The sequence below is a fragment of the Methylobacterium oryzisoli genome, from assembly GCF_046557895.1.
GTDB classification, from domain to species: Bacteria; Pseudomonadota; Alphaproteobacteria; order Rhizobiales; family Beijerinckiaceae; genus Methylobacterium; species Methylobacterium oryzisoli.
The window spans coordinates 452,432-494,694 of sequence record NZ_JBKIBX010000001.1 but is presented as its reverse complement, the minus strand read 5'-3'; the positions used below and the strand labels follow the sequence as shown (position 1 = coordinate 494,694).

Below are 42,263 nucleotides of genomic sequence, written 5' to 3'. Positions count from 1 at the left end.
ATCAGGGAATCACACCGCAGCAGACCCGAAAACCCCGCACCGACTCAGCCCAAACCGAAAACGCTCTAGCGCGAGCACGTCGCGGGAGAGCCCTCAGCTGCCCTCGCCCCCGAGCACCAGCCGAAGCGAGCGGGCGAGCTCGTCGCGGCGATAGGGCTTGGTCAGCACGGGCAGCTCGCCCTGACCAAGGACTTGACCCTCGTCGAGGTTCGCCACGTAGCCTGAGGTGAGCAGGATCTTGATGCCCGGGCGCACCCGCTGCGCCTCGACGGCGAGCTGCGATCCGTTCATGCCGCCGGGCATGACCACGTCCGAGAACAGGATGTCGATGCGCTCCACACCCTTGAGGTGCCCCAGCGCTTCGGCGGCGTTGCGGGCGATGATGACCCGGTAGCGCAACTCCTCCAAGCTCTCGACGGCCATCCCGAGCACCTGCTCGTCGTCTTCAACCAGGAGCACCGTATCGCCCTCCCCGGCGCGGCGCAGGGGGATGGTGCCGACGGCGCCGGTTCCGGCCTCCTCGTCGGCCGGGTCGGTGGAGCGCGGGAAGTACAAGCTGACCGTCGTGCCCCGGCCGACCTCCGATACGATCTGCGCGAACCCCCGGGCGCTGCGCGTGAAGCCGTAAACTTGGCTGAGCCCGAGCCCCGTTCCCTTGCCGACCTCCTTGGTGGTGAAGAACGGCTCGAACACGCGCTGGAGCATCTCGGGCGAGATGCCGCTGCCGGTGTCGGTGACCGACACCGCAACGTACGGGCCCGGCGGCACGCCCCGGTCGGCGACGGCACCCGTCCCGAGGTGGACGTTGCGGCTCGTCACCGCGATGCGGGGGTGTCCCTCGCCCCCCTCCATCGCGTCGCGGGCGTTGACGATCAAGTTCAGCACTGCTGCCTCGAATTGCGCCGGGTCGATACGGATCGGGTCGAGTGCCGGATCGAGGTCGAAGGTCAGCTCGACGGCTCCGCCCGCGGCCCGCTCGGCCAGAGGCCTGAAGTCGAGCAGCAGGCGGTTCGGGTTCAGCGTTTGCGGCCGCAGCATCTGCCGGCGCGAGAAGGCGAGAAGCTGCTGGGTCAACTGCTCGCCGCGCTTGGCCGCGCCCATGGCCGCCTCGGCCAAGCGCTTGACCCGCTCCACCTGCTCGGGCCGGCGCAGCATCATGTCGAGGCCGCCCACGATGACCGTGAGCAGGTTGTTGAAGTCGTGGGCGACGCCGCCCGTCAGTTGCCCGATCGCCTCCATCTTCTGGGCTTGTCGCAGCGCGTCCTCGGTGATCCGCTGCTCGGTGCGGTCCATCAGGATGCCGGCAATGCGCAGGGGCTTGCCGGCTCCGTCGTGCTTCACCTGCCCCCGCATCGTGATCCAGCGCACCGCCCCGTCGGTGCGCCGGACGCGGCATTCGAGGTTGAGAGTGCCCGTTGTCAGCGTCGCCGCGAACGCCCTCTCGGCCAGATCGCGGTCCTCCTCCACGACGTGGGCGAGAAGGGCCTTGCGGTTCCAGTGCGGGGGCGCGTCCCCGTAGCCGAAGGCGGCGTCGAAGCGGGGCGAGCGCCGCGACGCGCCGGTGCGACAATCGAGGGCCCACGACGCCAGGCCGGCCGCGTCGAGCGCGAAGGCGAGGGTCTCGTGCGCGGCCTCGACCTCCCGCGTGCGTTCGGCCACGCGCCGCTCCAAGTCCTCGTTGGCCCGCCGAAGCTGCCCCTGCGCCTGCTCGCGCTCCAGGAGATGCTCGCGGGCTTGGTACTGGCGGCGGCGCGCCCGCAGGGCGGAGGCCGTGGCGCTGACGAGCGTCTCCGCGTTGATGGGGCGTTCCAGCAGGACCACGTTGCCGAGCCGGGCGAGCAGCGCGGAGGCCCTCGCGGAGCGCGGCGTAGTCTGGCGCGTCGCCAGCACGACGAAGGGGAAATCCGACCAGGCGGGCTGCGCGTCGAGCCACGCGAACAACCCAGCCGGCTCGGCGCCGAGCGCCTCCTCGGTGACGAGCGCGGCGCCCGCTCCGGCCGTGAGACAGTCCAGCCAGCTCGCCAGGTCCGGACACGCGGTGGCGCGCCTGCCCGCCTGGGTGAGCACGTGCTCGGCCACGATGGCATCGCGTCCTCGCGGCGCCAGGATGAGGACGCGCTCCTCGTCCGTTACCGACGCGGTCACCGGGCGGTGTCGTCGGTAGGCGCTTCGCCCGTCAGCATCGACACCCGACCGCGGTAAGTCGGCAGGCCGGTGAGAACACCCTCGAAGTCGGTCAGTGCCTCCCCAACCTGTATCCCGTGTCCCGACAGCTTCATCTCGCGGATGGTGCGCTCGTGCGCGTTGACGCGGCTCTTCACCACCGAGAGCGCCGTGCGCACCTCGCCCTTCGCTTCGAAGAACCGGAACAGCAGGATGCAGTCGCTGAGGTAGCTCAGGTCGACATCGGTGCGCACCTCGCCGACGACGCCGTGCTGGCCCAGGACCAGAAGCGTGGTGATCCCCTGCTGGTTCAAGTAGCTCAGCAGCTCGTGCATCTGCAGGATGAGGAACTCCTCGCCCGGCATCGCGTGCAGGTAGGCGTTGAGGCTGTCGACGACGACGAAGGTCGACCCACGCTCCTCGACGGCCTGCCGGGCCATGCTGGAGAACTCGCCGGGCGAGAGCTCGGCGGGATCGATCTGCGTGATGGTCAGGCGCCCGCCCTCGATATGTGGGGCGAGGTCCATGCCGAGCTTCGCGGAGCGAACGAGCAGCGTCGCCAGCCCCTCATCGAACAGGTAATAGGTCGCCTTCTCGCCGCGCTCCAGGGCGGCCAGCATGCAGCGGATGGCCGTCGTGGTCTTGCCGACGCCGGAGGGGCCAAGCAGCAGCGTGTTGGTTCCCGGCACGAGACCTCCGCCAAGCAGGAGGTCGAGCTCGTCCGAGCCGGTCGAGCGCGCCTTCGCGTCGAAGGTCGAGTGGTGCTCGGCCGCGATCAGGCGCGGGAACACCTGGATGCCGCCGGTCTCCAGAACGAAATCGTGGTAGCCGCCACGGAACTTGATGCCGCGCATCTTGACGATGCGCAGCCGCCGCCGTTCGGAGCCGAACTCGCGCGGCGTCTGCTCCAGGGAGACCACCCCGTGCGCGATGCTGTGGAGCTGGAGGTCGCCCGTCTCCGAGGTGCGGTCGTCGAGCATCAGAACGGTGCAGGCTCGCTTCGCAAAGAACTGCTTGAGCGCGAGGATCTGCCGGCGGTAGCGCAGCGGGTTCTGGGCTAGCAGACGCAGCTCCGAGAGGCTGTCGAAGACGACTCGGTCGGGCCTCAGGTCCTCGACCCGGGCGAAGACCTCCTTGACGGTCTCGCCGAGCTCGATCTCGGAGGGATGCAGGATCGACTGCTCGCTGTCAGGGTCGAGGCCCATCTCGTTGACGAGCTCGTAGATCTCGATGCCGTCGAGCGACCAGCCGTGGGTCGCGGCCGCGGACCGAAGTTCGTCGGTGGTCTCGGACAAGGTGACGTAGAGGGTGCGCTCGCCGCGAGCCGCGCCCTCGCGGAGGAGCTGGAGCGCGAGGGTGGTCTTACCCGTGCCCGGATTGCCCTCGAGCAGGTAGAGCCGGCTCGGCGTCAGGCCGCCGCAGAGAACTTCGTCCAGGCCGAGCACACCGGTCGAGATGCGCGGTTGCACGCTGATCGGCTGGCTCATCGAAGGATCAGTCATCGGGTTGTTTGAGGCTCTGTGGCATGGGTTGCATCCCCGGTCGACGGACACGGTAGAGGTCCGCCAAGCCCTTGTCAGCGCACGGGACAACGCATCGTGGCGCTTCTGGCTCCCCGGCAGCGCCAATCGTAGGGGCCTGATGGGCTTGCTTTGTCTCGGATGCGGAACTCAGTCGGTCCTGCTGACGTCGCATAGCCGAAATCGCCGACCGAGAACTCCTGACCCTGAGCGGTCTTTCGCGCTTCGTGTCGGAGAGGTCCGGTTGCGAGGCTTTCCGCACATTTGATTTCCTGACACGGTTTCCTGACATCCGCCACCACGCCGTGCTCCCGCGTCAAGCACGTCAGCGGACGCAGCTACCCTGGCCGCTAAGAACGGTCGTTTTTCTGACTTTATCTGCGAAGGTTGCCAGCTCGTGTTCGAATCGACGCAGTCGCTCAGCGCACACCCATGCTACGCTGGAAATGCGTCCATCCGACTGGGGCTCATCTGCTAGCGCAGCTCTCGCCGACACTGATGTACGGCAAGGGGCCTCGATCCGTCACTCTGGAGTGAGTTCATGCGCATTCTGGTCGGCTGCGAGATGACCTATGAGCTGCCGCAGCCCACTCCCATCATCGCGACGCTGAACGTCCACTCCTCGCGCTTCTCTGACCTTGTGATCAACCCCCACGGGGTGGTTCATCGGTGAGTTTGATACCGCTGGCGAAGTCATGCGGCTCGGAGCGGGGTGAGGAGACGGCCAAAATGGCTGCGGCGCGTGGTGGCGATTGGCTTGTCGTCGATCCAGTGGACCATGCGAGTGAGGTTGAGCGCGGCCGCCGTCGCAAGGTGCTGCAGCTGAATCTTGGCCAAACCAGCGTAGCGCGCTCTGCGTAGGCCAAGGCTGCGCACCGCCAGCGAGAACGTAGCCTCGATCCCGGCGCGCTGGGCGTAGAGCCGGGCGAACGCGGCCGTGTCCTGGCGCTCGCGCGCCTGAGCGAGCGCCTCGTGCCGTGCCTGCGGGCGCAGCGACATCAGGCGGCGCGTTGCCTTCGGGCCTGCGCAGGCGACACGATGCGGGCAGGGCTGACAGTCGCGGCGAGAGAACTTCACCTTGATGCCTGGCGTGCCCCGGCTGTCGAGGGCCGGCGTCTAACTCGAACTCGCGACGCCCCGGGGACAGGTTACCCGCTCGGCCGCCCAATCGATCTGGAACGCCGCGATGGCGAAGCGGCCTCCGGCCTGGGCCCGCCAGCGCACGTCCCTTCGCACGGGTCCAATCAAGTCGATCTCGAAGCGCTGCCGTGCGTCGATCAGCAGCCCGGCGTCGGTGTAACCGGTGTCGACGAGATGCTGCGCCGGCAGCAGGTGCCTTTCGACCAAAGCCTCGTGGACCGGCACGACCATCCGGTGATCGGCGACCGGCGCGGGGCTCGTCTGGACGTCGGTGATGATGCGCGGGTAGTCGGCGTCGCAGGTCCCGGTCAGGTGGGCCTTGTACCCAACCCAGGAGATCGTATCGATCTTGGCATAGTGCGCTAGGTCGTGTGGCGAGTTCAGGAACAGGCCGGCCGGCGGCGTGTCGTCCGAGGAGCGCCAGCGGATGGCACCGTCCAGCAGGTAGAACTGCTGCACCCAGATCCGGCGCAAGATCTCGACGGCTGGGATGTTGCGCAGCCAGCCCGGTGCATCCGGTGTCCATACGGCGGCGAGCAGCCGATGGCCGTCCTCGCCGATCACCTGCGCGAGGGTGGTGCGTTTGACCTCCGAGCGGGGCGGGCGCTCGGTGCCGAGCGAAGGGCGTTCGTAGCGCTCGACCCATCCCGGCTGGGCGTTGGCCTTGAGCCAGTCCGGCGCGGCGTAGGCCAGCGCCTCCAGGGTGAAGCGCATCGCCTCCGTGACGCATGCGAGGCGGTTGAGACCACGCACGGCGGCGAGCACGTGGGTGGCGTCGGTGCGTTGGCGGCCGCGCCCGGACAAGACCGCGCAAGCGCGCCAGGTCCAGGACGGTATCGAACAGGACGCGCTCCGCCCCGCCGGTGATGAGCCGCGAGCGGAATTCGCAGAGCACGCTGCTGTGGAAGCCGGGATCGCGCAGGGGCAGCGCGAGCACGTACTTCCAGTCGATGCGTCCGCGGACCGTGTCGGCAGCGGCGCAATCTGACAGCCCTTCCATGAACTGCAGCAGGGTCACGAGCGCCAGACGCCAAGGGGCCTCGGCTGGTTGGCCGAGCTTCGGGAATAGGGCGGCGAAACGTTGGTCATCGAAGATCGGGCCGCGCTCATCGCGCAGGCTCAGCAGCAACGAGGCGCGCGGGAACGCAGCTCGGGCGACCTGCGCGGTCTCTTCAGGGACGACGACCAATTTGCTGAGGCGGAGCGACATCGCGTTCTCCGAGCCAAGATGGACGGATCCGCCTCAACGCGACCCCGGCTCCTCCGATCCAACCCTCCTTCCGACTTCGCCAGCGGTATCGAACTCGCCGATGAACCACTTCAATGGGGGCTGACCAGGCTTGAGCGTCACATGATGACGGCATCGTAGCCGCGGCCGGCCGCGCGCCGGACCTGCAGCGCTTGGAGCATACGAAAATATCCTAAATAAATTTATGGATCTTGGTTGGAACGGGCAACTCAAATAAATGTTTTTCTAAAAACAAGCTTGCCACCATGGGCAATTTTGTATGTTATGATAAAAACATATCATAAAATACTGAGCCTGAGGAGTTCTTCTATGCCACGTCACACGCATTTCGGCCGGAGAATACGCCTTCCCTCCAAGCTTGGGATCAAACATGACCTTATGCTGATGGCGGCGGCGGATGCACTCGCTCATTCTCTAAAGAACCAGAATTGCAATCCTATTGAATTGTCAGAGATTATGGACGAAATGCGAAAAAGTTATAATATTTCACCGCAAATTAAACAGATGATAATGGATCGCGTGGAACCCAGAACTTGATTTCTATAGAGTAAGACGCTAGAGTTTTTTCATATTAGAGGGCGCTTCACATAATATAATTATTGCTGTCTTATGACATAACATTTCAATACTAAAGAAGGATGATGAATTTGAAGAATTTCGCAGAAACGGAGCACCGGCTGGCGTGCGCAGATCGAGCTTGGCGTGCCGAGGTGACGCGTCTCCATGGGCCCGATGGCGTTCTGCAACATGCATACGATGCATTGGGACGCGGAGCACCGGGCACTCATCAGCGGGCGACCTTCGAGGCGCGCCAGCTTGCAATCGCAGCTTGGCGTCAAGCTCGGTCACGCTGAAACGACGGGGCCGCATTCTACAACTGTTCGGGGCGCTCGACCGCGAGCTGGGCCGTGCGGCAATGGCAACGATGGACGCCTGCAACGCCCGCTTCGGGCGCGGCAGCGTGGTGCCGACCCGGGCCGGGGCCGTCGAAAAGCGGACGTGGTCGGCGAAGTTCGAGATGCGCACGCCGCGCTACACCACGCAGCTGGTCGAGGTGCCATCCGTGTCGGCGCAGCTGCCGACTTAAGGAGCGCTCAGAAGGGATTTGGTACCGTCGGATGCGCCGGGGGTACCCGCCGCGCCCACGGGGGCGGCGTCTCGCTCTTCTTCTTGCCCGGCCAGGTGTTGACCTGCTCGGCCTTGCAGCGCGTCGTCGGCGGGCTGCCGCAGGTCTCCGCCAGAGCGTCCCACCCGACGCACCGCCCATTCGGACCCCGATAGCCGGGCCCGCCCTTGCAGCCACAGCCGGAACGCCCGCCGCCCGCGCAGGAACTCGTCGTCGGTCATATCACCACCGCCGGCACGATCGCCGTTCGGGTCGCGTTGCGGCGCGCGGCCTCGCCGGTCCCCTCGTCCGCCAGCATGCAAAGGCGGCTCGGCCCGTTGCCGAGCTCGTTCGATGAGATGCCCGACGACCGCAACCGCGGCGACGATCGCCAGGACGATTCCGGACGCGAAGATCATCGCCCCGACAGCCCCAAACATCTCCATGGTGGGCTACCTTCCGATCTCACCGACGACCTTGTCGATCCCGTCGATTGCGGCTCGGATCTGCGCGGCTCGCTCCTGCAGGGCTGTTACCTTCGCACGCCCGGGATCGTCAGCCGTCCACCAGCGGCCGTCGTCGATGACCAGGAGCAGCCGACCCAAGCGCTCGTGCTCGTGCTTCAGCGCGTCGATGAAGTCCCCGTTGCATGCCATCACGCCATCCCTCCGTGGATCACCACGGGACACCAACGCGCAGCCGCCCGCATTGAGCGACGGCGGTCAGGAGACGACAGCGCAGAGGCTAGCTTGTGCTCAGATCCGAGCAGACCCCCACCGAGCACGTGGCCGCTGCAAGGTCCGCCACCCGACCCGCTGTCCCGCGCAAACGACGGGCAGCGCGCGGAACACGGGCAGCCTCGCAATGGGCTCGTGGGCCCGCGCCCCCACAAAGAGCAGGACAGGAGTTGCAGCACGGGCCGGGCGCCTTCGCTGCTTGGGAGAAACGTTTTGCGATTATATACCTCGCGAACTAGGTACCAGATTTAGTGTTTGTGAGATATCGAACACTCCGGTAGGGTCGCCCATCGCAGGTCAGATCCTCAAGGCTCCTGCGGCTGAGAGAGACGTGCGCTCCCGCCTTGCAATGGGTGGCGGCGCGCATGCCTCGGTATCATTTCAATGTCTACGATGGCGTTGAGCTGCTCGATAAAACGGGCGTTGAGCTACCAGATCAGATTTTTGCCCGAAGGGAAGCCATCCGCTACGCGGGCATCTTGCTAGAAAACGGTGCAGAAAGGGACAATTTAGGCAGCGAATGGCGGATGGAAGTTACCGACAACTCTGATTTGCTGCTATTCCGATTGGATTTTTTTGTGACAGATGCGCCTGCATCAGTGTCATACGGCAAGAAGAAAGCCGGAGTCTAACGGTTGGCTTTGTCAGATTTCGCCTTCCAAAGGTGAGAGCCGGCCTCGCTCGCCTTCGGCTTCGCCCGCCCTATCACCTCTAGAGCCGTGTCAAACCGCTCCTCTGACTTGTCACAGTCGAGATCGCGGGCGACCTCTACGAACCGGCGGTGCCGCTCCTCGGGTGCCGTCTTCTCAGCCCCCAGCTTAGGCGCGGGGCGCTTCTGGCTTTCAGGTCCGGTCGGCATAGGGAGGCACCTCGACGAGCGTGCCGATCAGGCGGAGCAAGGCTNTACGAACCGGCGGTGCCGCTCCTCGGGTGCCGTCTTCTCAGCCCCCAGCTTAGGCGCGGGGCGCTTCTGGCTTTCAGGTCCGGTCGGCATAGGGAGGCACCTCGACGAGCGTGCCGATCAGGCGGAGCAAGGCTTGCTGTTCCGGCCTGCCCGTACCGTCCGCCAAGAACGCTCCCAACTCGATGTGACTGCGCTGCCCTCCTGAGGGGCCATTGGGCTGGTGGACGATGAATGCCCTGCCATTCTGCGGCTCTCGGCCAAGGTACCAAGTGTCTCCGCTAGGGCTTCGGTAAAGTTCTCGGCGATCCGACATCGGAGTGACCTCCCGCTCGGCGCCGAGCCTATGCCAGTCGGCACCGAACCGCGAGAGAAAGGGAGGGTTGGCAGATGGGGCCGTGTTCCGCTGACACCGCCACAGGTGCACCCGCAGGAACTCGGCCGTCACCTCACGGACCGAATAGAGGCAGGCCATCAGCACGCCGCACCGGTCCGCGCTGATCGCGCCTGACTTCGGATGCACGCTGAACAGGGTGAGCGTGTCTCAGCCGAGCGCGTCGGCCTGAGACCCGAACTCGTCCACGAAGCGGCGCGCGTTGCTGACGGTGGTCGTCCACTCCTTCGGCTTGAACCCGGGATAGGAAGCTTGGCCCGGCGAAAGGCTGGCGAGGCCCTGGCTCTAGGTCCTGTTGATCCGGTGTAGCGAGACGTTGAACTTCCCCGAGACCAGAACGCCCGGCCAGGCTCTAACCCTCCGCCGGGCGTTCCGCTGCATGCACACCTGCCTCGGACCACGGAACTAGCAGGCATCAACCTCGCTTAACTCAGGTAATCGCATCGGCCTGGACGCCGACCGGTCTCCTAAGCCTCGGTCGGCTTTTTTGCTGCCATGAAGCCCTCCCAGCCCCCGGAAGCCGAGATGACCCTTATCAAGCCCCAGCTGCACCCGCGCGAGTTCGGCAGCGCCTTCGACCCGGTGCTAGGCGGCGTGGCCAGTGGCCTCGAGGCTCTCTTCCCGGTGATCCCACACCCAGCCCACCGGCGCGACGCACCGGTCGGCCCGAGTATCAAGCCACCGTCGCCAGGATTTTGTCCCGCAGCGCCTGCGGCGTGAACGGCTTGAGCATGTAGCCGTCCGCCCCCGCGCTCTTGGCCGCCAGCACCGCGTCCTTGTCCATGCGGGCCGTCATGATCAGGAACTTGGTTGAGGCCAGATCCTTGTCGGCCCGGACGATGCGCAGCAGCTCAAAGTCCGTCACCGGCTGCATGTTCCAGTCCGAGATCACGACGTCGTAGGGCCGCTTGCGCATCATCAGCAGCGCCTCGTCGCCGTCCTGCGCTGTGTCAACGGTGGCGAAGCCAAGCCTCTCTCCGATGGCGCTGACGATCTGGCGGATGATGATCTGATCGTCGACCACGAGCAGGCGCTTGCCGGTGAACGGCGTTCGCCTCGGGATCTCCGTCATCTTGCACTCCGCGCCAGGGCAGGACGTAACGCTAGGCCATCGAAGTCAAGCTAGGAGTGGGGACAGAGGGAGCTCAGCCCAGGCAGGCAGCGTCCGGCGCGCGTCGAGGAACCGGCCCTAATCACGTGCGGTTGTCCTGCCGCACATGATGACTTCCCCTTTGACGCCGGCCGGCCCCCCGCGCCGGCGTCTTCTTGCGCGCCGTAGGAGAAGCGGGCCGGGTGTTCGTTCTCAAGCCCGCCCGGCCCGCCGTCCCCATCGCCGTGAATGATTGGCGCAGGACCTCCTGACCGTCGCACAAGCCGTGCCAGGGGTCTCGCGGCCTGAAAGACTATTTCAGTCTAGCCCTGCGCCCGCGCGGCCCCGCCGGAGATCGATCATTTGGGCCTTGTCTGACGGCCGGCGCGAGGCGCCCGCGAGGACTTCGGAAGACTGTCGAAGGCCTCCGCTTCCGTTCGCATAACGAGTGCTATGGAAGGCGCCGCGTCACCGACGGCCCTCGCGCGCGCGAACGGCTCGCCAGGGCCGCGTTCGCACGGTCCCCCAGCGCTCTTTGGTCTCCGCCAGCAGATCGAGCTGGCGCGCCAGTTCCAAGAGTTGAGAGCGGGCGGCGCCGAGGGACAGCCACTGAACCCGCTCGCGCGCTCCCCGGGCCCGCTGCCGGTACTCGGCCGCCTTGTTGGTCGACGGGGTCTGTATGGGCGTCCCGACGCGATGACGATCCGCGATCGGCCTAGCGAGCGGCGGAGGTGGGAGCATTCACCCAAGATGGCGGTCAGACCGTGGCCAAGGGCTGGGCCGGTGATACACGGGCCGCCACGGCCTCTCGGATCGCCGCCGCGGCCACGACCTCTGCGTTGCGGGTGATGGCGTGGAACTCGTCGAAGCTGGCTACCGTGTTCGAGACGAGCACCCGTGTGTGTCGCCGCGTCTCCTCCAGGCACGCACACAGGCGGCGCGCCTCCGAGAAGCGCGCTCCGCGCGGGCAAGCTGGCCGTCCATGGGCACCTCCGCGGTAGAGGCGGGGAAGTTCATCCAGGTTAACGGACCTGCACCCGGAGTTCATCCGACCCGGCCGACCTGACGCGCGAGCCGGATTGTCTCGCGGCGGGCCGTCACATGGGCTGGGCGATCAGCCTCACGCATCCTGCCGACAGGGAGATCCGCCATGTCCGCACTGATCGTGATGCTCGCCGGCGCCGCCGGTGCCCTAGCGCTCGTTGTCGCCGCTCATCCACGCGCCGAGCGCCTGTGGATCCTCAGGGTGCGGTGACGAGCGGGTAGCGGCCGGACTGCGCTAAACGACCCATCTGGCAGGGATGCCTATGGTCAAGGCTGAGCTGCTGCCTTCTCACTCCTGAAGCCAGCCGAAGCCGATTGCTGTTCCAACAGAGGCTGTGAATAATGTAGATACACTTAGTGTTATCAAGGCAAATATGAGCATGTCTGTAAATAGCCCCATCAAATAATTATAGGTCTGGGAGCGATTGTAGAATGTTGTCCATCAGGGGGTCCAGCCGCCCTCATGGAACAGCAACGCAGCATCCGTGTGATCGGTCCGATTGCTGGAGCTCTAAGCCAATATGCCGCACAGAAGATTGCCCTGCAGGGAAGCTTGAGCGTTAACCCGCCGCTGGTCTAATTGGTTAGTAGCTGCTGGCGCTCAGATGTGCGCCACGAAGCCTGAGGGAGTAAACAACCGACCCTCTGCCACGGCCAAGCAAGGTGGATCCGAAGCACGCCCACCGTTCCATTTAGCAGCGACAACGAAGAGCAGGCTGGACGAGAGCTCGCGAGAGACACCGAGGTTGCACGATCCACCCGGTCCGCCGCCGTGCTGGAGGTCGCCTACTGCGAGGTGACGCTGACCTCGACGCTCATGTCCCAGAATGCGTCAGGCGCGCCAAGAAAGCTGCCGGCCACCGGCATGGCCGTCCGTATATCGCGTGCAACAGCGACCGGGATCAGGTTCGCACCACCCATGCTGCGGTTGGTCGGGTCGAATGTGATCCAGCCCGCGCCTGGCACGTAGACCTCAGCCCACGCGTGCGTCGAACCGGCATCCGCGGAGCCTACCAGGCTCCGGGTCGGATCATGCAGGTAGCCGGAAACGATGCGCGCCCCGAAGCCGAGGCTGCGCACGGCTTCGACGAACAGGGTTGCGAGATCCCGGCAGGAGCCCTGACCGAGTGACAAAGTTTGGCTCGGCGACTGTGTGCCTTCGTCCTCCCGGGCCCAGTAGACAATGTTTTGAGCTACACCGGCACTCAGATCCTGCAGCAGCGACAGAGTGTCGGTCGGATTGCCTGCGACGAAGCCCTGCGCCCAGGTTCTCAGCCCTCCGTCGTCGGGGTATTGCTGAGCCGTCAGGAGCCCGAGGTCGGCCCACTCGTCGTCGGAGTACTGGAAGGGATAGGAGACGGCGGAGGCAGCGATGGGGAAGACCGGATAGGCTGCGGCTGAAAGAACGACCTGCGCGACGCTCTCGATCACGAGAGCATCTGAGGGCTGGCTGAATGTGGCCAGTGCCACGGCATTGCCGAACACGTCGTTTGCCCAGCTCACCGTCGCATCAGGCGTGAGGGTCATGATGCTCGCGACCAGGCGCACGTCGCGGCTCTCACGAGGTCGCAGCATGAGCCGATGCGGCCCGAGGGCGACGGGGTGCCGATAGCGGTAGACGGTTCGGTGCTGAATGTGCAGGTCGACCATTGGTGGCTCCTTGTTGCGCGGAATAGTTCCAATCCGTTGGGCCACGCTTCCCTGCAGTGGCACCTCCTGCCCCCGATCCCTTACATCCGTCAGCTTCTCGACAGTACCCAGATATCCACATCGCCCAAAATCGCGGCAGGGCATCTAGGATAAAAGCTGGGTGCCTTGCTATCGGGGATAGGGTGCCCCATAATAAGAAGATCGATCTTTGGCCGGACCTCCGGGCCTCTTCGCCCCGCTCAAATTGGGCGCATGCTCTGACACTCTCTCCAAATCCTATCGATGACTCGAGCTCGGCTGTGTTGAACGCACACCAAGCTCATCCACACACTTGGCTAAACGACAGAGGCGATCATGAGCATCGGCACCGTGAAGTGGTTCAACGGCCAAAAGGGCTTCGGTTTCATTCAGCCGGACGACGGCGGGAGCGATGTGTTCGTCCACATTTCCGCCGTCGAGCGTTCCGGCATGCACTCCCTCTCTGAGGGGCAGAAAATCTCCTATGAGATGGAGACGGATCGCCGAAGCGGTAAGCAGTCGGCCGGCAGCCTCAAGGCTGCGTAATCCTCTGACATGAGAATGCGCGTCTCTGTGCGCGCATTCCAAATTCAACTTGCACCGCAAAACACCAGTTAGGTCATGATCTTGAATTTCAATTTTCTCGAAGATAATACTTCTCGGCCTACTTGCAGCGACATTCCGACGTTTCAGGTTCAGCAAATCTGGCAGTGCCTCGACGACGAGCGGGTCGATGTTAGCCATTTGATCGACCGCACCTACAAGTACCACTCGGAGCGAGAGCTACGCTGGCACCTCGCTGACCGGTTCTCGCGCCCCGTGAGATCCCTCAGCCTGAGCCGGATGTGAGCCATTAGTGCGTTCAAGGAGGTTCAGTTCAGTGACCGGCTGAAGTCGGCTACTGAAGTCCGTAAGGCCATGCTGGTCCGCCTTCAGGAATGGCCCACGGTGGGATGACCCAGCTCTGGCTGCCCGCTGTGCTGAGTGGCAGGCGATCGGCGCTGCTCGTGCTGCGCGCCTCGCCGAGCGAGAGGCCCGCCGCCAAGCAGTGGGCGCCCGCTTGGAGGGCGAGCAGGTCCGTCCGCGCGAGCAAGAAGCTGTGGAGCAGATGCGCGGCGCCGCTGAGGCGGTGACCCGTAAGCTGATGCGTGAGGCCGAGCGGAAGGTGGCTCGTGAGGCCCAGTACGCTGCCCGCAAGGCACATAGGGGGCTCAAGCGTCAACAAGCAGCAAGAGAGACGAGCCATGATCAAAGCATTTATCACCGGCGCAGCGCGCAGTCCGTCCGACGAAGAGTTCAAGCAGCGCTTGGCCCGACTGGCACCCGCGCCGATCAGGTCAGGGCCGGCGAAGGCTCCCCCTCGGCGGTATCAGACGTTTGCTCAACTGCGTCCCGCTGAGGCATCGCCCCCGCCCTATCCGAACGAAGTGTGACACGACGAATAACTTGCGCCCTTTTAGGGCTGTGACATTGTCCGGCTGAGTTCAGCCACTTGCTCAGCTGCTTGCTGCTGGCCTTTGGCGTGGGCCGGCAGCATCAATGCGACGCTCAGCACCACGACCAGAGTGGAGTTCGTGTCCGACAGCGTGTTCTCTCGGCACTTCGGGGATGCGGACGCGGAATCCGTTCGCGCGGCAGCGCACGCCGGCTCTGAGGCACGTGTGGACGCGCGATGCAGAGCGCTGCGACCGACGTCTGTGATCCGCACCTCCTGCGCCATCAAGCCGTAAGCAGCCCAGCCCCAGGCGATGACGTTCGAGGCCATCCCGGAGCCCCTTAGCAGACCACGAGCGGACAGGTCGGAAATCACGCCCCAGCCACCAGCCGCCGCGAGCGCTGCCAGGAGTGCGCGTTCACTGCCAATCATTCCGCCCTCGCTCGCTCATTGACGGCCCATGCCAGCACATGCAGCGTCTCGCAGCCGCCACAAACCAGACGGCAATACATCAGCCACCAAATGTGCTATCAGTGTTTTTTGGAGGCTCAATATGAAAATTATTATAGATGCTGGATCGCTCTCTAGAATACTTCTCTTGGGCAGCTTTATGATATTGTTTTCGGCGGCTTACGCTGAGGCTCGGCCTCAGTCGAAAGGACCGGAAGCCGCCACCGCCGCTCAGCCGAAAACTGACATGAGAGAGCCACCGGAAGCTCAGGAGAGGCGCCGGAAAGCGAGCTTCGAGGCAGAGGCGGCGAAGCGGGAGGCTGCTGACAAGCTCCGCACAAAGCGCCTGGACAGCATTTCGAATTCGATCTGCATTGGTTGCGGCGGCCCGGCGGTGCCGTTTGACCCAACTGGAGGTGCACCTTCTCTCCAAAAACCTCGGCCGCGGGCCCAAGCACGCTGAAGATATGGGTTGCGGTAAGCTTTGAGTGTCAACGCCGGTTCAAGTCGGACCCACCTTTGCGGATCGCCGGCTGTAATCCGACCCACGCCTGCTCTGCGCCGGCATTCTCCCCCGCGGCCGTGCCACCAAGCCGGCGCGCCGCTTGTCCTTGAGCCGGCAGCTCTTGCCTTGGATCATCACTGCGCTGGCGTGGTGTATCACCCGGTCGAGCATGGCAGCAGTCAGCACCGCCGTGAGGGACTTTGTATGCCAGAGCCAGCACCTGGCCTCCCCGGCCCCGTGAATTACCTGCGCGTTTTTCAGCTCCCAGGCAAGAACGGAGACGACGGCCATTCGACACACCCGAAAAATAATCTCATTGACGCCCCCATAAATAAAGCGCACGCCTGGTTTTTGAGCTAAGGTACCGCTGTGAACGACAATGTCATGACGTGGCCGCATATCGCGGATCTGGTATTGACCGAGATTCACTGCCGTCCAGGCGGCGATAACTTGGTTTCTGTCGAATTTGACACCAGTGATAGCAAAGCGCTTGTGCCTGCATTTACCATTGAACTTAGGAGCGGATGCGATGCATCGTACCGCGAGATGGCTCAATCCGTCGTTGATATTATCAATCGTCTGAGTTGCGAACATTACATAAGAACATTCACAATGCATTAGATCAAAAGTTTTGTGGCAATTTCTGGGGATCGAGAGAGGTGGGCTCATCTAACGTGCTCCTCCGAGAGGTTCAGCCGCAAAATCCCGCAGCGTGCAAGCAAGTCCTGACGCGCACCCAGATAACCCTGACAGCCAAGTGACGAGGTCCAGAGGTGAACAATGCTGAGCAATTCGCCTCCAGAGAGGCAAGCCGCGTAATTTTGACGGCAGTAGCCAAGAGATTGCGGGTAGCCCGCAGACAGCGTCCGATGGCAACGGACGAGCGTGCGGTCTTGCAAACTGCACTCGCAGACCTCGTGAGCCTCTACATCTGCGAGCCAGCCACGGTGGGGAACAATGAGGAAGCAGCATGGATCTTCAAACGCATCCTGACATTGAGTGGTGCCGTTAATCTTGACGTGAATGTGCCGCCGACATTGCACTGAGAGCGGTGCGCTCGCGGCAGCGACAAAGATCGCAAGGACGCCGGTCATGGTCTCCTCCCGCAGCACTGCCGGTGTCGACGTGAACTGAGGCGCGATGCCGAATTCCCATGAGCAACAAGAGGCCGGAGGCGCCACCATCTTGACGAGCGAGGCTCTCTTTGTCTGACCCAAACCAACCCACACATGCAGCCGAATGGGCCGCTGCGATGCGCGGCATCGCCCGAGTGCTGACTGCGGAATGTGTCGAACTCTACGCCTTGATGCTTCAGGCATCGCCTCTCGAAAGACGCGAGGTGGCCCAACGGTTACGCGCCCTTGAGCCAGCATTGGGCGAGGCCGCTGGGCCGCTCGGGCTGCATGCGTGGTGGGACGTGGCCGAGCCAGTGCAGGAGCGGTTCCCGGGGCTGCTGGATGAGATGAAGTGAGCATTTCGCCTACTACGTCGCAATGCCAGCGCTTCTAGTCGTCACGATTGCGCAAGAGCCCGCGCGCTCATTGCTTGCATGACAGTTTCTCATAGCGTTCGGCGGCGGGTTTCTCGTTTGCTTTGCTCTAGTTTTTCTAACGGTATGGACGCAGCGAGGTAGAGACCTGGCCGGGTCGTCGATGCAGGGTTGGGCTGCTTCGATGACAAACACAGGCTTCGTGGCGCTGCCGATTCTACAGGCGACCTATGGGCCGAGAGCCGTGCTGCCGGCAGCGATCGCAACGGTTTTTGTCGCTGTCGTGATGTTTCCTGCCGCAGTGATTCTTCAGGAGTTCGATCCAAGCGAGCCGCGCAGTTCGCGCCTTGAGGCGTTCGCGCTGATCCGGCGCGTAATCCTGAATCCGATGGTCCTCTCAACTCTGATCGGCATCGCTTGGTCCGCGCTTGGGGCTCCGATGCCAGGGCCCATAAGCGCCTATCTCCACATCCTTGCCGACGCGCTGACTGCCTGCGCTCTCTTCGCCATAGGGCTTGGCTTGTCGATCAACGGACTACTTGCCAATTTCGGACGCGCAATCGCACTGACAATCGTCAAGCTCCTGATCATGCCGCTCATTGTCTTTGAACTTTCGATCGCAATGCGGCTTGACCCACTCTATACCGCTGCCGCGACCATCTGTGCAGGCGTGCCGACGGCCAAAACGGTCTATATCCTTTCGGGTGAGTATTGTTGCGAAGAGCCGCTTGTTGCGGCGACCGTCTCGATGACCACTTTATGCTCAATTGCAACCCTTATCGCGTGGATGTACGTTTTAGCGGTGGTCGCTCCCATTGGTTTGCGCCAGTAGTATAATCCTGATTGCAGCATCGAGCGATCCGGCGTCAGATCGGCGACCAGCCGCTTGAGCTTGCCGTTCTCCTCCTCCAACTGCTTCAGGCGCCGGATCTCCGGCAACCCCATGCCGCCGAACTGCTTCTTCCAGCGGTAGAAGGTCGGCTCGGACACGCCCATCTTCCGGCAGATCTCGTCCACCGTGCTGCCGTTCTCCGCCTGCCGGAGGGGAAAGGCGATCTGTTCGGACGTGAAGCGTTTCGAGGCATGGCATCCATCCTCCGTCGGAGTTCACCCAAGAGCATGCAGATGTGTCGGCAAGCTTTGCTCGCGCCAGCTCAGAGGGGCATGCGTCAGCGCCGTCGCGCCGCTTCCTTCCTGCGCCTCTCCCGCAATCGCTGCCCGCACCACAGCTGGTGACAGGAACGCCAGGTTCAGCAGCTGCCGCACCGCCCGCTCGCTGCAGCCCTCTTCGGCCGCCAGCGCCCGTGTGTCTGCTACCCGCCCACTCACCAGATCATCTAGCCACACCCGTGCCGTCGCGATTCTCTCAACCAGACGTGCGCGCCCCTTGTCCGTCAACAAAGTCCGGCCTTCGCCTGCCACCCTGATCACCTCACGCCGGCGCCGCCGCGGCTGACGTGACCAGGGCACAACCAGCGGCGCCTCGCTTTCCTCCTGGCCGCCCCTCACGTGCAGCTCCAAGCCGTCTGCCCGTACCACCACCCGCTTCACCCGCGCTGCAACTGCAGCCGCGGCAACCACCGGCTCATCCCCCAGACTTATTGCCCCGAGCACCGCCTGCTCGATCTCCGGTGCAGGCACGCGCACCACCTTCGTGGCTGCCCCTTGCCCGGCCTCGGCCGCAGAGACGTAGTAGCGATAGCGCACCGCGCCCTTCTTGGCCGTGCTCGTCACCATGCGCCTGCCCTGCGCGTCGTACAAAAGCCCACGCAGCAACCCGCCCGTGCTCACCCGCGACGCCACACGCTCCTGCGCCTGCGCGCTCAGCCGCGCCTGCACCGCCTCGAACAGCTCGCGCGGCACGATCCCGGCGTGCTCGCCCGGGTAGTGCCGCCCCTTGTGCCCCACCTCGCCGACATAGATCCGGTTGCGCAGCAGGTAGCCGAGGGCCCCCTTGCCGAACGCCACCCCGCCCCGCACCCGCCCGTCCTTCAGACGCGAAGCTCGGGTCACCATGCCCCGTGATCGCAGGTCCGCCACCAGCGCGCTCAGGCAGCCCTGCTCCAGGTAGCCGCGGAACAGCGCCCGCACCTGCTCGGCTTCCGCCTCGTCCACCACCAGCTTCTTGTCACGAACCTGGTAGCCGAGCGGTACCGGGCCACCCATGCGCAGGCCCTTGCGCTTGGAGGCCGCCACCTTGTCGCGGATGCGCTCGGCCGTGACTTCTCGCTCGAATTGCGCGAAGCTCAACAGCACGTTCAGCGTCAGCCGGCCCATGCTGGAGGTGGTGTTGAACGCCTGCGTCACAGACACAAACGACACGCCGTGCGCATCGAACAGCTCGACCAGCTTGGCGAAGTCGGCCAGAGAGCGGGTGAGGCGGTCGACCTTGTAGACCACGATCACGTCCACACGCCCGGCCCGCACCTCGGCGAGCAGCCGCTGCAGGGCGGGTCTGTCGAGACTGCCGCCCGAGTGGCCGCCATCATCGTAGCTCTCGGGCAGCAGGCGCCAGCCCTCGTGGGCCTGACTCTTGATGTAGGCCTCAGCCGCCTCGCGCTGGTTGTCGAGCGAGTTGAAGGCCTGCTCCAGCCCGGCCTCGGTGGACTTGCGCGTGTAGATGGCGCAGCGCAGCGGCTTGGGAGCGGAGGTCACGCCTGCCCTCCCCTGCTCGAAGCAGCCTTATCGCGCAGGCCGAAGAAGCGTGGGCCGTTCCAGCGCGTGCCGGTGATGGCGCGCGCCACCTCCGAGAGGCTGGTGAAGCGCTGCTCGTTCCAGACGAAGCCCTCAGCCGTGACCGTGACGGTGTGCAGCTGTCCGGCGAACTCGCGCACCAGCAGGGTGCCGGGGCGCAGGCCCGAGCTGGTGAGTGCCGGCAGGGGCGCGGGTGTAGTCGGGGCAGGAGCAGCTTCGACCTTGTGCTTGCGGCGGGTGCGCTCGCGGGCCACGCGGGCGAGCAGGCGCGCGGTGTCAGGGTCGAGATCGCCGTAGTGGCGGGCCTGGAGCTTGTAGGCCAGCAGGCGCAGGAGCAGGGCGCGCGAGAGCTGGGGCGGGGGCGCGCAGCGCAGGCGTTGGCGCCAGCGAGTGCGCAGCTGATCGAGCGGCAGGCTGGGCAGTTGGGCGAGCTCGCGCTCGAGCTCGTCAGCGGCGGTGGCGGGAGCAGGAGCGGGAGAAGGACGCATGGGCTGTTCTCCTCGGCTCAGCCGTGGGCGCGCGAGGAGCGCGAGGCTTCAGTGGCGATGCGGTAGGTGCTCTCGCCGTGTTGGCTCGTGCTGCGGATGATGAGGTGTCCGGCCTGACGCAGGCGGGTGAGGGCTGCGCGCGTGCTGTGAGCCAGCCATTCTGTCGAGGCCATCAGCTGGGCAAGGGTGGCGCCCTCGGGTCGCTGCAGCAGGACGAGGAGCTGGGCCTTCTTGGTCAAGGGACGCCGCGTGCCACCCCGCCGCTGCCTGGGAGTAGCCGCAGGGTGCACCTTCTCGTCGGACGCTTCAGCCGCGATCAGCTGCAGCCCCTCTGGCGTGAGTTGCAGTCCGTGCGGGCCGACCTCGTCCTCGCCCCAGCAGGTCTGTGCCGCCGTGGCGCGCACCGCAGCGGCGTAGCCGAGCCGGCAGAGCTTGCGGACGAGCGCCTATCGGGCTCGGGGGCTGAGCTCGCCCGGGCAGGCGAGCAGGTGATCCTGTCGCGCCGCGGCTGTGCGCAGCAGGGCGAGGTGGTGCGAGGAGAGGGGCATGCGAAACTCCGCGGTGGGTGCGGCAGCCTGGGGCTGCACCACCGCGAGCCTGCTCACCGGGGCGGGTGGCAGGCGGCCCGAGCGGCTGAGGTGGCCGGCTCGGGCCTGATCAGTTCCGCTCCGTTTGCAGCCGAAGTCCAGTCCCGAGTGGGCCTGTGCAGGGGACAGCAGGCGAGCACACGAACGCGGTCTCTGCCGTTAGGCGAACCGGTCTCCGCGTGCGGGTATTTCAGAGCTGATGGAAGCTGCTGAGGCATGGCCGGAGAACAGGCCCGAAATATGAGTGTCTCGCGGGAGGAGAGAAGGCCCGGAGAAGGGGCCGAAAATGGCCTGGAATCGACCAAGTCTCTGACCCAGCGCAGGTCTCTGCGCCAGACGGAAAACTGCTATTCTGTAGGAAGTGGGTGGTGGGGGAAGTAGGACTCGAACCTACGAAGGCATAGCCAGCGGATTTACAGTCCGCCCCCTTTGCCGCTCGGGACATTCCCCCAGGGCCGCGGCCGTGACCGCGGCGGCGTCCCCGCGCGGAGGCGGAGACCGGGGTCTTATGGTGAGGGCTCCGGCAGGTGTCAAGCCGGATCGCGCCGGGGCTCACTCGGCCTCGGCGACGTCGCACAGGCGCAGTTCGACCCGGTCGCCGCCGCGCCAGCGGTCGCGCGTGAGGGTGCCGGCGGCGTGGACGTCGCGGCCGATCCGGCGCAGCAGCATCTGGCCGAGCGGCCCCTCCGCGGCCCGGAACGCGATGGCGCCGACCGCGACGCCGTCGCGCCCGCGCAGCTGCGCCTTGACGTGCCCGTTGCCCACCACCCGGGCATCCGCGACGCGGTGGCGGGCGAGGGCGAAGACCGGCTCGGGCGCGCCCTGGCCGAACGGGCCGGCGCGCTCCACGGCCGCCACGAGATCGGGCCGCATCCCGCCGGCCGAGAGGAGACCGTCGACCAGCAGCGCCTGCGCCAGGCGGGCATCGTCCACCGACCGGCCGAGATCCTCGGCGAGGCCGTCGCGGAAGCGGTCGAGATCGACGGAGGCGATGGTCACGCCCGCCGCCATCGCGTGCCCCCCGCCCTTCGCGGCGAGGCCCGCCTCGACGGCGCGGCGCACCGCCCGCCCCAGATCGGCCCCCGGGATGGAGCGGCCCGATCCGGTGGCGGTGCCGTCCTGGCGCAGCGCGAAGGCGAAGGCCGGGCGGCCGAACCGCTCCTTGAGGCGGGCGGCGATCAGCCCGACCACGCCGGGGTGCCAGTCGGGACTGCTCGCGACGATGACGGGCTGATCCGGATCGCGGTCGAGGCGCAGGGCCGTCAGCGCCTCGGCCTCCGCCACGGCGGCGGCCTCGATGGCCTGCCGCTCGCGGTTGAGGGCATCGAGCTGGGCCGCGATGCCGGCCGCCTCGATCGGGTCCCGGCTGAGCAGGAGGCGGCTGCCGAGCGTGGCGTCCCCGATCCGCCCGCCCGCGTTGATGCGCGGGCCGACCAGGAAGCCGAGATGCCACGCCTGCGGCGCCTCCGCGAGGCTCGCCGCGTCGAGGAGGGCGGCGAGTCCGATCCGCCCGCGCCCCCGCATCACCGCGAGTCCCTGGCGCACGAAGGCGCGGTTGAGGCCGGTGAGCGGCACCACGTCGGCCACGGTGGCGAGCGCCACGAGGTCGAGGCCCGCCATCAGGTCGGACATCGCGACGCCGTCCCGGCGCAGGCGGCGCTTGAGGGCGACCAGCGTGAGGAAGACCACGCCGGCCGCGCAGAGGTGGCCGAGCCCCGAGAGGTCATCGAGCCGGTTGGGATTCACCACGGCGCGGGCCGGCGGCAGGGTCTCGGGCGCGCCGTGATGGTCGAGCACGACGACGTCGAGGCCGAGGCGCGCCGCCTCTTCGAGGGGGGCGTGGCCGGCGGTACCGCAATCCACCGTGACGAGGAGCGAAGCGCCCTCCTCGGCGAGCTTGCGCACCGCCTCGACGTTCGGGCCGTAGCCCTCCGTGATCCGGTCGGGGATGTGCAGGCGGAAGGGCACGCCGAGATCGCGCAGCACGCCGGCCAGCAGCGCCGCGCTCGCGGCGCCGTCCACGTCGTAATCGCCGAAGATCGCGACCTGCTCGCGCCCGCGCACCGCCCGGGCGAGGCGGTCGGCCGCCGCCTCCATGTCCACGAGCACGGCCGGATCCGGCATCAGGTCGCGCAGGCGCGGTTCGAGGAAGCCCGGCACGTCGGGCAGCGCGACGCCGCGCCCGGCGAGGATCCGGGCCAGCACCTCCGGCAGGCCGTGGCTCTGCGCGATGGCCGCGGCCGTCTGGAGCGTTTCGGCGCCGCGCTCGCGCCAGGGCCGGCCGAGAGCCGAGCGGTGGACGTCGAGGAGCGGGCGCGGCAGGTCGATGAGGTCGGTCACGGGCGCGATCCTAGCGGGATTCCCGACCGCGCGCTGCCGCCGCCGCGCGACACCCCGGGCCGGACGCGACGAAGCGGGGCACGAGGCCCCGCTTCGTCGGTCAGCCGCGCGATCGCGCGGCGCTCAGAGGCTCTTGACGATCTCGTCGACCACCTTCTTGGCGTCGCCGAACAGCATCATGGTGTTGTCGCGGAAGAAGACCTCGTTCTCCACGCCCGCGTAGCCCGAGCCCATGCCGCGCTTGATGAACAGCACGGTCTTGGCCCGCTCCACGTCGAGGATCGGCATGCCGTAGATCGGCGATTGCGGATCGGTCTTGGCGGCCGGGTTGGTGACGTCGTTGGCGCCGATCACGAAGGCGACGTCCGCCTGCGGAAATTCGCCGTTGATGTCCTCCAGCTCGTGCACCTCGTCGTAGGGCACGTTGGCCTCGGCGAGCAGCACGTTCATGTGGCCGGGCATGCGGCCCGCCACCGGGTGGATGGCGTACTTGACCTCGACGCCCTCCTTCTTGAGCTGGTCGGCCATCTCGCGGAGGCTGTGCTGGGCCTGCGCCACCGCCATGCCGTAGCCCGGCACGATGATGACCTTCTCGGCGTTCTTCATGATGAAGGCCGCGTCGTCCGCCGAGCCCTGCTTGACCGGCCGGGTCTCGACCTGCCCGCCGCCCGCCGCGGCGGTGTCGCCGCCGAAGCCGCCGAGGATGACCGAGATGAACGAGCGGTTCATCGCGTGGCACATGATGTAGGACAGGATCGCGCCCGACGAGCCGACCAGCGCGCCCGTGATGATGAGCGCGAGGTTGCCCAGCGTGAAGCCGATGCCCGCGGCGGCCCAGCCCGAGTAGGAGTTGAGCATCGAGACCACGACCGGCATGTCGGCGCCGCCGATCGGGATGATCAGCAGCCCGCCGAGCACGAAGGACAGGATCACGATCAGCCAGAAGACCGCCTTGCTCTCGTTGCCGATGAAGACCGCGAGCAGGACGACCAGCAGCACGGCGAGGCCGATGTTGATGGCGTGGCGCTGGGGCAACATGATCGGCTTGCCCGACATGCGGCCGTCGAGCTTGAGGAACGCGATCACCGAGCCCGTGAAGGTGATGGCGCCGATGGCGACGCCGAGCGCCATCTCGAACAGCGACTGCTTGTGGATGTGGCCGCGTTCCAGGATGCCGAAGGCCTGCGGCGCGTAGAGGGCGCCGGCCGCCACCGCCACGGCGGCGAGGCCGACCAGCGAGTGGAAGGCCGCCACGAGCTGCGGCATCGCCGTCATCGGCACGCGCCGGGCGATCACCGCGCCCGCGCCGCCGCCGATGCCGAGGCCGAGCAGCACGAGGAACCACGCCCCCGCCCCGGCGGGCGGATGGCCGACCAGCGTCGTCAGGATGGCGACCGCCATGCCGACCATGCCGTACAGGTTGCCCTGCCGGGAGGTGGTCGGGTGCGAGAGGCCGCGCAGCGCCATGATGAACAGGACGCCGGCGACGATGTAGAGAAGGGATGAGACGTTCTCCGACATCGCCTCAGACCTTCTTCTTGTACATGGCCAGCATGCGCTGGGTGACGAGGAAGCCGCCGAAGATGTTCACGCTGGCGAAGACGAGGCCGATGAAGCCGAAGAAGCGGGCGAGCCCGGTGCCCTTCTCGACCAGCGGCACGCCGACCGCCAGCAGCGCGCCGACCACGATCACCGAGGAGATCGCGTTGGTCACGGACATCAGCGGGGTGTGGAGGGCCGGGGTCACCGACCAGACCACGTAGTAGCCGACGAAGATCGCCAGCACGAAGATGGCGAGGCGGAAGACCGTGGGGTCGACGGCGCCGTGGGTGGCCGCCGCGAGGCCGTGGCCGGCCGCATCGGCGATGGCCTGGGCCTGCTCGGCGGCCCGGGTGGCGATATCGGCCGCCGTGCGGGCGGCGGCGGCGGCGGCCCGCGCCTGCTCGGCCGCCTGATCTGGGGGAAGCGTAGCCATGAATGTCTCCGCGAGGCTCCGGGCAGGGGCGGCTCAGGCCTTGGGCTGGAAGTTCGGGTGGATGACGGCGCCGTCGCGGGTCAGGCAGGTCGCCTTGACGAGCTCGTCGTCCCACTTCACCGCGAGGCTCTTCGAGGCCTTGTCGACCAGGGTCTCCACGAAGGCGTAGAGGTTGCGCGCGTAGAGGCTCGACGAGGTCGCGGCGAGGCGCCCCGGCACGTTGGCGTAGGCGACGATCTTCACGCCGTTCGCCGTCTCGACCACCTCGTCGGCCTTGGCCCCCTCGACGTTGCCGCCCCGCTCCACCGCGAGATCGACCAGCACCGAGCCCGGCCGCATCGCCGCGACCATGTCGGCGGTGACGAGCTTCGGGGCCGGGCGGCCGGGGATCAGCGCCGTGGTGATGACGATGTCCTGCTTGGCGATGTGGCTCGCCACCAGCTCCGCCTGCTTCTTGCGGTACTCGGCCGACATCTCCTTGGCGTAGCCGCCCGCGGTCTCGGCCTGCTTGAACTCCTCGTCCTCGACGGCGACGAACTTGGCGCCCAGCGATTCCACCTGCTCCTTGGCGGCGGGGCGCACGTCGGTGGCGGTCACGACCGCGCCCATGCGGCGCGCGGTGGCGATGGCCTGGAGGCCCGCCACGCCCGCGCCCATCACGAAGATGCGGGCGGCCGGCACGGTGCCGGCGGCGGTCATCATCATGGGCAGCGCCCGACCGTAGACGGCGGCGCCGTCCACGACGGCGCGGTAGCCCGCGAGGTTGGCCTGGCTGGAGAGCACGTCCATCACCTGCGCGCGGGTGATGCGGGGCATCAGCTCCATGGCCATGGCGGCCACGCCCGCATCGGCGAGCGCCTTCACCTCGGCCTCGTGGCCGTACGGATCCATGATGCCGATCACGACGGCGCCGCGCTTGAGGGCCTGCAGCTCGTCGCCGCCGGGGCGGCGCACCCGCAGCACCACGTCGGCGTCCTTGGCAGCGCTGGCGGCGTCCGGCGCGATGGTGGCGCCCATCGCCTCGAACTCGCCGTCGGGCACCCCGGCCTTCGCGCCGGCCCCCGCCTGGACCGCGACCTCCGCCCCCAGCGCCAGATACTTCTTCACCGTCTCGGGGATCGCCGCGACGCGCGGCTCCGCCGGATCGGTCTCGGATAGCACCGCGATCCGCATCCATCCATCCTTCGGTCACACGTGAAGAGCGGCCGCCGGAAAGCCGGCACCGAGAGGAAACCCACGCGACCGTCGAGCCGATTCCCCCCTGGATCCGGCTCTAGTGTATTTTTCCCGTCATTGAAAGGCCGCGCTTCTGCCGCTTTCCAGAGCGGCGAACGCGAAACGGGCCACCGCCCGGCCGGGGCGGCGACCCGTTCTGGACCAAAAATGTTCCGCAGCGTCAGTAGATCGCGAGCAGGATGGCCAGCAGCACGGCGATCGCGGCCGGGGCACGCCAGCCGAGCGAGGGGATCAGCGCCCCGGCCGCGCCCGCGATGCTCGACAGCAGCACCCCGACGATCGCGGTGATCCACGCCTCGCGCACGCCGCCGACCGCGAGCGCCAGGACCCAGCAGATCACGACCGTGGTGGCGATCTCGACGAACCGCACGAAGCCGCGATAGGTCGCCTCGTGCGTGGCGCCGTCCATCGCGGGGCTGTAAAGGTCGGAGGAGGCGTGGTTCGTGTCAGCCATGCTGGAGGGCCCCGGTTCTTGTGCAGTTTGGCCCGGCTTTAGCGCATGGCCGGGAGGGGGGCAATGCGCCGCGGCGGCGAGCGGCCCCGCCATTAGGCGAAGGTCTCTTCATCCGCGCGCCCCCGCGGTCAGGCCGGGGCCGGTAGGCCGGCGGCGGCGAGCGCCCGGCCCTGGCGGGCCGCGAGGTCGTCGAGGGAGAAGCGGTCGATCTCGGCCTCGAACAGCCGGTGGTAGTTGAGTTCCGAGCGCAGGTGCAGGAAGACCGCGCCGAGGCCCACCGCCGCCCGGTCCATGAACACGAATTCCCGCGGCACGGTGACGGGGCCGCGCTCCTTGAGGGCGCGGTGCACCTCGAAGGCCTGGCGCCGCCCGTACTCGCCGGGCTTGACCCCGTCCGCCACCGTGCGGACGCGGTCCTCCAGGAGCGGCCCGTAGATGAACCGCGCCCAGATGTTGAGGATGTCGATGAGCTCGCGGTTGAGGCGGCGGAAGCCCCAGCTCTCGTAGGCGTGGACGATCCGCTGCTGGTCGCCGTGGAGCAGCCCCTTGTAGAGGTCGACCACGCCGCCGACGAAGCGCGGGTGGAAGATGCGGATGCAGCCGTAATCGAGGAGGTTGATGCCCTGCGGCTCGCCGTCCTCGGAGAAGACCGTGTAGTTGCCCAGGTGCGGATCGCCGTGGATGACCGCGGCGCGGCTGAAGGGATGCCACCACGCCTTGAACATGGCGTGGGCGAGGCGGTTGCGGATCTCCAGCGGCGCCTGGGCGTGGGTAAGGATCTTTTCCCCGTCGAGCCAGGTCAGGGTGAGGAGGCGCTTGGTCGTGAGATCGGCGTGCACCGCCGGCACCCGCACGGTCGGGATGCCCCCCAGGACCTCGCCGTAGAGCACCGCGTGCTTGGCCTCGCGCAGGTAGTCGAGTTCCTCGCGCACCCGGTCGCCGATCTCCTTGGCGATCTCGCGGGTGTCGATGGCCACCCGCATGCGGCGGTGGAGCGCGAAGGCGAGTTCGAGCTGCTTGAGGTCCGCCTCCACGGCGGATTGCATGTCGGGGTACTGCAGCTTGCAGGCCAGCGGCTGGCCGTCGCGCGTCGTGGCGCGGTGCACCTGCCCGAGCGAGGCCGCGGCCGAGGGCTTGAGGTCGAACTGGCCGAAGCGGCCCTGCCAGTCGGGGCCGAGTTCCGCCGCCATGCGCCGCTTCACGAAGGCGGCACCCATCGGCGGCGCCTCGGATTGCAGCTTCTGCAGCTCCTGGGCGTATTCGGGCGGTAGCAGGTCCGGCACGGTGGCGAGGAGCTGCGCCACCTTCATGATCGGCCCCTTGAGGCCGCCGAGCGCCTGGGCGAGGGCCGCGGCGTTCGACAGGTCCTCGCCCTTCAGGCCGAGGAAGCGCGCCCCCGCCATCCGCGCCGCGACCCCGCCCATGTTGGCGCCGACCCGGGCGTAGCGGGCGGCGCGCGCGGAGAATCGGTTGGCTTCGCTGTCGGAGGCGGGCATGCGGGACTCGTGAGAGGACGGTCAGTCCCGTAGATATGCCGGCGGACCGGTCCTGCTAGGTCCCGGGGTCCGCCCCGGCGTGCGGCGAATCAGCGGCGTCCGGCACCGGGCCCCAGCACGGAGGCCGAAGACCCGCCCCCGCGAGGCTGGCTCAGGACTGGCGCAGGGCCGCCCGCAGCACCCGGATCATCTCCTCGACGGCGCCGTCCTGGTCGTTGCTGCGCACCGCGTAGTTCACGGAGGCGTCGAGATGCTCGCTGATGAGCTGCAGGGCCGCCTCGCGCACCGCGGCCGTGATGGCGTTCATCTGCTGCACCTCGTCGAGGCAGTAGCGATCCTCCTGGACCATCGCCTGGAGGCCCCGCACCTGACCTTCGATGCGCTTCAGACGCTGCAGGACCGGACGCTTCTCGTCGTCATTGCGTCGGATCTGGAGACGCCCATCCTGGTAGGTGTAATCCATAACCTTCCGTTCCCGGTCGTCCTTCGGCTCGCACATGACGCGACGCGGCGCGACCGAGGCGGGTTTCCAGGGACGACCGCCGTTCTGTCTCTACGGCAGCATCAGCGATCGGATATCTCCGTGCAATCGGTCAAGACCGAAACGATCGCCCGCTCAAGTATTTCAACACCCGTGCCCGTGCGGCGACAGAATCCGGGCCGTTCCCGGCATGATCCCCGGGCTCCCTGCTGCGCCCGCCCGCCCCGCCGCCCCGTTCATCCCGCCGATCCACCGCGCCGTCTGCGTGCGGCGGAGCCGACTCGGCGCGTCCGGCATCTCGCGAACATCATCGGCCGCCGGCCGATCCGCGGGACGGTGCTGAGGGGCAGCACCGGTTTTCCGAACTTATACTAGTGCAAGGTACCTGTACCCGCAGCGGAATCAAGGGGCGCGTGCCTCCTCAGGCGTCCATCGCTTCGAGTTCCGCGATCATGCCCTCGATCATCGACAGGCCGATCTGCCAGAAGGCCGGGTCGCGGGCATCGAGCCCGAACGGCGCCAGGAGTTCGCCGTAGGGCTTGGTGCCGCCGGCCGACAGCAGGGCGAAGTAGCGCTCGACGAAGCCCTCCTCGGCGGTCCGGTAGACGCCGTAGAGCGAGTTCACGAGGCAGTCGCCGAACGCGTAGGCGTAGACGTAGAACGGCGAGTGGATGAAGTGCGGGATGTAGGCCCAGAACGGCTCGTAGCCGGCATCGAGCCGGATCGCCGGGCCGAGACTCTCGGCCTGCACGGACATCCACAGGGCGCAGATCTGCTCGGCGGTGAGTTCGCCCTCGCGGCGGGCGAGGTGCACCTTGCGCTCGAAGGCGTAGAACGCGATCTGGCGCACCACCGTGTTGATCATGTCCTCAACCTTGGCGGCGAGGAGCGCCCGGCGCTGGCCGGGGTCCCGGGTGGCGTCGAGGACGCGGCGGAAGGTCAGCATCTCGCCGAACACGCTCGCCGTCTCGGCGAGCGTCAGCGGGGTCGGGGCCATCAGGGCGCCGTTGCCGGCGGCGAGCACCTGATGCACCCCGTGCCCGAGTTCGTGGGCGAGGGTCATCACGTCGCGCGGCTTGCCCTGGTAGTTCACCAGCACGTAGGGGTGGGCTGAGGGCACGGTGGGATGCGCGAAGGCGCCCGGCGCCTTGCCGGGGCGCACGGGCGCGTCGATCCAGCCGCCGTCGAAGAAGCCGCGGGCGATCTCCGCCATCCGGGGCGAGAAGGCCGTGTAGGCCGAGAGCACCGTCTCGCGCGCCTCCGCCCACGGGATGGTGCGCTGCTCGACCCGGGGGAGCGGCGCGTTGCGGTCCCAGTAGGCCAGGGTCTCGCGCCCGAACCAGCGCGCCTTGAGGCGGTAGTAGCGGTGCGACAGGCGCGGATAGGCGGCCGTCACCGCCTCGACCAGCGCCGCCACCACCTCGGGCTCGACCCGGTTGGCGAGGTGGCGGGCATCCGCCACGTCCGCGAAGCGGCGCCAGCGGTCGGAGATCTCCTTGTCCTTGGCCAGCGTGTTGGTGATGAGCGTGAACACCCGCAGGTTCGCCCGGAAGACGCCGCTCAGCGCCTCCGCGGCGTCGCGGCGCACGCTCTCGTCGGTATCCTGGAGCTTGTTGAGCGTGGGCTCCAGCGTCAGGTCCTCGCCGCGCAGCGGAAAGCGCAGGGAAGCGATGGTCTCGTCGAAGAGGCGGTTCCAGGCCGCGCGCCCGGTGACGGACTTTTCGAGGAGGAGTTTCTCGGCCTCGTCGCTGAGCTGGTGGGGCTTTTCGCGCCGGATGTCCTCCAGCCACGGCCGGTAGCGGGCGAGCGGCGGGTTCGCGGTCGCCGCGTCGATGACCGCATCGTCCACGCGGTTGAGTTCGAGGGTGAAGAACAGCAGGTCGCTCGACGCGTCGGTCAGCCGCTCCTGGGTGTCGCCGTAGAACTTGGCGCGGGCCGGGTCGGTGGTGTCGCCCGAGTAGACGAGCCCGGCATAGGACATCAGCCGCCCCATCCGGTCCTCGATCGCCTCGTAGGCGGCCACCGCGGTGCCGAGCGCCTCCGAGGCGCCCTCGCCCGCGGCGATCGCGGCGATGCGGCCGCGATAGGTCTCGGCGAAGCTCCGGCACTCGGTCTCGGCCGCCGCGAGGTCGCGGGCGAAGGCCGGGTCGTCGAGACCGGCATAGAGGTCGGAAAGATCCCATTCCGGCAGCGGCCCGAGATCGACGGCGCGGGCCGTGGCCTGGGCGGCGCTCTGCGAGGCATCCGACGGCACGGCGGCATGCGTCACGGACCAAGTCGTCATGGACCAGGTCGTGATGGGCCGGGTCTTCATGGGCTGGGAGTCCTCTGTCGATCGACCGCTGCGGCAGGCCGCCCCCATATCGGCACAGCTGCGCCCGCGATCAACCGATCCGGCTTTCCCAATCGAGTGAGCGGCGGGCGCGCCGCGGCGCCCGGCCCCGTCCGCCCGCGCGCGCCTCAGCGTTTCTGGAACAGGGGCATCGCCAGCGCCTCGGCGCGGGCCATCCAGAGGTCGCGCTCGGCCCGCAGCTCCTCCATCCGGTCGACCTCGGCCTGGACGTGGCTGCGCAACGCGCGCAGCTCCTGGGCGACGATCGCCTGCAGCTCCTCGTGGCGCTCGGCCTCGACCTTGAGCCGCGCCTTGAGCACCATGTTCTCGGCCATCAGCGCCGCGACGTCCTCGTCCTCGGCCTTGGCCTCGGGCGGCGCGGGCGGGACGAGGCGGGGCTCCCAGCCGCCCTGCGGCTCGGCCGCGCGGCGGGGCTCGGCGGGCTTCGGCCCGGCGGCCTGGACCGGCTTGGGTGCACCGCGCCCCGGATCGGCGGAGGCCCCGCGCCCCTGGTCGGCAGGGGCCCCGCGCCCCTGGTCGGCAGGGGCGCCGCGTCCCTGGTCAGCGGCCTCGATCCGGGAGAGGGTGGCGAGCCAGTCGCGCAAGGGCCCGGCCACATGGCGATCCGAATGGCGATCCGAGTGGCGATCCGCCTGACGGTCCGCGTGGCTCTGGGTCTGGAAAGCGGGTTCGGACACGCCGGGCCTCCTGAATCGTGACGCGCAGCAAAGACGCGCCATGGTTAAGACCCGGTAAACGCCGCGCGCCGCGGGTCATCCCGCGTTGACTTTCAAGCCAAACCCCTCTAGCCCGGCCGCTCCCAGACGAGTTCTCGTCTCGACCCGATCCGCCGACCGGACCCGCGAGGCCGGAGGCCAACGCCCGACAGCGCGACGCGCCCTCGGGCGCGAATCGCGTTGGGCGCGAGGCCGGCTCCAGGCGAGCGAGCGGATGAACGACACGAGAGAGGCGCCGTTGCGCATCGAGGACGCGGTGAACGAGGTCTGCCCCTGGTCGGGCAAGCCGATCGCCGCCGATTCGCTGACGCTCTACAACGGCGCCGTGGTCGGGTTCTGCAATCCGGGCTGCCGCGACAAGTTCGAGACCGCGTTGCGCCAGTTCGAGGGCGCGCTCCAGGCGCGCCGCGCCGCGCGCGCCGGCAACGACGAGTAGCGCAAAGGACGCCCCATGTTCGAAGGCCTCTCGGACCGTCTCTCCGGCATCCTCTCCGGGCTCACCCGCCGCGGCGCGCTGACGGAGGCCGACGTCACCGCCGCCCTGCGCGAGGTGCGCCGCGCCCTGCTGGAGGCGGACGTCGCGCTCGAAGTCGTGCGCGGCTTCACCGAGAAGGTGCGCGAGCAGGCGGTCGGCGCCACGGTGCTCAAGTCGGTGACGCCCGGCCAGATGGTCGTGAAGATCGTCAACGACCAGCTCGTGGCGATGCTGGGCTCGCAGGCCGAGATCATCGACCTCAACGCCCCCTCGCCGGTGCCGATCCTGATGGTCGGCCTGCAGGGCTCGGGCAAGACCACCACCACCGCCAAGATCGCCAAGCGGCTCACCAGCCGCGACAAGCGCCGGGTGCTGCTCGCCTCCCTCGACACGCGCCGCCCGGCCGCCATGGAGCAGCTCGCGGTGCTGGGCCGTCAGGTCGGCGTCGAGACGCTGCCGATCGTGGCCGGCCAGTCCGCGGTGCAGATCGCCAAGCGCGCCATGGAGGCGGCGCGGCTCGGCGGCTTCGACGTGGTGATGCTCGACACCGCCGGCCGCATCACCCTCGACGAGGGGCTGATGCAGGAGGCCGCCGACGTGAAGGCGGCGACCAAGCCCCACGAGGTGCTCCTCGTCGCCGACGCGCTCACCGGCCAGGACGCGGTCAACACCGCGCGCGCCTTCGACGAGCGCCTGGGCGTCACCGGCATCGTGCTCACCCGCATGGACGGCGACGCGCGCGGCGGCGCGGCGCTCTCGATGCGGGCCGTGACCGGCAAGCCGATCAAGCTCGTCGGCACCGGCGAGAAGGTCGACGCGCTGGAGGAATTCCATCCCGACCGCGTCGCCAACCGCATCCTCGGCATGGGCGACATCGTCTCGCTGGTCGAGCGGGCGGCCGAGACCATCGACCAAGAACAGGCCCTGCGCGTCGCCGAGAAGATGCGCAAGGGCAAGTTCGACCTCGACGACCTGTCGATGCAGCTCGGCCAGATGGAGAAGATGGGCGGCATCGGCGGCCTGATGGGCATGCTGCCCGGCATGGCGCAGATGAAGAAGCAGGTCGAGGGCGCCAACCTCGACGAGAAGATGTTCAAGCGCCAGCGCGCGATCATCTCCTCGATGACCGCCGAGGAGCGCCGCAACCCCGACATCCTCAAGGCCTCGCGCAAGAAGCGCATCGCCAAGGGCTCGGGCGTCGACGTCTCGGAGATCAACAAGCTCCTCAAGATGCACCGCACCATGGCCGACATGATGAAGGCGATGGGCTCGGGCAAGCGCGGCATCGGCCAGGCGCTCGGCAACATGTTCGGGCTCGGCGGGGGCGGTCTCGGCCAGATGGGCAAGATGATGGGCGGCGGCATGCCGGAGCCGACGCCGGAGCAGATCGCCGCGCTGGAGAAACAGTTCGGCGGCAAGCTGCCGCCGATGCCGCCGAACCTCGGCGCCCCGGGCAAGATGCCCGGCCTGCCGGGCCTCGGCGGCGGAAAGATGCCCGGTCTTCCGGGGCTCGGCGGAATGCCGTTCGGGAAGAAGAAGTAGGCGGATAGGGAGTAGCGAATAGCGAATAGTTCGGTTCAGCCGGAAGGGACGGCCGCTCAACGTCGTCAGGCCCTTCTATTCGCTATTCGCTACTGCCTGTTCGCCCTCACACACAACAAGGAGAGTTTCGTGTCCCTGAAGATCCGTCTCACCCGCGGCGGCGCCAAGAAGCGCCCCTACTACCGCATCGTCGTGGCCGATTCCCGCGCGCCGCGCGACGGCCGCTTCATCGAGAAGGTCGGCGTCTACGACCCGATGAAGCCGAAGGATGATCCGGCCCGCGTGTCGCTGGAGACCGAGAAGATCCAGGCGTGGCTCGCCAAGGGCGCCCAGCCCACCGACCGCGTCCTGCGCTTCCTCGACGCCGCCGGCCTCGCCCAGCGCCCGACCCGCAACAACCCCAAGAAGGCGGAGCCCGGCACCAAGGCCAAGGAGCGCGCCGCCGCCCGCGCCGAGAAGGCCGGCGCCGGCGAGGACGCCGCGGCGTAGCACGATGGCGCGCCGGTCCCCTCCCCCGGGAGCCCGTCGCCCCTCCGGGGTGCGGCCGGGACCGGCCCCTGCTCCGCGATCTCCGGCGCCGCCCGCGGCGCCGGAGATCGCCCGGGACCCCGATCACGTGCTGCTCGGCGAGTTCGGCCGCGCGCACGGGCTTTCGGGCGAGGTGCGGCTGAAATCCTACACCGCCGATCCAGCGGCGATCGCGACCTACGGTGCGTTGCGCGGAGCGGACGGCCGCACGGTCGAGATCACCTCTCTGCGCCCGACCTCGGGCGCCCCCGACATCCTGATCGCCCGCGTGGCGGGCGTCGCCGGCCGGACCGCCGCCGAGGCCCTGAACCGCCTCGCGCTCTACGTCCCGCGCGACCGGCTCGGCCTGCCCGCGGAGGAGGACGAGTTCTTCGCGGCCGACCTCGTCGGCCTCGCGGTGGTCGACGCGGCCGGGGCGGCCCTCGGCACGGTGCGGGCGGTGCCGAATTACGGCGGCGGCGACCTCCTGGAGATCGCGCCCGCGAGCGGCGGCGCCACGGCGCTCCTCCCCTTCACCCGGGCCTTCGTGCCGGCGATCGACCTCGCGGCGCGGACGGTCACGGTCGCACCGCCCGACGACCTCTTCGCCCCGGCCGGCCCCCCGCCCGCCGAGGAGGCGTGAGGCCTGGAGCACTCTCCGACGAAGCGGCCACCGCCTCGTCGAAGACAATGCGTCAATATCAAAGACCTAGAGCAGGATCCGATAGCACCGCGCTCGGTTCCTGCTCTAGCGTGCCTCGGCCTGCACCCGCCCCGCCATCGCGGCCTGCGCCGCCTGCAGCGGCGCGGCGCTGACCGGGTGCGGCCCGTCGAAGGGCCGCTCGTGCAGGGCGATCAGCCCGAGCGTCGAGATCATGGCGACCGCGAACACGGTCATGGCCGTCATCTGCGCGCGCGGCCGGTCGAGATGCACCAGGGCGAGCGCCACCAGGGTCAGGAAGGCCAGCACCACGAGGGTGAGCCACTTCGACTGGTCGCTCGTGTGCTGGGCCAGCGCCAGCCGGTCGCCTCGGGCGCTGCGCAGGCGCAGCACCGTGTCGAGGAGCGCCCGGTGCGCGGCCAGGCCCGCTTCGACGCTGACCCGCGGCGCCGCCGCGGCCTGCAGCAGCCGCCCCAGCGCCTCGGCCGCGCGGGGCGAGGTCTCCCCGTCCTGCATCCGCTCCCATTCCTCGCCCACCACCGCGTCGAGATAGGCCGCCAGATGGGCGCGGATCGCCGCCATGTCGGAGACGGTGGCGAGGCTCAGATCGTAGACCGCGACCGCGCCGTCGCGCTCGGCCTGCACCGCCCGCACGGCCTGCCGCTGGCGCTCCCAGGCATCGTTCGCCACGAACCCGGTGAGGAGGGCGAGCAGTACCGAGACGGAGCCGAAGAAGGGCGCGACCACGCCGCCCAGGCTCGCCACGAAGCCCCGGCTCGACAGGGCCACGAGCCGGATCACGCCGATGCCGGCCCCGAACAGGGCGGCGAGCGCGCCGAAGATCAGCCAGACCGGCTGATCGAGCCAGACACCCAGGACCATGCCTCGCCTCCGTTCACGCCCGGCACCCTACGGCACCGGGGTGAGCGGAGCGTGAAGCCGGGTCGGCGGCCGGTTGACCGGGTGCCGGGCGCGCGCGATCAGGCGCCATGATCCCCACGCTATGACCCCCGCGATGAATTCTCCCTGGCGCGCCACGATCCTCACCCTCTACCCGGAGATGTTCCCGGGCCCCCTCGGGCTGTCGCTCTCGGGCGACGCGCTGGCGCGCGGGGCCTGGGCGATCGAGGCGCGCAACATCCGCGAGCACGGGATCGGGCGCCACCGGGCCGTGGACGACACGCCGGCGGGCGGCGGGGCCGGGATGGTGCTGCGCTGCGACGTGCTCGCCGCGGCGATCGACGCGGCGGCCAGCCCGGACGATCCGCGCCCGCGGCTGCTGATGAGCCCGCGCGGACGCCCGCTGACGCAGGGCCGGGTGCGGGCGCTCGCCGAGGGGCCGGGCGTGATCGCGGTGTGCGGACGCTTCGAGGGGGTGGACGAGCGGGTGATCGAGGGGCGCGGCCTGGAGGAGGTCTCGATCGGCGATTACGTGCTCTCGGGGGGCGAACTCGCCGCGCTGGTGATGATCGATGCCTGCGTGCGCCTGCTGCCCGGCGTGATGGGCAAGGCCGCCTCCGGCGTCGAGGAGAGCTTCGAGGGCGCGCGCCTGGAATACCCGCACTACACCCGCCCGCGCGACTGGGAGGGCCGCCCCATCCCGGATGTGCTGCTCGGGGGCAACCACGCGGCCATCGCCCGCTGGCGCAGCGAGGCGGCCGAGCGCCTGACGCGCGAGCGCCGGCCGGACCTGCTCGACCAAGATCCGGCCAAATGACCGCAGGGAATCGCGACAACCGTGCGGTGTGGCGTCTCGCGCTGATCCGCGGGCTCCGCTATAGCCGCGTGTCATGAAGCTGATCACCTCGACGGACGGGCTCGCCGCGACCTGCGCGCACTTCGCCACGCAACCCTTCGTGACCGTCGACACGGAGTTCATGCGTGAGACGACCTACTATCCCAAGCTCTGCCTGATCCAGATCGCGGCACCGGACGGGTCGACGGCGCTCGTCGACCCGCTGGCGCCCGGAATCGACCTTGCGCCCTTCTTCGCGCTGATGGGCGACGAGCGGGTGCTGAAGGTCTTCCACTCGGCCCGGCAGGATCTGGAGATCATCTGGCTGCAGGGCGGATTGCTGCCGCAGCCCTTCTTCGACACGCAGGTCGCCGCGATGGTCTGCGGCTACGGCGACTCGGTCTCCTACGAGCAGCTCGTCAACGACGTCGCCAAGGCCAAGATCGACAAGTCGTCGCGCTTCACCGACTGGTCGCGCCGGCCGCTCTCGGAGGCGCAGCTCACCTACGCCCTCTCGGACGTGACGCACCTCATCAAGGTCTACGAGGTGCTGGCCCGGCAGCTCCTCGCCACCGACCGGGGTGCGTGGCTCGACGAGGAGATGGCGGTGCTGACCTCGCCCGAGACCTACCGGGCCGACCCGGACCAGGCGTGGCGCCGCCTCGGCGGGCGGATGCGCAAGGCCCGCGAGATCGCCGTGCTGATGGAGGTGGCGGCGTGGCGCGAGGCGGAGGCGCAGAGCCGCAACGTGCCGCGCGGGCGCATCCTCAAGGACGAGGCGGTGCTCGACGTCGCGACCTCGGCCCCGCGCAGCATCGAGGCGCTGGGGCGGCTGCGCAGCATCCCGACCGGGTTCGAGCGCTCGCGCACCGGCGCCGAGATCCTGGCCGCGGTGGAGCGCGGGCTCGCCCGCGACCCCGCCACGGTGCCGCTGCCGGACCGCGGCCGGCCGCGCGGGGGCGGCAACGGCGCCCTCGTCGAACTCCTCAAGGTGTTGCTCAAGGCGGTCTGCGAGGCGGAGCGCGTGGCGCCCAAGATCATCGCCACGGTGGACGACCTCGAAGCGATCGCGGAGGACGACGAGGCGGACGTGCCGGTCCTGCACGGCTGGCGCCGCCGCCTGTTCGGCGAGAAGGCGCTCGCGCTGAAGGCCGGCCGGCTCGCCCTCTCGGCGCAGGGCGGACGCGTGGTGGTGCGCGAGTTGCCCGACGGGGCGTGACGCGCCCCGGGCTCCCGTGCGATGCGCTGCACGACGAGATCCCGCGGGACCGGCACCCGCCCGCACGAGCCGACGCGATGACACCCAGCACCACCTTCTCCGGCCGCACCCTCGCCCTCTTCGGCCTCGGCGGCTCGGGCCTCGCCACCGCGCTGAGCCTCCAGGCCGGAGGCGCCCGGGTGGTCGCCTGCGACGACAACCCCGAGCGCATGGCGGCGGCGGAGGCGCAGGGCATCGCCACCGCGGACCTGCGCGGCGCCGACTGGAGCGGCTTTGCCGCCCTCGTCCTCGCGCCGGGCGTGCCGCTCACCCACCCCACCCCGCACTGGACCGTCGGCCTCGCGCAGGCGGCGGGCGTGCCGGTGATCGGCGACATCGAACTCTTCTGCCGCGAGCGGGCGGTCCGCGCGCCCGGGGCGCCCTTCGTCGCCATCACGGGCACGAACGGCAAATCGACCACCACCGCCCTCATCGCGCACGTGCTCGCCACCGCGGGCCTGGACGTTCAGATGGGCGGCAACATCGGCACCGCGATCCTGTCGCTGGCGCCGCCCGCACCGGAGCGGGTCCACGTCGTCGAGTTGTCGTCGTTCCAGATCGACCTCACGCCCTCGCTGCGCCCGAGCCTCGGCGTGCTCCTCAACCTCACGCCCGACCACCTCGACCGCCACGGCGACATGGCACGCTACGCCGCCATCAAGGAGCGGCTGGTGGCGGGGGCCGACCACGCGGTGATCGGCGTCGATGACGACTACACCCGCGCCATCGCGGATCGCCGCGCGGGGCCGCTTACGCGGGTCCACGTCGGCGAGGGGGCGAGCGAGCCCGGCCTCCTCGTCCGGCACGGGATGCTGATCGACGGGCGCGCGAGCCCGCCCGTGCCGGTGGCGGACCTCACCGGCATCGCCTCCCTGCGCGGCGCCCACAACTGGCAGAATGCCGGGATCGCCTACGCGGTGGCGAGCGCGCTCAGCCTCGGCCCGGAGGCCTTCGCGGCGGCCCTGCAGAGCTTCCCCGGCCTGCCCCACCGGATGGAGGAGGTGGGCCGGCGCGGCGGCACGCTGTTCATCAACGATTCCAAGGCCACCAACGCCGATTCCACCGAGAAGGCGCTCTCGGCCTTCCCGCGGGTGCACTGGATCCTCGGCGGCAAGCCGAAGGAGGGCGGGATCGACAGCCTCGCCCCCTACTTCCCGCGGGTGGCCCACGCCTACCTGATCGGCGCGGCGAGCGACGCCTTCGCGGCGACGCTGGAGGGCCATGCGCCCTTCAGCCGCTGCGGCACGTTGGCGACCGCCGTGGCGCAGGCGGCCGAGGATGCGGCGCGCGAGCCCGACGCGGTGGTGCTGCTCTCGCCGGCCTGCGCCTCCTACGACCAGTTCCGCAGCTTCGAGGACCGGGGCGATCAGTTCCGGGCGATGGTGCGGGCGCTGCCGGGGCTGGTCGCGACGGGTGGTTGAGCGATGCGGGTGCCGGCGGTTCCGTTCCGGTCCGGATCGGAGTATCATTTGTGCACTGCGTCGCGCCTGCCGCGGCCCTCCCGCCATCGTCGTGGCGCATTCCTGGCCAGCCTGGAGCCATGCTGAATCACTCCCACATCCTGCCGGCCGGCGGGGCCCCGATCCAGATTCCCGCGCACCGCGCGCCCCGCAAGATCATCAGCTGGAACCTGCTGCGGCGGACCGGCGCGACGGTCGAGGCGCTGGCGGCCCTGGTCGAGCAGGAGAAACCCGACCTGCTGCTGATGCAGGAGGCGACCGCCGAGATCATCGGCCTGAAGGACCGCGTCGGCGGCCATTACGCCTGGGCGCCGCTGCCGCGGCGCATCCACGGGCTCGCCATGTGGAGCCCGACCCCCTTCGTGCGCGCGCCCCTGGTGATCCCGCTGCCCTCCGGGGCGCTGATCGACCGGGTCTGCCAGGTGCTCGATTGCGGCAGCTTCGGCGTCGCCAACGTGCATCTCTCGCACGGGCAGGTGCTCAACCGCCGCCAGCTGCGGCGCATCGAGCAGCACCTGCCGGCGCGGGCCGCGGTGCTCGGCGACTACAACCTCGTCGGGCCGGCCCTGCTGCCGGGCTTCCGCGACGTGGGGCCGCGCTTCCCGACCCACGCGATGGTCGATCTCGTGCCCCTGCGCCTCGACCGCTGCCTCGTGCGCGGCCTCGTCTGCCGCAGCCGCGCGGTGCTGCCGCGGGGCGCCTCCGACCACCGGCCGATCGTGGTGCACCTCGAACCCGCGGCCCTGCCGCCCCGCCGCGAGCGGGCCGAGCGCTTCCTGCGCGACCGGGTGGACCTCAGAGGTATGGCAGCAGCAATCGCACGCCGGCATCGCGCAGGCGCTCGGGCAGCGCACGCCCCCGCAGATCCTCGCGGGTGAGCCGGCCGCGCATCTTGGCCCGCATCAGCCGGTCGAGGTCGGCCGCGAAGGCGGGGTCGTAGACCTCGACGTTCAGTTCGAAGTTGAGCCGGAAGCTGCGCGTGTCCCAGTTCGCGCTGCCGACGAAGCACCAGACGTCGTCCACCACCATCAGCTTCGAATGGTCGAAGGGCGGGTTGTCGAGCCAGATCCGCACCCCCGACTTGAGCAGCGGGCCGACATGGGCGCGCGTCGCCCAGTCGACGAAGCGGTGGTTGCTCGCCTGCGGGATGATGACGTCGACCGTGATGCCGCGCATCGCCGCGAGCTCGAGCGAGGTGAGCAGGATCTCGCTCGGCAGGAAGTAGGGCGTCGCGAGGCGGATCGAGCGCCGGGCGGTGGCGAGCGCCGCCAGTACCGCGTACTCGATCTTCTCGATGTCGGAATCCGGCCCGGAGGTCACCACGCGGGCGAGCGAGTCCCCGGCCGCCGGGATGGCCGGGAACCACGCCGGCCCGTCGAGATCGTCGCCGGTGACGAAGGCCCAGTCGCGGGCGAAGGCCTGGGTGAACTGCCAGACCACCGGCCCGTCGATGCGGAAATGCGTGTCGCGCACCGGATCGGGCGGGTCCTGCGCCACGAGATTCTCGTCGCCGATGTTGACGCCGCCGACGAAGCCGGTGCGGCCGTCGACGATCAGCAGCTTCTTGTGGGTGCGCAGGTTGAGGAAGGGCATGCGCCAGGGCAGGGCCGAGTGCATGAACAGCCCCGCCGGGATGCCCGCCTCGCGCAGCCGCCGGTAGACCTCCGGGAAGAAGTAGCCGCTGCCGATGCCGTCCACGATCACGCAGACCGCGCAGCCGCGGGCCTGCGCGGCCCCGAGCGCGTCGAGGAAGGCGCGCCCGCTCGCGTCGTAGCGCATGATGTAGCTCGACAGGGCCACCGAGTGCCGCGCGCCCGCGATCGCCTCCAGCATCGCCGGATAGGCCTCGTCGCCGCTGCGCAGGATGCGCACGCCGTTGCCGCCCGCGAGCGGCAGCCCGGTCAGGCGCCCGACCGCCTCCTCCAGGGGCCTGTAATCCTCCGGCACGGCGGCCGGCTCGGGCCGCGCCTGGCCGGGGCGGGCCGTGGGCGGCTGGGGCAGTCGGCGCGCCCGGCGGTGCACCCGGTTGATGCCGAACAGCAGGTACAGGATCGTGCCCATCAGCGGCGAGAGCCACGCGAGGCCGATCCAGCCGATCGCCGCCCCCACCTCCCGCTTGAACAGCAGCACGTGCACCGTCACGCCGAAGGCGAGCGCGAGGCCGGCCAGCGCGAGCACCTCCGCCCGCACCGAGCCCAGCCACGCCAACCACGCGATGATCGCCTGCTCCACCGGCCCTCCCGCCACGCTCGCCCTCTCCTGAGCGGATAGGCGAAGGCGCGGGCGGATTCCACTCCGCCCGCGGTCGAGGCCGTCAGAACAGGTGGAAGGCGTGCGGGGCGAACAGCCCCACCCCCAGCATGGCGATGCCCGCGAGCCCCAGCGCGCCGCCCGCGAAGGCCAGGGCCGCGATGCCGGTGATGACCTGCGCGGACGCCAGCACGATGCCGATCTGGAACGCCGCCGAGCCGAGTTCGTAATGGTGGTAGCGCGCCAGCGCGAGGTCCCGCTTCGCCTCCGCGGCCTTGGCCCGGCCGGAGAGTTCCTTGCGGCCCTCGCCGGTGGCGGGCTCGGATTCCCAGCGCGCCACGGTCTTGGCCCACTCGTCCATCTGCTTGCGGGCCGCGTCGGCGGGCGCGCCCGGCGCCTGGAGCGCCACCTCCTCGCTCGCGGTCTTCAGGATGGTGCTGCGGATCGTGCGGGCCTGGAAATAGGCCCAGAGGTTCGATGCCTCGACGTTGGCGCCGAGCGCATCGGTCTGCGCGCTCTTGGCCAGCGTCTCGCCGAGGGCGAGAAACAGCGCCAGGACCGAGATCAGCAGCGCCACCCTCTTGTTCGACCCCTCGACCGCCCCGTGTCCACCCGACATCGAATCCCTCCTGCGATGAAGTCCGCATCGAAGCGTGGCCTACATA

39 protein-coding genes, 1 tRNA gene and 3 pseudogenes are annotated in these 42,263 nt (G+C 68.6%); 17 read left to right on the top strand and 26 right to left on the bottom strand.

The annotated features are described in order from the left end of the window. Positions 1-93: 93 nt before the first annotated feature. Positions 94-2,145 (bottom strand): PAS domain-containing hybrid sensor histidine kinase/response regulator, encoded by a 2,052-nt coding sequence (locus ACKUB9_RS02430; RefSeq protein WP_407519077.1) that lies wholly within the window; start codon positions 2,143-2,145, stop codon positions 94-96. Beyond that, the gene (locus ACKUB9_RS02425; RefSeq protein WP_407519117.1) at positions 2,142-3,665 is read right to left on the bottom strand and encodes an ATPase domain-containing protein; all 1,524 of its coding nucleotides are present in this window, start codon (positions 3,663-3,665) and stop codon (positions 2,142-2,144) included. Before ACKUB9_RS02425 ends, ACKUB9_RS02430 begins: the two co-directional genes overlap by 4 nt. Positions 3,666-4,224: 559 nt before the next feature. Here ACKUB9_RS02425 and ACKUB9_RS02420 point away from each other — a divergent pair. Then, positions 4,225-4,356 carry a hypothetical protein gene (locus ACKUB9_RS02420; RefSeq protein WP_407519075.1) on the top strand — a complete coding sequence of 44 codons (132 nt, stop codon included), beginning with the start codon at positions 4,225-4,227 and terminating at the stop codon, positions 4,354-4,356. 20 nt (positions 4,357-4,376) lie between these two features. Here the strand turns inward: ACKUB9_RS02420 and ACKUB9_RS02415 are convergent. Further along, positions 4,377-6,033 (bottom strand): annotated as a pseudogene (locus ACKUB9_RS02415) (IS1182 family transposase). Positions 6,034-6,988: 955 nt separating this feature from the next. Between ACKUB9_RS02415 and ACKUB9_RS02410 the strand changes: the two are divergent. Further along, positions 6,989-7,159 (top strand): DUF4113 domain-containing protein, encoded by a 171-nt coding sequence (locus tag ACKUB9_RS02410; protein ID WP_407519073.1) that lies wholly within the window; start codon positions 6,989-6,991, stop codon positions 7,157-7,159. Between the two features lie 470 nt (positions 7,160-7,629). On the opposite strand, the gene ACKUB9_RS02405 is transcribed toward ACKUB9_RS02410, so the two are convergent. Continuing rightward, on the bottom strand, positions 7,630-7,833 hold the full coding sequence (locus ACKUB9_RS02405; protein ID WP_407519072.1) for a hypothetical protein: 204 nt from the start codon (positions 7,831-7,833) through the stop codon (positions 7,630-7,632). Between the two features lie 434 nt (positions 7,834-8,267). On the opposite strand from ACKUB9_RS02405, the gene ACKUB9_RS02400 reads away from it, so the two are divergent. Next, complete coding sequence (locus tag ACKUB9_RS02400; protein WP_407519115.1) at positions 8,268-8,546, top strand: DUF6894 family protein; 279 nt, start codon at positions 8,268-8,270, stop codon at positions 8,544-8,546. A 1,336-nt stretch (positions 8,547-9,882) separates the two neighbouring features. Here ACKUB9_RS02400 and ACKUB9_RS02395 read toward each other — a convergent pair. The 3 genes from ACKUB9_RS02395 to ACKUB9_RS02385 all read right to left on the bottom strand — a co-directional run bounded on the left by ACKUB9_RS02395 (position 9,883) and on the right by ACKUB9_RS02385 (position 12,993). Continuing rightward, positions 9,883-10,281 (bottom strand): response regulator, encoded by a 399-nt coding sequence (locus ACKUB9_RS02395; protein WP_407519070.1) that lies wholly within the window; start codon positions 10,279-10,281, stop codon positions 9,883-9,885. Positions 10,282-11,056: 775 nt separating this feature from the next. Then, positions 11,057-11,194: a hypothetical protein gene (locus ACKUB9_RS02390; protein ID WP_407519068.1), complete on the bottom strand. Its 138-nt coding sequence runs from the start codon at positions 11,192-11,194 to the stop codon at positions 11,057-11,059. Between the two features lie 935 nt (positions 11,195-12,129). Beyond that, a complete protein-coding gene (locus ACKUB9_RS02385) occupies positions 12,130-12,993 on the bottom strand; it encodes a transglutaminase family protein (RefSeq protein WP_407519067.1) in 864 nt (287 codons plus the stop codon). Between the two features lie 354 nt (positions 12,994-13,347). Here ACKUB9_RS02385 and ACKUB9_RS02380 point away from each other — a divergent pair, with 354 nt between their 5' ends. From ACKUB9_RS02380 to ACKUB9_RS02370, 3 genes are all read left to right on the top strand, one after another. Next, the gene (locus ACKUB9_RS02380) at positions 13,348-13,557 is read left to right on the top strand and encodes a cold-shock protein (protein WP_407519066.1); all 210 of its coding nucleotides are present in this window, start codon (positions 13,348-13,350) and stop codon (positions 13,555-13,557) included. Between the two features lie 306 nt (positions 13,558-13,863). Continuing rightward, positions 13,864-13,968 (top strand): DUF6481 family protein, encoded by a 105-nt coding sequence (locus tag ACKUB9_RS02375; RefSeq protein ID WP_407519114.1) that lies wholly within the window; start codon positions 13,864-13,866, stop codon positions 13,966-13,968. A gap of 7 nt (positions 13,969-13,975) precedes the next feature. Then, a complete protein-coding gene (locus ACKUB9_RS02370) occupies positions 13,976-14,410 on the top strand; it encodes a hypothetical protein (RefSeq protein ID WP_407519112.1) in 435 nt (144 codons plus the stop codon). 57 nt (positions 14,411-14,467) lie between these two features. Here the strand turns inward: ACKUB9_RS02370 and ACKUB9_RS02365 are convergent, their stop codons facing one another. Next, positions 14,468-14,878 carry a hypothetical protein gene (locus tag ACKUB9_RS02365; RefSeq protein WP_407519064.1) on the bottom strand — a complete coding sequence of 137 codons (411 nt, stop codon included), beginning with the start codon at positions 14,876-14,878 and terminating at the stop codon, positions 14,468-14,470. 598 nt (positions 14,879-15,476) lie between these two features. Next, positions 15,477-15,599, bottom strand: a pseudogene (locus ACKUB9_RS02360) (ATP-binding protein); the annotation flags it as partial. Between the two features lie 575 nt (positions 15,600-16,174). On the opposite strand from ACKUB9_RS02360, the gene ACKUB9_RS02355 reads away from it, so the two are divergent. The 3 genes from ACKUB9_RS02355 to ACKUB9_RS02345 all read left to right on the top strand — a co-directional run bounded on the left by ACKUB9_RS02355 (position 16,175) and on the right by ACKUB9_RS02345 (position 17,722). Continuing rightward, the gene (locus ACKUB9_RS02355) at positions 16,175-16,447 is read left to right on the top strand and encodes a hypothetical protein (RefSeq protein WP_407519063.1); all 273 of its coding nucleotides are present in this window, start codon (positions 16,175-16,177) and stop codon (positions 16,445-16,447) included. 206 nt (positions 16,448-16,653) lie between these two features. Continuing rightward, positions 16,654-16,872: a hypothetical protein gene (locus tag ACKUB9_RS02350; RefSeq protein WP_407519061.1), complete on the top strand. Its 219-nt coding sequence runs from the start codon at positions 16,654-16,656 to the stop codon at positions 16,870-16,872. Between the two features lie 91 nt (positions 16,873-16,963). After that, positions 16,964-17,722 carry an AEC family transporter gene (locus ACKUB9_RS02345; RefSeq protein ID WP_407519110.1) on the top strand — a complete coding sequence of 253 codons (759 nt, stop codon included), beginning with the start codon at positions 16,964-16,966 and terminating at the stop codon, positions 17,720-17,722. An 11-nt stretch (positions 17,723-17,733) separates the two neighbouring features. Here ACKUB9_RS02345 and ACKUB9_RS02340 read toward each other — a convergent pair. From ACKUB9_RS02340 to ACKUB9_RS02275, 14 genes and pseudogenes are all read right to left on the bottom strand, one after another. After that, a pseudogene (locus ACKUB9_RS02340) lies at positions 17,734-17,946 on the bottom strand (transposase); the annotation flags it as partial. 51 nt (positions 17,947-17,997) lie between these two features. Continuing rightward, positions 17,998-19,545 (bottom strand): recombinase family protein, encoded by a 1,548-nt coding sequence (locus ACKUB9_RS02335; protein ID WP_407519059.1) that lies wholly within the window; start codon positions 19,543-19,545, stop codon positions 17,998-18,000. Beyond that, positions 19,542-20,072, bottom strand: a complete 531-nt coding sequence (locus ACKUB9_RS02330) for a DUF2924 domain-containing protein (RefSeq protein WP_407519057.1) — start codon at positions 20,070-20,072, stop codon at positions 19,542-19,544. The genes ACKUB9_RS02335 and ACKUB9_RS02330 overlap by 4 nt, the downstream gene beginning before the upstream one ends. 17 nt (positions 20,073-20,089) lie before the next feature. Continuing rightward, positions 20,090-20,311: a DUF3489 domain-containing protein gene (locus ACKUB9_RS02325; RefSeq protein WP_407519055.1), complete on the bottom strand. Its 222-nt coding sequence runs from the start codon at positions 20,309-20,311 to the stop codon at positions 20,090-20,092. Between the two features lie 714 nt (positions 20,312-21,025). Then, positions 21,026-21,110: transfer RNA gene (locus ACKUB9_RS02320), tRNA-Tyr, on the bottom strand. 101 nt (positions 21,111-21,211) lie between these two features. Beyond that, positions 21,212-22,999, bottom strand: a complete 1,788-nt coding sequence (gene recJ / locus ACKUB9_RS02315) for a single-stranded-DNA-specific exonuclease RecJ (RefSeq protein ID WP_407519054.1) — start codon at positions 22,997-22,999, stop codon at positions 21,212-21,214. 123 nt (positions 23,000-23,122) lie between these two features. Next, positions 23,123-24,520: an NAD(P)(+) transhydrogenase (Re/Si-specific) subunit beta gene (locus ACKUB9_RS02310; RefSeq protein WP_407519052.1), complete on the bottom strand. Its 1,398-nt coding sequence runs from the start codon at positions 24,518-24,520 to the stop codon at positions 23,123-23,125. A 4-nt stretch (positions 24,521-24,524) separates the two neighbouring features. After that, complete coding sequence (locus tag ACKUB9_RS02305; RefSeq protein WP_407519050.1) at positions 24,525-24,974, bottom strand: proton-translocating transhydrogenase family protein; 450 nt, start codon at positions 24,972-24,974, stop codon at positions 24,525-24,527. Positions 24,975-25,007: 33 nt separating this feature from the next. Then, complete coding sequence (locus ACKUB9_RS02300) at positions 25,008-26,147, bottom strand: Re/Si-specific NAD(P)(+) transhydrogenase subunit alpha (RefSeq protein WP_407519048.1); 1,140 nt, start codon at positions 26,145-26,147, stop codon at positions 25,008-25,010. Positions 26,148-26,370: 223 nt separating this feature from the next. Beyond that, positions 26,371-26,664, bottom strand: coding sequence for an aa3-type cytochrome c oxidase subunit IV (locus ACKUB9_RS02295; RefSeq protein WP_407519046.1), 294 nt, complete (start codon positions 26,662-26,664; stop codon positions 26,371-26,373). A 128-nt stretch (positions 26,665-26,792) separates the two neighbouring features. After that, positions 26,793-28,160, bottom strand: coding sequence for an ABC1 kinase family protein (locus ACKUB9_RS02290; RefSeq protein ID WP_407519044.1), 1,368 nt, complete (start codon positions 28,158-28,160; stop codon positions 26,793-26,795). A gap of 151 nt (positions 28,161-28,311) precedes the next feature. Beyond that, positions 28,312-28,623: a metal-sensitive transcriptional regulator gene (locus ACKUB9_RS02285; RefSeq protein ID WP_407519043.1), complete on the bottom strand. Its 312-nt coding sequence runs from the start codon at positions 28,621-28,623 to the stop codon at positions 28,312-28,314. Between the two features lie 439 nt (positions 28,624-29,062). Then, the gene (locus tag ACKUB9_RS02280) at positions 29,063-30,925 is read right to left on the bottom strand and encodes a M3 family oligoendopeptidase (RefSeq protein WP_407519041.1); all 1,863 of its coding nucleotides are present in this window, start codon (positions 30,923-30,925) and stop codon (positions 29,063-29,065) included. Between the two features lie 176 nt (positions 30,926-31,101). Then, a complete protein-coding gene (locus ACKUB9_RS02275) occupies positions 31,102-31,671 on the bottom strand; it encodes a hypothetical protein (protein WP_407519040.1) in 570 nt (189 codons plus the stop codon). 253 nt (positions 31,672-31,924) lie between these two features. Here ACKUB9_RS02275 and ACKUB9_RS02270 point away from each other — a divergent pair, with 253 nt between their 5' ends. The 4 genes from ACKUB9_RS02270 to rimM all read left to right on the top strand — a co-directional run bounded on the left by ACKUB9_RS02270 (position 31,925) and on the right by rimM (position 34,877). After that, on the top strand, positions 31,925-32,146 hold the full coding sequence (locus ACKUB9_RS02270) for an eL24 family ribosomal protein (protein ID WP_238233118.1): 222 nt from the start codon (positions 31,925-31,927) through the stop codon (positions 32,144-32,146). Between the two features lie 15 nt (positions 32,147-32,161). Then, entirely contained in the window at positions 32,162-33,727 is a 1,566-nt protein-coding gene (gene ffh, locus ACKUB9_RS02265; RefSeq protein WP_407519038.1) for a signal recognition particle protein, read from the top strand. 129 nt (positions 33,728-33,856) lie between these two features. Continuing rightward, positions 33,857-34,216 carry a 30S ribosomal protein S16 gene (rpsP, locus tag ACKUB9_RS02260; RefSeq protein WP_407519036.1) on the top strand — a complete coding sequence of 120 codons (360 nt, stop codon included), beginning with the start codon at positions 33,857-33,859 and terminating at the stop codon, positions 34,214-34,216. Positions 34,217-34,220: 4 nt separating this feature from the next. After that, positions 34,221-34,877, top strand: coding sequence for a ribosome maturation factor RimM (rimM, locus tag ACKUB9_RS02255; RefSeq protein ID WP_407519035.1), 657 nt, complete (start codon positions 34,221-34,223; stop codon positions 34,875-34,877). Positions 34,878-34,982: 105 nt separating this feature from the next. On the opposite strand, the gene ACKUB9_RS02250 is transcribed toward rimM, so the two are convergent. Beyond that, complete coding sequence (locus tag ACKUB9_RS02250) at positions 34,983-35,777, bottom strand: bestrophin-like domain (protein WP_407519033.1); 795 nt, start codon at positions 35,775-35,777, stop codon at positions 34,983-34,985. Between the two features lie 133 nt (positions 35,778-35,910). Here ACKUB9_RS02250 and trmD point away from each other — a divergent pair, with 133 nt between their 5' ends. From trmD to ACKUB9_RS02230, 4 genes are all read left to right on the top strand, one after another. Further along, positions 35,911-36,612, top strand: a complete 702-nt coding sequence (trmD, locus tag ACKUB9_RS02245) for a tRNA (guanosine(37)-N1)-methyltransferase TrmD (protein ID WP_407519031.1) — start codon at positions 35,911-35,913, stop codon at positions 36,610-36,612. Between the two features lie 73 nt (positions 36,613-36,685). Continuing rightward, entirely contained in the window at positions 36,686-37,849 is a 1,164-nt protein-coding gene (rnd, locus tag ACKUB9_RS02240; RefSeq protein ID WP_407519029.1) for a ribonuclease D, read from the top strand. A 77-nt stretch (positions 37,850-37,926) separates the two neighbouring features. After that, complete coding sequence (gene murD, locus ACKUB9_RS02235; protein ID WP_407519028.1) at positions 37,927-39,309, top strand: UDP-N-acetylmuramoyl-L-alanine--D-glutamate ligase; 1,383 nt, start codon at positions 37,927-37,929, stop codon at positions 39,307-39,309. 119 nt (positions 39,310-39,428) lie between these two features. Next, positions 39,429-40,226 carry an endonuclease/exonuclease/phosphatase family protein gene (locus tag ACKUB9_RS02230; RefSeq protein ID WP_407519027.1) on the top strand — a complete coding sequence of 266 codons (798 nt, stop codon included), beginning with the start codon at positions 39,429-39,431 and terminating at the stop codon, positions 40,224-40,226. Here ACKUB9_RS02230 and ACKUB9_RS02225 read toward each other — a convergent pair. Together ACKUB9_RS02225 and ACKUB9_RS02220 are read right to left on the bottom strand one after the other, a co-directional pair. Then, a complete protein-coding gene (locus ACKUB9_RS02225; protein ID WP_407519108.1) occupies positions 40,144-41,580 on the bottom strand; it encodes a phospholipase D-like domain-containing protein in 1,437 nt (478 codons plus the stop codon). The genes ACKUB9_RS02230 and ACKUB9_RS02225 overlap by 83 nt on opposite strands. Before the next feature lie 82 nt (positions 41,581-41,662). After that, complete coding sequence (locus ACKUB9_RS02220; protein WP_407519025.1) at positions 41,663-42,217, bottom strand: DUF4337 domain-containing protein; 555 nt, start codon at positions 42,215-42,217, stop codon at positions 41,663-41,665. Positions 42,218-42,263 lie beyond the last annotated feature (46 nt).

Coding starts and splice junctions, on each gene's coding strand:
- ACKUB9_RS02420 (WP_407519075.1), top strand. CDS start 4,225: ATGCGCATTCTGGTCGGCTGCGAGATGACCTATGAGCTGCCGCAGCCC.
- ACKUB9_RS02270 (WP_238233118.1), top strand. CDS start 31,925: ATGAACGACACGAGAGAGGCGCCGTTGCGCATCGAGGACGCGGTGAAC.
- ACKUB9_RS02380 (WP_407519066.1), top strand. CDS start 13,348: ATGAGCATCGGCACCGTGAAGTGGTTCAACGGCCAAAAGGGCTTCGGT.
- ACKUB9_RS02220 (WP_407519025.1), bottom strand. CDS start 42,217: ATGTCGGGTGGACACGGGGCGGTCGAGGGGTCGAACAAGAGGGTGGCG.
- ACKUB9_RS02365 (WP_407519064.1), bottom strand. CDS start 14,878: ATGATTGGCAGTGAACGCGCACTCCTGGCAGCGCTCGCGGCGGCTGGT.
- ACKUB9_RS02280 (WP_407519041.1), bottom strand. CDS start 30,925: ATGACGACTTGGTCCGTGACGCATGCCGCCGTGCCGTCGGATGCCTCG.
- ACKUB9_RS02250 (WP_407519033.1), bottom strand. CDS start 35,777: ATGGTCCTGGGTGTCTGGCTCGATCAGCCGGTCTGGCTGATCTTCGGC.
- ACKUB9_RS02410 (WP_407519073.1), top strand. CDS start 6,989: ATGGCAACGATGGACGCCTGCAACGCCCGCTTCGGGCGCGGCAGCGTG.
- ACKUB9_RS02330 (WP_407519057.1), bottom strand. CDS start 20,072: ATGCGTCCTTCTCCCGCTCCTGCTCCCGCCACCGCCGCTGACGAGCTC.
- ACKUB9_RS02405 (WP_407519072.1), bottom strand. CDS start 7,833: ATGGCATGCAACGGGGACTTCATCGACGCGCTGAAGCACGAGCACGAG.
- ACKUB9_RS02305 (WP_407519050.1), bottom strand. CDS start 24,974: ATGGCTACGCTTCCCCCAGATCAGGCGGCCGAGCAGGCGCGGGCCGCC.
- ACKUB9_RS02395 (WP_407519070.1), bottom strand. CDS start 10,281: ATGACGGAGATCCCGAGGCGAACGCCGTTCACCGGCAAGCGCCTGCTC.
- ffh (WP_407519038.1), top strand. CDS start 32,162: ATGTTCGAAGGCCTCTCGGACCGTCTCTCCGGCATCCTCTCCGGGCTC.
- ACKUB9_RS02385 (WP_407519067.1), bottom strand. CDS start 12,993: ATGGTCGACCTGCACATTCAGCACCGAACCGTCTACCGCTATCGGCAC.
- ACKUB9_RS02425 (WP_407519117.1), bottom strand. CDS start 3,665: ATGACTGATCCTTCGATGAGCCAGCCGATCAGCGTGCAACCGCGCATC.
- ACKUB9_RS02300 (WP_407519048.1), bottom strand. CDS start 26,147: ATGCGGATCGCGGTGCTATCCGAGACCGATCCGGCGGAGCCGCGCGTC.
- murD (WP_407519028.1), top strand. CDS start 37,927: ATGACACCCAGCACCACCTTCTCCGGCCGCACCCTCGCCCTCTTCGGC.
- rnd (WP_407519029.1), top strand. CDS start 36,686: ATGAAGCTGATCACCTCGACGGACGGGCTCGCCGCGACCTGCGCGCAC.
- ACKUB9_RS02285 (WP_407519043.1), bottom strand. CDS start 28,623: ATGGATTACACCTACCAGGATGGGCGTCTCCAGATCCGACGCAATGAC.
- ACKUB9_RS02310 (WP_407519052.1), bottom strand. CDS start 24,520: ATGTCGGAGAACGTCTCATCCCTTCTCTACATCGTCGCCGGCGTCCTG.
- ACKUB9_RS02295 (WP_407519046.1), bottom strand. CDS start 26,664: ATGGCTGACACGAACCACGCCTCCTCCGACCTTTACAGCCCCGCGATG.
- ACKUB9_RS02350 (WP_407519061.1), top strand. CDS start 16,654: ATGCGCGGCATCGCCCGAGTGCTGACTGCGGAATGTGTCGAACTCTAC.
- ACKUB9_RS02290 (WP_407519044.1), bottom strand. CDS start 28,160: ATGCCCGCCTCCGACAGCGAAGCCAACCGATTCTCCGCGCGCGCCGCC.
- ACKUB9_RS02230 (WP_407519027.1), top strand. CDS start 39,429: ATGCTGAATCACTCCCACATCCTGCCGGCCGGCGGGGCCCCGATCCAG.
- rimM (WP_407519035.1), top strand. CDS start 34,221: ATGGCGCGCCGGTCCCCTCCCCCGGGAGCCCGTCGCCCCTCCGGGGTG.
- trmD (WP_407519031.1), top strand. CDS start 35,911: ATGAATTCTCCCTGGCGCGCCACGATCCTCACCCTCTACCCGGAGATG.